Genomic DNA, 57671 nt, shown 5'->3' with positions numbered 1-57671 from the left:
CTGAGGACGCGGCTCGCGGAATCGCGCTTCGCAATGACAATTATATACTTGAAACCACAAACCGCAGGATGTAGAACATGAGTGCGGAAGGCGATGCGCCGGAAGCTGGCGCGCCCGAACTAGCTCTTGTTGAGACTCAGAATTATCTCGCGAATCGTGGTGGCCGCCCTGTAGGTGTCGTCGTCATTAAGCGCATAGACGGGTCTAGTTACGCCCGCGCGCTGGACTGGCCAAATTTGGACAAGTCCAAGCTGCGGGCCGAGTCCGAGCGGCTGAAAGTAGAGGGACGAGTTATTGCTGAAGCTGTGAAACAGGGTCCTGCCAAGATTGAAGGTAGTAATCTGCATATTACAGCCTGTGAAACTACCTATATCGGCGGCGTCACCCAGACCGATGCCGGTGTGCCAAAAGGCTCCTGAGTTAGAAACGCCTCCATACGGAGCTATCCAGATGTACCAATCTGGTGGGGGTTCTTTGATGACAAAGAACGCCTCCCTTGAGGCTCTGGGAACGCCAACGGTGGCCAAATCGGCGAATTCAAGCACCATCACGGTCATGGCCATCCAAGACGCCACGATCTTTTGTTCTGTCTGGTTCAGGGATGTCCAATCGCCACGGATGAGGGAGCTGACCAGTGGTTTAGCTTGCGTTTGCAGTCTGCTCATCCAGACATTATTGCACGCACGGCAAACGACCTTTAATTTCTTCGTCAGCGGGTCGCCCTGCCGGTGCAGCTTGCCCCTGAATGTAAGTGGCCCCAAGGTTGTGCGATGGTGTGTATGAGTGGAACGCGGTGGGGCCAACTGCTGTATCCATTCGGCGAAGATATGCTCTTTGGTAAGCCCGCCCTCGCCGCAGAAGATGCATCGCCCTGGTGGCTTTAAGTTTGCTCGTTTTGGTGGTTTGCCCATGCCCAAGAAGCCAGACGATCAATATGGTGAGAAAGAAGCCCAATTGCGTTTCGAAGCTGCGCTACGTCGCGCACTCAAAACGCCGCATGAGCCGTTGAAGGAAAAGCCGAAGGTAAAGAAGGTGAAAAAGAAGCCCGGCAAACGCCGGACTTCTCGTTGATGGAGGTTCGGGTATTCAACCCGATTGCTGATGGTGGTTTAAGCGGGCTCAAACCAGACGCGATTGATCGCATCGATATGATCCGGCAGCGCCGGGGTCATAACGGCTCCGGTTGCGTCGACGACAATCAAGCTATCGCCAATGTCCATCTCCGCCCAAACGGCTTTGTGGGCCTGTTGGGGACTCAAAGCCGTGAGTGACTGTTGAGCGTGATACCAGCGACCTAACGATTTGATCCGAGCGTGGACCCTTTCGTAATTTTGGCCGGGCTTGTCGAGGTCGTAAGCAATAAACAAGTTGAAAGCCATTAGAGGCTCCTTTGTGATGCGGAGCCGGTATTGACTAAAGGAAAAATCGGACTCAATGTCCGACTCTCACTGCCCTTCTCCTGCGACCGGCTCCAAGGTTGATTGCAGGATCGGATGCCGCTCCCGCGAAGGGCAGCATCCGAATCAACTCCTAAGAGTGAGGCTGGCCAGTTCCAGAGTCTAGGCGCCACCCCTGTTTTGAACAGGTTCAACTGGTGCGCCAGTATTTGACTCGGATCGGCTTCTTGGGCGGATACTTCTTCGCCCGCCAGCGCAAGAACCGGCGAGCGAGCCGCTTAAAATCTGGCTTAGTCAGGTTGGCGATACGTCAGACGCTTGCCAGCCGCGCCCTTGACGGCAAGGTCTGCACGTTCTCCATCGGTCACGCCAAGCGCGGAGCGATTTGAGTAACGGAAGTCAAATTCCGAGAGGTAACGGTGTAGGTGCTTCTCAGCGGAGTGCTGATAGACGCCCTTCATGCCTCGTTTGAAGACTGAATAGTAGCCTTCAACCGTGTTGGTCGAGATAACCTTTTCGCCTTCGTAACGGGCGTATTCGTCCTTGCTGTGATCCACGGCATCATGGCTGGCGAACTCGCGACCAACGATTTTGTAGCCAGCGGCCTTGTCGGTCATCAACTGAGCCTCGCGGGCCAGATTGGCGCGCAGGATCGGGGCGATGTCGGCATGCATCACGCCATCGATATGGAAGCTACGGGCAGAACCGCCACGTTCGACGAGTGTAAGGACCACGTTTTTATGCGCCCAAGCGGCCTTGCCCTTCTTCTGGCCTTCGAGGCGGCCGATGAAGGTCTCATCCGCTTCAACGGCCTTGCCGCCGCTGCCTAAAGGGGGAGCAGGCCGCCAGCGCGCATAGCTTCGCGGATGCGATGGGTGAGGAACCACGCGCTCTTGTAGGTGATGCCAAGCGCCCGGTGGAGCTGATGGGAGCTAATGCCCTTCTTGCTGGAGGCCATCAGGTAGAATGCCTGCAGCCAGATGTGCAGTTTGATGTGGCTCGACTCCATCGCACTCTTGGTGGTGACGGAGAAGTCCTTGCGGCACTCCTTAGTGCGGCAGCGGTACACGCCGGGCTTCTTGGTCAGAAAGGACTCGTTGACGGTGCCGCAGTGCGGGCAAACGCGCTCAGCGCCCCAGCGGAGACCTTCAAGGTACTCGCGGGCTGCTTCGTGGCTCTGGAAGTGGGGCGCGTTGAACTGAGACATGGTGCCAATTCCCTAGTGAATGCGGCGATTCTAGGAATTGGGTCTTGTGGTGTAAAGTATATAATCACCCTTCGCAATACCACAAAATCGATGACGACCTCGGCCTCACGGCGCAACTCGTCAGAAATCATTGGCGATCGGGTTTCTTTATTGATATTCTTCGTTCGTATTCGTCACCTCGCTTGCGGCCGGGCTCCATCACCTCCGTAACCTCTACGGTCATGAACGCTTTGGGGGCTCCGATGAAGCCATCCGGCCAGTCCTCCGTTGCACCAGCTAACCGGACTTGCTCGACTGACCTCAGGTTTATGAACTTGGCTAAAACCAGCGCGTCGAAGAGGAAGTTGATGTCTGGCTTGGCGAAAAGCACAGGCGATTCGATCAGCTGCCCACCTGCTCTATCCTCTTGATCAGAGCCACCGGAGACTGCCATTGCGAGAGTGCTGTTCGGGCCTCTGCAAGAGCTGCAAGGTTCTATTCCATTGTCATCCGTAGGGACCCGTCAAGTCGGCAGTGCACAGTTTCGGATTTTGGCACACGCTACGTAGCATGATGCTGCAACGTCGACGAGTTCTTTGGGATAGGAATGCCCGCCCCCATTCAGGGGTGATATTGATTTCCGTGTGAAAGTGAAATCGATAGGCGCTGCCTATTCGAATCCATTGCACGCCAAACGCGCCCGTTCGCGAAGCATCTTTGCGGCGAATTCCTTGCACTGTCCTGCATCCCCCTCGCCTGAAACAAAATAACCGATAGTGTTTCAGCACGAGGTGCATAGAAGATAAATCCGAAAAGAACGTTGTGCATGAAACGCCTCAAGCCCGGCATGAGAAAAAGTCTAGTATTTTCCACGATTGTGCTGGAATGATCTCGATGGGTTACGCGTGCTCGAAAAGTGCCCCACCGCCGGCATCGAGTACCATATCGATAGCTTGCTGAGGCTGTCGAACCCGTGATCTTGCGGAGCTATCACGGCTGCCGCACGGCCGACGCCGACATTTATCACCGTGAGGGACTTCGCACGCATGACCGGGAGGCGATGACCGAAAGATTGCCGGCCATCACCGAAGCATATCCCGAACTTCACCGCAAACGGGAACGCCAGCCGAGATCATCGCTGCTGTTAGCAATAGCCTAGATATGGACTGCCTCTATGGTTGCCGACGATCAGCCGCGCATTGAAGTGGTCGACGCATTTCGCAGGACGCGCCTGCACTACGGCAATGGGAGCTCGCTACTCTTTATCGTAAAACCGCTCCAGCAGGACCACGCCTACACGTGTTTGAAATTCCCTTATCTGCCGTAACGCTGCATCGCGTTCTGGGGCGCGCGGAAGCCGCCTTACTGACGCTAGAATGCTGACCAGCAGTCCGAGCAGCTCCTCGACAGTGGCCGCGTCATCCGCCTCTTGAAGCCCGTCACTCATGCGAGCAATCTCCTCTATTGCCTTCCTTCCGGAAAGCGGGGACCGCAATGCCCCAGTCCCGGCAGGCGTAGATTATCGAATAGATGTCTAGTGTTCTGTCACGGAAATTCGCTGACAAAGCCGCGCGAGTTTCTGGAGGCTGGAGTCGGCGGTAGCGATCTACACGAAGGGGTGTGAGTTTGCATTGTGGGTGCGGATGAAGCGGTCGATTTTTTTGACAACGGTGCTTTTGGCAATTTCCGTCTCTTTGGCGATGCGCGCACGCTCCAATGGGTTGCGGCTTTGGGCTTGCGAGCGAGTGTCTTGGTGATCAGCTCGGCCCACAGCCTCATCCTCTACCGTGCGGGGTCTGCCGGTACGCATCTCGTCGTAGAGATCATCGATGCGATTTGCGATGAAGCGATTGCGCCGTTTGCCGATCGTATGGGGCCGACACCAAGCCGCGTGGCCACGACCACGTTGCTCGGGTCATGGTCGCAGGCCAGCACGATCTTTGCTCGTAACGTCAGCGCCGCGGGAGCGAGCGCGACCGTGTTATGGGCGAGAGCTGCGTGTGTTCGACGCTGGAAATCGTCAGCATCGCCTTCGGACGTCCGGTGCGCATCGGGTATCTCCTTCGATCAGGATACCCGAAACCCATGCAATAACTATGCTACGAACTTGCGGGACAGAACACTAGCAGCGTGGCGGGTCACGGTTCTCTTCATCCGTTGGCCCCGCGAATGACCTGCGCAAACGTCGACCGCGATGTTCTCGTGACGGGATTTTCGATCACTCGCCGATGGCTGCAAACCATGCGCCGGCGGTATTGTCGACCAGCAACCCCGTAACTCGATCTGGACCTACGCGCGCATCGGCGGAATGGCAGTGCAAATCTGGCGCAGCCGAATGCCCCATGCTCTCGGTATTTGTTGTCGCTCTTGGCGCGATCGGCTTCGTGATCGGCCATGGCGCGAGCCCAATGCTCCAGCCGCGTCCAAACTGAGGTTGAATAAAGGCCGCATACTCGCTCATGCGGGGCAACAAGCGAATGCGATCAGACGCATCGATGCCGAGCGGTGCGTCGATGAACTCGAATGCCACGGCGGGTATCGCCGGAGCAGCTCGAGAATGACAGGTGCCCCCACTTCGAGATCAGGGGTGCGCGATGGTCCCGAAATTTGGTGTGTGCCTTGCTTTACGAGAGGAAACACGCGCGGTCGTCAGCATGCCTTTGGATCGACGCTGCCGATTGTCAGATTTCCGACATGTCCGTCTTGAACCCGACGTGTCTGATGTTGAAGGATGGAAGGTCATATGATTCGTCTCTCGTGCTGAGCCGAACGGATGCCTGACAATCGAGCGCCCTGTAGCCGTTGGTCCCGACCCAGGCGCTCGACCTAATGTTTTGTTAGACTCTGCTTCTTCGCACGCGAGGATGCGGCTGGCCATCGAGCTCCCAGGCTATCTGGTCGAATTATCAGCGCAATCCGGTGACCGTCGCGCCGGGTTTCCCCGATCCCGTTAGCGCTCTTGGCGGTAGGTAACCGTTCAAGGCTCGGTTTTCGCGATTGGCACGGTGCTTGCTGGAGATCACCCGCGCGAGGTCTGCCTATGAAGTCCAGTGACGTGACCTGCCGTTCGAAGTTGAACCTGCCAGATCATCAGTAAGGGGCACCGGTGAGTTTCAGGCATACCCCATCGAAAATGGCACGGATCAGCCGCGATCCGTGCGTGGCCGATTTTGCCTCACACGAAGCCGGCACCAACGGGCCGATTGCCGCGGATTTTGATATTCCCAATCTAACGTTCACCCATTCGTGCCGCAGCTGAATACGTTTGTTTGGTGAAGAAACCGCAGAGGAAACAACATGAGTGAACCGACTTCGATCGATTATGCCATTCCGCGTACCGATGTCGTCAAACGCGCAGCGCGCATCGGCGCCGAAATCAGAAATATCAAGCTCTCAGGCGATTTGCCGGACCAGGCGATCGCCGAAATCAACAGCTTGCTGCTCGAGCACAAGGTGATCTTCTTCCGCGACCAAGGTCATCTCGATGACGCCGAGCAGGAGCTATTTGCTGCCCGTTTCGGAAGGCTGGTGCCACATCCGATTCTCGGTGTTACCAAGGGAATGGCATCGATCCTCGAGCTTGACTCCGCTCGCGGCGGTGGCCGGGCCGATGTGTGGCACGCCGATGGGACCTACGCCGATGCCTATCCCAAGATTCTGGTGCTGCGAGCCGTTGTGATGCCACCATTCGGTGGCGATACGATCTGGTCAAACACCGCGGCCGCCTATCTCGACCTGCCTCCAGCGCTGCAACGGCTTGCCGACGAGCTCTGGGCCGTTCACAGCAACGTCTTCGACTACGCCGGAATGGCCCGTGCCCGCGAGGTCGACAAGAAGCATTTTGGCGAGGTCTTCACCAAAACGATCTTCGAGACCGAACATCCCGTGGTGCGTGTCCACCCCGAGACCGGCGAGCGGACGCTAGTGCTCGGCGTTTTGGTGCAGCGTTTTGTTGGCATTCCCAAATATGACGGCCAAAAGCTGTTTGATCTATTCCAGTCTCATGTCAGCGCGCCCGAAAACACCGTGCGCTGGAACTGGAAGGAGGGCGATGTCGCGATCTGGGACAACCGCGCCACGCACCATTATGCGGTCAATGATTACGGCGACCAGCATCGCGTCGTTCGTCGCGCCACCATCGATGGTGACGTGCCCGTCAGCGTTGATGGTCGGTGCAGTGTAACCCGCGTCAAGGCCACCAAACAGCCGCCTATGAAGGTCGCCTAGCGCGTTCGCAAATTCACGGAGATCTGGCCAACGTAGACCGCTCTTATCCGCGCGTTCGTTGCTTGTGACAGCCGAGGTCAAACGGCCCGCGCGGATCTGACGAAGATCTGGTTTCCGCGAGCCGCATCTGAAGATTCAGGCGCTCAATTGCGATCGCGCTTGCCCATGGAGCGGGAGACTCGCTATCCAGCACGGCTAGGTCACTTGCATTGTGGAGAGGACCAGAGGACCTCTCGTCCGAGCGAACCTAAGCAGCGTGAATCCCGAACCCAAAAAAAGCCGACTAGCTCCGTTCTGGGCTGGAGCGGAGAGCAAGTGCGCGATTAAGAAGGAATGCAAGTAGGTGCAGTACTTCGTGAGGGTCGACGGCGACAACGGCGTGCGTCCATTGGTCGGAATCCGTGCCCTCGAAGCAGCAATGGAAGCCGCTACCACGACCGGGGTTGCCCTGGTGCTCGCTCGTGGCAGCAACCATTTCGGCCCGGTCTCACCCTACAGTTACATCGCCGGCCAAGCAGGTTTTGCGAGCCTGATCGGCAGCAACGCGACCACCACCATAGCGCCCTGGGGTGGGCGCGAGGCCCGTCTTGGCAACAGCCCATGCGGCTTCGGCTTTCCCAACCCGGGCGGCGATCCGATCATTCTGGATATGGCGATCAGCGTCGCAGCGCGAGCCAAGATCCGCAACGCGGGCCGATTCCCGATACCTGGGCGACGGATCGATCTGGCAGGCCCACCACCGACCCGAATGGGGCTTTGAACGGCTTTCTCCTGCCGATCGGCGGCCACAAGGGATATGGTCTCGCCCTGGTCGTCGACCTGCTTGCCGGGCTGCTTTCGGGCGCTGCTTATCTCACTCACGTCAAATCCTGGGTCGGCTCTCCCGAAGAGCCTCAAAATCTTGGCCACTACTTCCTTTTGATCGACACGAAGTGGCTCGGTGCTGCGGATTGGTTGTCCGGACGAATGAACGACTTCAAGGAAATCCTGCACTCCACGCCGCCGGCCGATCCGAACTCGCCCGTATTGGTGCCAGGCGAAATCGAAAACCGAAACCTTTCCCGCGCCCGGCGGGAAGGCGTCGGCCTTGATCCGTCGCTTCTGGCGAAGCTCCAGGCCTTCGCGGAGCGCGCTTCCTCGGCCTGAACGCGGCGCGCCACTGGCGAGCCTCGATCGGCACCATCGTCAAAATACCTCGGCAACAAGAGGCAAGAAGAGAGGAAAAACACGTGGGCGAAACAGCAGTCCTATATTCAAATCCTGCTTGTCCGGCCAGCGGTGCCGACACTTTGAAACGAGCCGCCTTCCGCAGGGTGATCTGGCGGTTGCTGGCGGTTGCTGCCGATCCTGACGCTGGGCTACCTCTTCAACTTCCTCGACCGCACCAATATCGGTTTCGCTGCGCTGCAGATGAACCGCGACATCGGCTTATCCGCGACGCAGTTTGGCTGGGGTGCCGGCATCCTGTTCATCGGCTACTGCGGCTTCGAGGTGCCCAGCAACATGCTGCTTTACCGGTTCGGGGCCCGACTCTGGATATCCCGGATCATGATTTCCTGGGGCCTTCTATCCTGCGCCATGTGCCTCGTGTCTGGCCCGACGAGCTTCTACCTGCTGCGCCTTGCGTTGGGCGTCGCGGAGGCGGGGTTCTTTCCCGGCATTGCCTTCTTCCTCTCCTCCTGGTTCCCGGCCGAGTACCGCACCCGTATTTTATCCTGGTTCCTGGTGGCGATTCCCGTTTCTTCCGTCATCGGCGGGCCGCTCGGGGGAATGCTGCTGGAGATGGACGGCCATCTCGGTCTCACCGGATGGCATTGGCTCTTCATCATCGAGGGCCTACCGGCAGTCATTATCGGCTTGATCCTGTTGAAGCTGCTGGCCGATCGGCCGCAGGATGCCGCGTGGCTGACGCCGGACGAAAAGCGCATTATTGTCGCCAGCCTCGACAGCGAGAAGCATGATCGTGCCGTCAGCCGGCGGGCGTCGCCCTGCGCGACATCCGGGTATGGCTTTGCACCGTAGTCTATCTCGGCTTCACCTTAGTTAGGCTCGTATGGCATTCAGATCTGGCTGCCGCAGATCCTGAAGCAACAGCAGCTCTCTAATCTTCAGGTCGGCTGGATCTCAGCGCTGCCCTATCTCGCTGCCAGTGTAGGCATGATCGTATGGGCACGCTTCGCTGAACGCTCGGGCAAAAAGGTCATCAATCTCGCGACATGTTGCTTCCTTGCTGCCGCAGGCTTTCTGCTCGCTATCGCTACACGCCGCTTCGACCTGTCGCTGCTGGGCCACGGGCGCTCTTGTCGGCGTCACCGCGGCCCGGGCGATCTTCTGGTCGATCCCCACGCGTTTCTTGACGGGCATCGCTGCCGCGGGCGGCATAGCCTTCATCAACACGGTCGGTACCACTGGCGGGTTCTTTGGCCCCACCATTGTTGTCGGCTGGCTGGACACGACCGGGTCCTTCGAGGCCGGGCTGCTCGCCATGGCCGGATTTCTCGCAGTCTCGACGGTGTTCGCCCTCCTGCTCAAGCTCGTCATCCGCGACGAGTGAGACCGAAGGCCGTCTCACCAAGATGTCAGTTGAATCGCGGAACACCAATATGATCGACCGGAGAACCGTCCTGAGCGCCATCGCCGCGAGCTTCGCCCTTCCCGTCCCATCGCCTGCCAAGGCGGCCACCGGCTCAGCACCGGGGCGGTTGGCGCTCTATGCGAACGTGGGGCCGAACCTCACCCACTACGGGGTCGACGTCGAGGCGATGACCCTCACAAAACGCGACACGATCACCCTGCCGGACAGCGTGCAATACGCCTGGCCGCACTGTTCACGGCGGTTCCTGTACGTCGCGACCAGCAACACCGCCCCGGGCAACGGCGCCGTGCCAGGGAATTCACACCATCTTGTGGCACTGAAGATTGAGGAAAAGAACGGCGCCCTGACAGCGCACGGTGTGCCACTGGCAATTCCCACGCGGCCTATTCACGTGAGCACCGACATTCCCTCGGAAAATATCTTGGTCGCCTTCAACAAGCCGAGCGGCGTTCGTGTCTATAGGATCAATGAAGACTTCACGCCGGCCGAGGAAGTGAGTCAGACTGGTCCTATCGACCCGGGTATTTACGCCCACCAAGTGCGGGTGACGCCGGACAATAAGTTGGCGATCCTGGTAACTCGCGGGAACGAAGGCACTCCCACCCACATCGAAGAGCCTGGGGCGATCAAAGTCTTTGATTACGAACGCGGGCTTCTGAGTAACGAAATCTCTATTGCTCCAGATGGCGGCCGAAACTTCGGGCCGCGCCATTTAGACTTCCATCCAACTCTTCCATTGATCTTCCTTTCGATCGAAACGCAGAACCAGGTTGCCCTGCTTCGGATGGACGACGCTAGGATTGAGCCGGACTTGCTGTTTCGAACCGGCACTCTGGCTAAGCGTGGCAGCCGACGTGCGCGCCAAGCCGCTGGGGCATGTGCACCCAAATGGCAGATTTCTCTACGTTGCGAACCGGGCGGAACAAACAGAGGAGTTCAGGGGTTTTCAAGGGGGACGAGAATGGCATCGTGGTCTACAAGATCGACCAGAGGACCGGCGAGCCCAGCCCCATTCAACATATTGGGTCACGCGGAATCCATCCGCGTACTTTCCACATCGACCCGAGTGGTCGAATGTTGGTGGCCGAGCACAACCTTCCCGTCACAGTGCGCGACGGTGACCGGTTAAGGGTCGTTGCCGCTGGACTCTCGGTCTTCCGCATCGGAGGTGATGGTAAGCTGGAGTTCATTCGCAAGTACGATATCGATGTGGGCGACGAAAGTATGTTCTGGATGGGCTTGGTGGAACTATGAATTGCGATAGCCACATTGCGAGAAGTGCGGCCACAAATTCTTGATCAATGCATCAACAGGCAAGAACGGCAGGAGGAATCGGAACCGCTCAGACCTGAGAATACCCTTATATGTAGGCCCGGTATGTCCCCTCAAAGATCGCGTATCGCCTACGACTCATGCGAATAACCAGCCACCGAGGTTTGATAGAATTTAAGTCAATCTGAGGCTTCCTCCTTGAGGTCTAAGCCGAGTACAAGCGGGACGATCAGCGCATAAGTGACAACCACCGTCAGCCAAATCGCTCCCGGTACCTGGGCGGCTTCCTCCGCAGCGCAGCCCGGTGCGAAGGTCGTTCTGGCGGACAAAGGCTTCTGCGGCACAGTGGCGTCACGGCCGCGGCGGGGCCCGGCCTCCTGCGGCGCGGGACGCTGCTGTCGCCAATCGCCTCGCCGCCGGCCTCGGCCTTGGAGAAGCAGAATGGATGTATCGAATCCTCGATCAGACCTAGCGTACGCTGCCGACGCTCGCCCGCCATTACAAATTTGGCGTAGATGACGAGGGACGGGTGAATTACCGCGCGGTGCGCGGGCCGGAATACATGCGCGCTCTTCGTCAACACGTGTTGAGCCACGGCGTCACCGTTCTCGATCATTCACCCGTAATCGAGCTGCGGATCGATCCGCTGCGCGCGCGGCCAGCGCCGGCAGGAAGGCGGACAAGCGTATCGGATCGAGGCAGGCGCGGTGGTGCTCGCGGCTGGCGGGACCAGCTTCCTGTCTCATCTGCTGGGATCGCAAACGAACACCGGCGACGGCTACCTCACGGCTGCCGAGGCGGGCGCGGAAATGTCCGGCATGGAATTCACCGCCGCCTAAACCATCGCGTTCGCGCATTCCACAATGACGCGAAGTATGGCCTATTCGTTCGCGACTTTACTACGATGCCGACGGACGCGAGCTGGACCTGCCGTCTGGCCCCGATCAGACCATCCGTCTTGCCCGTGCGCTGCAACGCGGCCCGGTCTACGAGTACTTCCGCGCGTCGTGCCCGTTTTGTCACGGCGACATCAATAGGGTCGAAAACAGCGGCGAAGGCGTAATATACACTTGCACCGTCAGGCGGCAGTCGCTGACCGGGCCGTTTCCGACTGTGTAAGGCGCGCTGAGAGTGTCCGCAACTATCTGCACGCATTTCGTCAATTCCAGCCCACTGTCTCGAAATTCGCCGCGACGGTCAGCATTCAAACCGCCCGAGTGTGGGTACGCGACTTACGCTATGGGGCGACGCAACGAAGGAAGGCACCCAAAATGCCAGCATCGACATACGGAGGCTGTCCGAACTTCCGATCGCTCCATCATTATAATCTTATCCACCTAGTTTTGGCGCGTTGTGCTCGTGTTTTGGCAGCAATGACGATTGGCATATGCTCCGTGACGCCCAACAACTGCCGGTGAGCGATTAGCCGGCGCTCTACAAGGTCCGCGCGTTCCAGCGCGAAATAGACCACGCCAGTGCGGCACTTGTTCTTTTTGCCGAACCAATCTCGGCCTAAGGCGACGCTGATGGCGGCCGATGCCATCAGTGCCGACTTCATGCCGCCAGGCGGGGCAATCCAGGCAGAGGTTTCGTTCCAGGCGAACACGCCCTTGATGAAATGGGCCTTGCCCACCTCTTCATGGTCGATGTCCTCAAGAGCCTTCACCCTGAGTTGCTTCCCGCCAGTTCGGTCCCGAAGGACCATGAGGCGGTCAAGCCGATTGTTTTCGACAACAGTAAGCCGCGGCTCTGTCGGAGTCTTCCGCGGTGCGAGCTCGGCGACATAGTCACCGCCGTAGTCTTCTCGAAACATCAGGCCGGCGCTCTATCCGCGGTGATCGCCTCGGGGATGAAGCCGACGCAGCCAGGCGCAACCTCCTCAGCCCATTCCAGCGCGGTATCAGGCGAGATGGCGCCGCCCTTAAGAGCTACGCCGATGACGGCGAGCTCGTTCTCAATGAGCTTGGCCCGAAAGTGGGTGCGGCGAAGCGTGGCGAGCACAAACTCGTGACGGCTTTCTGTGTCGGGGATTACCATCGTCATTGTGTCACCTCGCCATGCAGGAGAGGGGCAAGGATCGACGCCATCGCCAATGAGATGGCGCATCGGCGCGTGAGGCTCAGGGCCTGACGTTTTGCGAGGGCGCATCTGTCAGGGAAAGTTCGCGAATAGTCTCGCCCCTATTGCAGGGGCCGTGGTTGGCGTGTATATCGTGCATCTGCAATCTCTTTTTGCCCGGTTGCGCTGTGGCGGCGCGCCGGGCATTTTCTTGCCCAGCACCGGGTCATGTTTCGGGGAAGGGTTTAGGCTGCGCGCGAGACTTCTCGTTCCGGCAGAGCGGCGAGGAAGGCCTTAAGATCGTCAGCGAGGATGATGGTGCGGCGGCCGAACTTGCGAGCGCTTAGCTTGCCGTCCTTGATCGCCTGAAAGATTTTGGTACGGCCTGCACCGGAGGCGGTTGCAGCCTCTTCCGGGGAAAAGCCAAGCTTGCTGTCCTGCGTATCCATTTTGCTCTCCATTAATGAACGCGGTTACGTTCACGGAGAGAAGATGCGCGATTTCTGGGGACGTGCTTTGGCTAAGCAGAATTCAGCGAATAGCCAAGGTGCATCAGTCCTCTTCGCTCAATCGCCTCAAAAGCCGGTCAGCATCCAATCGGGCCGGGTTCTCGTCTCTAAATCTCCGATAAATATCCCTGCGCTGACGGTCGCTCTTTGGCCAATGCGATTTTCCGTCAACTTCAAGGTCTATCTGCGCCCAAGACTTACCTTCGTCGCGCATTTTGGCGATCTCGCGCGCCAGCCGTTCATGCGATGCGGCTGCCGGCTTTGAGCCATCGTCATTCACGCCAAATGCGTCGTCCAAGCTGTCGGCTTTTGTGGCAAGGAATGCCTCAATAGCATCTGCTGTGTATTGACGAGTTCAGCCGATAGGGGCGGCTCCGTGAGGGGCAGTTCGCGCAACTCGTCCATGAATTGCTTAAGCCTCTTGCGCGCGTCCATCATGCCCGCCCCGTGATCGACAACACATTCCCGCCTTCGGCACCAGCGGCACGACTGCCGCCCGGGCGAGGTCTTCCAAGGCTGTCGCGATGTATTTCGCATAGTGTGCCTCGATCATTTTGACAGAGGTATTATGCAATTTGGCGACGTGCTGGATGGGCAGGCCCTTTCGGAGGCCGCGGACAATGCTGGAGTGTCGGAAAGCATAGGGAATGACTTCGGGCATTCCAGCGCGATCGCGGATAAGCTGCCATGGACGATGAATTTCGGCCTTCTTCCACGGCCCGCGCTCCGACTTCTTCCACGCGATGATATTGTCCGGTTCCTGCTCATAGGCCCACCGCTCGAACAATGTAGCTTCGTTGGGCCGGCCGGTTATCGCGGGTAACAGCACCTCGAGCACGTCAGCACCCACCGGGACCGGGACAGAGCCGCCATTGCCGCCACGCCCCTTGTATGAACCCGGCACCATCAGCCGCCGCTCTGTGCGCTGCGCGTCACCGACACGCATCCGCCTGACTTGCGCATACCGCGCACCCGTTGCGGCCAGGCACACGACAATGCGATACAGATCGCCCTCGAACTCCTGCTCAATGTCGATTTCGCGCGCTGCTAGAAGCAGGGCGCCAATCTGCCCGTTAGTGAGTATCTGGTTATCCCGGGCCACCGACGCCTCGTCATCGTCATCCATGCGCTCAGCCTTGAAGCCGCCCCTTACGATCGCGAGGAACGTCGGGTTTAGCCTCTTTTGATCTTCCGAAAGGCGCGGCCATGCACCATTGAGAGCGGCCTTCAGGTCGTTTATGAGCCGTTGCTTTGTCGTGGCCTTGAGTTCTTCAGGCAGGCCCTCGCGCCACGTCATCAGATCGTCTTCTTTCAGCGCGTGCAGTGCTACTGCGGCGAGAGGGGCAGCTTCGATGGCATCTTGATGGCCACGCTCGTCTTGGCCCAGAACGTAACGCCGCAAGCGGTGACCGGCATCGGACCGTATCTCACGGCCTACCCTGCGGCTGTCGCGGGCGTCGCGCTTCTTGATGTAAGCCTCGACGGCAGTCCGCACGGTCGGCGCCGGCCCCGCTGCTTGGGCGGCGGCCTCTGTTCTGGCCCGGGTGACCGATTCCCGCGCCAGCTTGGCGGCCTGCTCAAAGGTTAGAGTGCCTTCGGCGGGCTTGTCGTTAACGTCGTTGGCAATGCCGAGTGACGCCTGCTTGTAGTTCGCCCCGTCGTAGTGATTGCGCCAGCGCACGAACCACACGCCGCTTTGGTTCCCCTTGCGGTAACCAAGGTGCGCCTCGGCGTCGAGGCGGCGCCAATGCACGCCAAGGTCCAGCCTGGAGCGTGCCTTCGCAGTCGTGATCTGAGCTTCCGTGAGTGTCTTCGCCATGGCCCGCCCCCGAGACGTTGAATATTCGTCGAATATACATCAGCGTACGCTAGCGAACAGCAATGAACGCCAACCCCATAAACAGCTGATATTGTTGGATTACAGCGAACATCCCTGAACTGATCATGGGAATTTGTTTCCGCTGTGGCACGGCTGAAACACCGCGTAGCGATCGCCGATGTCGGCCGACGGCGCCATGCCCATGCCGCCGATCAGGCCGGCCGTAAGATCGGAGAGGATGTCGCCGAACATGTTCTCCGTCACCAGGACGTCGAAATCCCACGGACGCTTCACCATGAGCGCAGAACAGGCATCGATATAGAGATGGTCGGCCCTGACATCCGGATGTCGCTTTGCCGTCTCGTCGAAAATCCCGCGGAAGAACGCAAAGGCCTTGAACACATTCGCCTTGTCGACGCAGGTCAGCCCGCCGCCGGGGCGGCCGCGCGCCTTGCGGCGCTCGGCGAGGCGGAACGAGAACTCGAACAGGCGCTCGGAAGTCCTGCGCGTGATCACCATGGTCTCACGCGCCTCATCCTCGGTGACAACGCCCTTGCCCATCGAGGCGAACAGGCCTTCGGTTGATTCCCTGATCACGACGAGATCGATGCCGCGTTGCTCCGCGCCGACGATCGGACTTGGCACGCCCGGAATCAGCCGCGCCGGCCGCACGCCGGCATAGAGATCGAAATGGAAGCGCAATTCGATCTGCGGCGCGATCTCGGTGTTGTCGGGGTAGCGCACTGACGGCAGGCCGCAGGCCCCGAGCAGGATCGCATCCGCCTCCTCGCATAGCCTGATCGTCGATTCCGGCATCGAGGTGCCGGTCTCCCTGTAGTGGTTGGCGCCCGCGGGCGCCTCGGTGAAGCGGAAGCGAAGCTCCGTCGTCGCCTCGATCCTGCGCAACACCTCAAGCGCCGGCGCCATCACCTCCGGACCGATGCCGTCGCCGCCGAGCACAGCGATGTGGAGCGCGTTGTTTGCGGACATGGGATATCCTTGCTGGCGTCATTGCGAGCGAAGCAATCCATCTCACCGCTTGCGGAGAGTTGGATCGCTTCGCCCCTCGCAATGACGGAGGAAACTTAAGGCGTCAGCACGGCGCGGCCGACCAGCTTGCCCTTCTGCAATTCGAGCAGGGAGTCGTAGGCCTTGCCGAGCGGCACGGGTGTTACCGGGATCGGCGCGATCTTCTTGGTCCGGACCAGGTCGAGCAATTCCTGTGTCTCGCGGAGGTTGCCGACATAGCTGCCCTGGATCGTGATCGCCTTGATCGGGATCAGCGGCAGCGGGAAGGTCGCGCCGCCGCCGAACAGGCCGACGATCACGAGCTTGCCGCCCTTGGCCAGGCAGTCGAAGCCGAGCTGCGTGGTCTGGGCGTTGCCGACGAGATCGATCACCGCGCGGATCGGCCCGCCTGCCTTCTTCGCCAATTGCTCCAGCGCGTCGGGCGCCTTGCCGTCGACGGTGCCGAGCGCGCCGGCGGCTTCCGCCGCCTCGCGCTTGCGCGCGTCAATGTCGACGACGATCGCACCCTTGCCGCCCATCGCCTTCAGCAGCGTCAGCGCCATCAGGCCAAGGCCGCCGGCCCCGATGATCACGATCGGCGAATCGAACGCGTATTCGACCTTCTTCAGCGCGCTGTAGGTCGTCACGCCCGAGCAGGCGTACGGCGCGGCGGTGACGGGATCGAGGCCCTTGAGGGTCAGGAGGTACTTTGGATGCGGCACGAGCATGTGGTCGGCATAGCCGCCATCGCAGTAGACACCGAGCGAGTTCGGCTTGATCGCACACATGTTCTCGTCGCCGGCAAGACAGGTCGGGCATTTGCCGCAGCCGAGCCAGGGATAGACCAGCGCGACGTCGCCGATCTTGAGATCGCCGGTGTCGCCCGGCTTCACGTCCGGCCCGAACGCCACCACCTCGCCGACGGTTTCATGCCCCATCGTGCGCGGCAGCGAGACGCCGCGATCCTTCAGCGACAGCGGCTTGCGGCCGTGGCCGAGATCGTAGCCGCCTTCCCAGATATGCAGATCGCTGTGGCAGATCCCGGCCGCCTTCACCTTGATCAGCACCTGCGTGCCGGTCGGCTCCGGCGTCGGCTGGTCGACTTCCTTCAAGGGGGCGTTGAATTCGGCTACCTGGAAACTCTTCATCGTTGTTCTCCCAACATTCTTGTTGTTGTGGTGGACATTGCCACGTCTGCCGACGCGAGACAAACCGCGGCGCGCGGCGATCAGCCGCGCCGATTGCTAGCCGGCAAATGCGGCGATCTCGGCTCCGGACAGGCCGGCCTGCTTGAGATAGGCGCGGGTGTGCTCGCCGAGCGTCGAGACGCGCCTGGCGGCTGCAACCTTGGCGCCTGACATCCGGAACGGCTGGTTGAGCACCTTGAAGGTGCCGCCGCCGTCCTCGACTTCGGCCAAGGCGCCGCGATGCGCGAGCTGCGGATCGGCCAGGGCTTGCGCAACCGTGCGATAGGCGGATGAGGGCACGCCCTCATTGAGCGCGGCGAGGCATTGTTCTGTCGTCACCCGGCGTGACCAGTCCTCGACGCCATCCATCAGGGACGCCCAGTTTTCCCGGCGGTCGGAATATTTGGCGAATCGTGGATCGCTCACCCATTCGGGGCGACCGATCACCTGCATCAGGCTCTGAAACGTCTTCTCGCTGGCGATCGCGACCATGACGTAGCCGTCGGAGGTCTCGACCGGGCCGAACATCGGCCGCTGCGTCTGTTGCACCTTGAACTGCGCCCACTGCACCTCGTTCAAGGTCAGGCTCAGCATCGCTTCGAGCATGGAGACGTCAATGTGCTGGCCCTCCCCGCTGCGGTGCCGCTGATGCAGCGCCGCTCCGATCGCGCCGAACGCATAGACGCCGCTCAGCACGTCGGCAACGTAGATGCCGCAATAGTCGGGCCTGCTCCGCCCGGCCTGGTAGGCGAGATGCGCCATGTCGTAGCCGGAGGCGGCGTGGATGACCGGGGCATAGGCCGGCAGGCCTGCCGACGGCCCGGTCTGGCCGTAGCCGGAAATCGAGCAATAGATCAGCCGCGGGTTGAGCCCGCGCAGGCTGGCATAATCGAGCTTGAGCCGCCGCATCACGCCCGGACGGAAATTCTCGACCAGGATGTCGGCGGTGGCGACGAGCCGGCGAACCACCTCCACCCCTTTGGCCGACTTCAGGTCGAGCGTCAGGCTCCTCTTGCCGACATTGAGCTGGCCGAACGCGGTCGAGCAATGGTTGCGCACCGGTGGGCGGGTCCGCATCATCTCGCCTTCGGCGGGCTCGATCTTGATGACTTCCGCTCCGAGGTCGGCAAGCATGCGCGTGCAATGAGGCCCGGCGATCGTAGTCGAAAAATCAAGCACACGAAGGCCGTCGAGACTCTTTGTCAAATAGCCCTCATCGTTCTCGACTATCGTCATTCGCAAAGCTCCCTCACCCGCGCCTCTTGGCGGCGTGGCGTGAACCTAAAGTGAGCGGCTTCTACAGGGAAGTGTCTTGATCCAGACCGGACTGGACACCCCTTTGATTTTAGTCAAAGGGAATTGGACCCATTTTTGCATAGTTGCTTACAGGGGTTGGAGCGAGGCTTTTCTTGAAGGTCTTATTCGTCACCACTGAAATGGACGATTTCGTCCGCGTCGGCGGCCTTGCCGCTGTTTCCGCCGCCCTTCCCCGAGCCCTACGTCCCTGGAGCGATGTACGGATCATGCTCCCCGGTTACCGGGACGTGGTCGAGCAACTCGCTCATATTGAAATTGTTGGCAAATGCGCGCCGCTTGCGGAGATGCCGGCATGCACGATCGGCCGTGCCTCGACTCGCGACGGCATGCCGGTCTACGTCGTGCTGTGCCCAGAGCTCTACGACCGTCCGGGTAACCCCTACGGGGATGAGAGCGGACGCGACTGGCAGGACAACGACATCCGCTTCGGGCGATTCGCGTCCGCCGCGGCAGAACTCGCCGCAGGCAGTCTGGACAGGAATTGGGCAGCCGACCTCGTCCACGCCAATGACTGGCAGGCCGCGCTGGCGCCAGCCTATCTGGCCTGGCGCGGCGCACGCATTCCCTCGATCCTGACCATCCACAATCTCGCCTACCAGGGACTCTTCCCGAAGGATTCGTTGCGGCGGATTGGCGCGCCGGAAAATTCCTTCCACATCGACGGGCTCGAATTCTACGACAAGCTGTCCTTCCTCAAGGGCGGCATCGTCTATGCCTCGCACCTGACGACCGTCAGCGCGACCTATGCCAAGGAGATCACGACGGCAGAGCTCGGCTGCGGGCTCGAGGGCTTGCTACGCATCCGCTCCAATGCCGCGCAGCTCACCGGAATCCTCAATGGAATCGACGAGAGCTGGGACCCGCGCTTCGACGCCAAGCTCGCACAGCAGTTCGGCGTCGGCGACTGGGCCGGCAAACAGGCCAACGCGGATTACGTGCGCAAACAGTTCGGCCTCGCCGTCTCCCGCGGACCGATGTTCGGCCTGGTCGCCCGCCTCGTGCACCAAAAGGGCGTCGACCTCGTGCTGTCGGCGGCCGACGAGATCGTCGCGGCCGGCGGGCAGATCGTCGTCACCGGCTCCGGCGAGCCCGCGATCGAGCAGGCGCTGGTGGATGCGCACCGACGGCGGCCGGACGCGATCGGGGTGGCGATCGGCTTCAACGACGCGCAGGCGCGGCGGATCTTCGCCGGCAGCGACTTCACGCTGATGCCGTCGCGCTTCGAGCCGTGCGGGCTGAGCCAGATGTATGCGCAGCGTTTCGGCTCGCTGCCGATCGGCCACCAGACCGGCGGGCTGGCCGAGACCATCAGGGACGGCGAGACCGGGTTTCTGTTCCCGCAACCGTCGGCGGAATCCTTCCGCGGCGGCGTGCGCCGGGCGTTCGAGGCATTCGTCGCCAAGGACCGTCTGGACACCATGCGCCGCAGCGCCATGGCCCGCAGCTTCAGCTGGAGCATCTCGGCCGCCCTCTACGGCGCGCTCTATCGCAAGCTGGCGCTGCCGCAAGTCGGCTGATCGTCATGTTGGCGCGGTCGTCGCGTCTCGGGCATGATCGAGAAGATCATCAGGAGGCCGAGCGCGGCGATCCCGGCAAGCCCCAAGAAAGCGATACTGCTGCCGAACTTGTCGCTAACATAGCCGGCGAGCACGGTGCTCAGCGATGCCCCGATCCCGACCGCGGTGCCAACGATGCCCTGCGCCAGGTTGAAATGCCCGGAGCCGAAAGCGACGTCGGCCACGATCAACGGCACCATGACGCTGAACACCGCCGCGGTAATGCCGTCGAAGATCTGCACGGCCACCAATAGGTAGGGATCGTGCACGGTTGCAAACAGCACACCGCGGATCACGAGCGCGCCAAAGGCGAGCAGCAGCAGCGGCCGCCGGCCCCAGGCCTGCGCCTTGCGCCCGACCGAGGGCGATGCAAGCGCTACGATCGCCTGCGGCACAATGATGCAGGCCGCGATCAGGACCGGCGCCCATTGGCTGGAGCGCATCGTCACCACGCCCGCCATCAGCGGCAACATCGCCGCATTGGCGAGCTGGAACAGGAGCACACTGAAGGCGAAGATCAACAATGGCCGCTTGCTGCACAGCGCCAGCACGCTGGTCGCCTTCTTGTCAGGGACATCACGGACGATGGCGCCATGCGCCTGCGCGATGTCGATCTCCTTGTTGCGGATCCGCGAGAGCGCGACCAAAGTGGGCATCGCCAGGATGAAGGTAACTACGAAAACGGAACGGCTCGAGATCAGATACCCGGCGGCGCCCATCAGCGCCGCCGCTGAGCCGTTGCCAAGCGAGGCAAAACGGGCATTGCGTCCGAGCCGCTCGCCGATTGCGTACGGCCCGACCAGACCAAGGCTGATCGCCGCGATGGCCGGCCCGAGCACGCAGCTCGCGAGCGCGTGCAGGGTCGCCGCCGTCACCACGACCGGGAAGATCGGCCACACCGCATAGGCCAGCGCGGCGCAGCCAATGGTCGCGACCGCGAGGCCGGCGACCAATTTTTCCGAGCGCGCCGCATCGACGATGGCGCCCCCCGGCATCTGCCCCAGCAATGCGACGATGCCTCCGATCGACAGCACGAAGCCGATCTCGACCTGGGTCCATTTCTGCGTGGTCAGATAGACCGCCACGAACGGGCCGAAACCGGTCTGCACGTCGGCCAGGAAGAAGATGAACCAGTCCAGACCGCGCTGGCTCTGGGATGAAGGTTGGCGCGACGGCTCTGGTGCTGGCAACTCCGGCACCAGTGGCACACCGTGTTCGTCCGCCGTCGACCGCCTGCGATCGCCGCCGATCCTGTCCGTCAAAGACGAGGGACGAGCGACCAATGTTTCTCCGACTTTAATGGTCATATTGCCATGGATGCAAACTGCCGGCGGCGCCGAGCACGATGAGCGGCGTATCCTCCTTGTATTCCGGCGCCGCGCTCACCTGCTCCTTGGTCAGTTCGAGCGTGATACTGTCGCTCTTGTTGGCGACCTTGCCGAAGTGCAGTGCGTTCCAGTCAACGACGATCTTGCGGCTGCCGACACCGAGGAAGCCACCGAAGTCGATCACGGCGGCGCGCACCGTGCCTTCGCGATCGACAATCACGTCGACGATTCGTCCCATGTTCTCGTTGGCGGCGCTGCGCACCTCACGGCCCAGGATGCCATGCGCATCCCGGGCACCGATTACGGTGACCGAAGGCGGCGGCGCCGGTTCCTTCTGCGCACCCTGCGCCGGGGGAGTGGTCGGCGGCGGTGCCGCCGGATCATCGGCCGCCTGCGCGGCCGCAACCGCGACAAAGGCCGCAGCAACAATTGTCATCACCATGCTGGCCCACATCGGGGGTCTCCAAACCAGGAATTAAAGCTAAACATTCTGGCCGACGTTCGACGTTCAATGCGTCAGTACGATCGACACTTGGATTTGACCGCGTGTGCGCAATACTTCGAGCGACACTTCGTCGTCGTGGCGGCGAAGCCTCAGATCGACGCTGGAGGCGCCGAGCTGGAGATCGCGCAGGATTACCTCATTCAGGAATTCCGGCAAGCGCGGATCGCGCAGCCTGATCTCGCCGCGGGCGGCGTCGAACTCGAGCCCCAGCGCCGCCTCCAACAGCGTGAAGGGAGTGGCGCTCGCCCAAGCTTGCGGCGCGCAGGCTACCGGATAAAGCACCGGTCCGCGCCGCCGTTCGCGCTGGAACCCACAGAATAATTCGGGCAACCGTCGCAGGTCCATGTAGCTTGCAGCGTCGAACAGGCCCTTGAACAGATGCGCCACCGAATGCGTCAGCCCGTAGCGCGCGAAACCGAGCGCGATCAGCGCATTGTCGTGCGGCCAGATCGAGCCGTCATGATAGGACATTGGGTTGTAACGGACCTCGTTCTTGCCAACCGTGCGAATGCCCCAGCCCGAGAAGAAACGCTGGCTCATCAGGTCGGCAGCGACCAGCCGTGCACGGTCTTCCTGGACGATGCCGGTGAACAGGAGCTGGCCGGCATTCGAGGTCCGCACCCGGCACGGTTCCTTCTTGCCGTCGAGCGCCAGCGCATAGGTGCCGAGTTCCTCGCACCAGAAGGCCTCCTCGAAGCGCTGGCGCAGCGTCTCGGCTTGGGCATCGAGCTTGTCCGCCCGATCGGCATAGCCGAGCCGGCGCGCCACCCTGGCCAGCAGCCGCTTGGCCGCAAACACATAGCCCTGGACTTCGCAGAGCGCGATGTAGCCTTCCGCCAGCCTGCCGTCGGCATGGAAGATGGCGTCGTAGGAGTCTTTCCAGCCCTGGTTGGCGAGGCCCTGCTCGGTCGCGCGCTGATATTCGATGAAACCATCGCCATCGGGATCGCCGGGACCGTCGATCCATTGCAGCGCGGCCTCGATCGAAGGCCATAGTTCCGCAAGCATCGCCTCGTCGCCGGTGCGCTCGAAATAATGGCCGGCCAGCAACACGAACAGCGGCGTCGAATCGACACTGCCGTAATATTGCGCGAACGGCACCTCGCGCAGCGCCGCCATCTCGCCGCCGCGCATCTCGTGCAGGATCTTTCCGGGCTCGGCATCGGCAAGCGGATCGACGCTCTTGGCCTGGAAGAATGCGAGCCGCTTCAGGACGCCTCGCGCGATGCGCGGATCGACCCACAGCATCTGCAGCGCGGTAATCAATCCATCACGACCGAAAGTCGTGGAGTACCAGGGAATGCCGGCATAGGGGTAGCGGCCCTGCGGTGTTTCCGTCATCAGCATGTTGAGGTCGGCCATCGCCTGGCACAGTACCTCGTTGAAGATGTTGTTTGAAGTCTCGATACTGGCAGCACCCGCCGTCGAGTTCCGCATCTCGCGTCGATGCGCGAGCAGCCCGCGAAAGAATGGCACCGGCTTGTGCATGATCGGCTTGTTGCAGGACACCGCGATGAACAGCGAAGTGACCGCCTTGGGCGCCAACTCGAAATGGTAGGTCGCGGCATTCACCGACAGCCGCGTTGGCTTGGGATCGAAATGCAGCGCCGTGATTCGTGACTGGCCGTCGAGTCCGCCGTATTCGAGCACGACATCGGTCGGGCCGAGCAACCTGCTTGAGCCGGTGCCGCGCCGCGGCCGGCGTTCGCCGCGCACCTCGAACAGATCGGCGAAATCATTGTCGAACAGCAAAGTGAGATCGAAGCTCGCCGAATGGTCGCCGTGATTTTGCAGGCCGATGCGCTGATAGGCGGTGCCGCGCCACAGGAAGATCGAGCGCACGATGTGCAGCGTATCCTTCTGCAGCATCAGCCGGCCGTTGCGATAGACGTCGGAATTGGTGAGATCGACGGTCAGCGCCGAATTGTCGTCGCGCATGTTCGAGCCGAGCAACAGCGGCTGCACGTCGTCGAGAACCATTTCCAGCCGCGCGAGATAGCGGGTATCGGCGTTGAACAGGCCATCGGGCCCGCCGGCAGAAGCCCCGATGTCACCATGGCTGTCCAGCACGATGAATGTATCGTCGTGCTTGAGTGACCGCCGCGGCCTTGCGGCGGGACCCGTCATCGGAATGTAGAAGGACGATTCCGCGATTTGCTCGACGATGCGCGTGGTCGAAAATTGCGTCACGATCTCCGCTGCCATTTAGACCTCGAGCGCTTCTCTCGGGTTGCGATGGACGCTGATTATACGCAACTACCGTGGATCAGGCAGCCTGGGTTGTGAGGCGGCCCATTTCGCGCGCGACCAGTTCGCGGTATGGCCCCCTGCCCTGCACCAGGATATCGGGCGGCCCGTCCTCGACGATGCGGCCGCCCTGTAGCACGACCACGCGATCGAAGCTGCGCAGCGTGGCGAGGCGATGGGCGATCGCGACCACAGTGCGCCCGCGCATCAAGCGCGACAACGCCTCACGTATGGCTTCCTCGGACTCGCTGTCAAGCGACGCAGTCGCCTCATCGAGCAGAAGGATCGGCGCGTCCTTCAAGAAGGCGCGAGCGATCGCGATGCGCTGGCGCTGGCCGCCAGACACCTTGATACCGCGATCGCCGACGATGGTATCCATTCCCTCCGGCAAACTCTCGATGAAGTCGCAGCGCGCCGCGATCGCCGCGCGCAGCACCTCGTCGTCGGTCGCATTCGGCCGTCCGTACCGGATATTTTCCATGATCGAGCGGTGGAACAGCGAGATGTCCTGCGGCACCACCGAGATCGCCTCGCGCAGGCTCTGCTGCGTGACCCGCGAAATATCCTGGCCGTCGATGGTGATGCTGCCGCGCTGCACGTCATAGAAGCGCTGCACCAGCGTGAACAGCGTCGATTTGCCGCCGCCGGATTGTCCGACCAGACCGACCCGCTGGCCGGGCTGGATACGCAGGCTGAACTTGTCGAACACCTGCATGCCGCCGGGATACCGGAACGAGATGTTGTTGAAGGCGATTGCCGCACCGCTCCTGATCAGCGGCTCGGCCTCCGGGTGATCCTTCAATTCGTGCGGGATCAGCAGCGTCGCGAGTGCCTCCGTGAGGCGAGCGACATGCTGGGTTGCATCGACCAGCGCCACGGCAAGATCGCGCGTCGCGCTCAGGATGCAGATCCCGAGCGTGCAGACCAACACCACGTCGCCAGTGGTGGCGGCGCCCTGTTGCCAAAGATTGACCGCCCAGGCCAGCATGAAGATGGTCAGGACCACCGTGACAGCCGCATGGGTGAGCCGTAGCTTTTCGAGATAGCGCAGGCTGCGCCCTCGTGCGACCAGTTCCCGGTTCACGGTGGCATCGAACCGAGCATGCTCGAAGCTCAATCCGCAGAACGCCCGCACCAGCGGCATGTTGTTGATGACGTCAACCATTTCGCCATCCACAGCCGCGGCCTTGTTGGCAAAGTCGTCATGCAGCGGCCTGCCGGCGGCCGCCATCTTGAACATCCCCACCACCATGGTTCCCGCAATGACGATCAGCACCGCCGACATGGTCACGCTCACGGTTCCAACCAGGGCGATCGCTGCGAAGGTTGCCACGCAGGGAGGCAGCACGTTCCAGACGAACATGTTCTCGACCGTGAACACCGCGTTCGATGTCGCGGTGACCCGGCTGGTCAACATGCCCGGCAGGCGGTCGGAAAAATAGCTTGGCGAGTGGCCGGTGAGATGGCGGAACATGTCGCGGCGCAAATCCCCGGTGACGCCGACGAAGGCATAGCTCGCGATCCAGCTTGCGATCCGCCAGAGAAAGTTATCAGCCGCGATCAGGCACATGAGCAGAACGAATGCCAGCCATACGCCGCTCGGCTGAGCCGGGCCGGCTGACAGGCTATCGACGAGGTTCTTCACGCCGTACTGCGTGCCTACCGAGCAGGCGACTGCGCCGAGAACGCAACCCAATATCACCGCGTGTGATGCGGGCCGCCGCCGCAAGTAACGCAACACGAAAGGAAAGGGGCGGTGCGCATACCCTGAAAGATTGTCCATGACGCCTGCAAACCTGTTGAGCAGAAAGGTGAATTTCCTAGTGCACCGTTCCGCACACGATTCCGTGAGGAACGATGATCGATGTTTCGTATCGCGAAGCCATCACTGCGCAACAATTCTGCAGCACCGATATGTGCGAAAATTTGTTCGCGGCAAATGGCATCAGCAAGACCACACTGTGAAGGAAGAAAGAACGACCCGCACATGAAAGGAACTTCGCACGTGCGGGAACGTTCCCGTTACCGCATGCCGGTGCTGGACAAATGGGGTTGGGCTTGAACATCCCACATCACACATAGGAGACGAAAACATGCGCATCGCGCAGGTTGCGCCGCTGACGGAGGCTGTTCCCCCGAAGCTCTATGGCGGCACGGAACGGGTCGTGCACTGGCTGACCGAAGAACTGGTCACGCTGGGCCACGACGTCACCCTGTTCGCCAGCGGGGATTCACGGACCTCGGGCAAGCTGGAGGCGACTTGGCCGAAAGCGTTGCGCCTCGATGGGTCGGTTCGCGATCCCAACGCGCTGCACATGGTGCTGCTCGAGCGCGTCCGACAGAAATGCGATCAGGAGGAGTTCGACTTCCTCCACTTCCATCTCGACTATTATCCGTGGTCGCTGTTCCAGCGGCAGCCGACACCGTTCGTGACCACCCTGCACGGCCGGCTGGATCTTCCCGAGCATCAGCCGGTGTTCGACACGTTCCCGGAAGTGCCGGTGATCTCGATCTCCAACGCCCAGCGCCGCCCGGTGCCGCAGGCGAATTGGGTGAAGACGATCCATCACGGCCTGCCGGAAAACCTGCTGACGCCGCAGGCGGTCACCCCATCCTATCTCGCGGTGCTCGGCCGCATCGCGCCCGAAAAGGCGGTTGACCGCGCCATCAAGATTGCAATGCGCTGCGGCATCCCCTTGAAGATGGCGGCAAAGGTCGACCGTGCCGACCAGGAATATTATGACGCGTGTATCCGCCCTCTGATCGAGGGCAATTCGCTGGTCGAGTTCATCGGCGAAATTAGCGACCGCGAGAAACCAGAGTTCCTGAGCGGTGCGATTGCGTTGTTGCTGCCGATCGACTGGCCCGAGCCATTCGGCCTCGTGATGATCGAGGCCATGGCCTGCGGCACGCCGGTCATTGCCTACAACCGTGGCTCGGTGCCGGAGATCATCGAAGACGGCCTGACGGGCTTCATCGTCGAGGACGAGACCAGCGCAGTCGGCGCGGTCGGCCGGCTTGCCGCGCTAAGCCGACAGACGATCCGCCAGCGGTTCGAGGCCCGCTTCACCGCGCGTCGCATGGCGCTCGACTATCTCAACGCCTATCGCGACCTGATGGAAGCGGCCTCGCCGCGTGTCAGGCTGGTGGCAAGCGCGGAGTAAGTCACGGCGTACGGTGCCGTAGGGTGGGCAAAGCGCAAGCGTGCCCACCTTTTTCTTGCACCGGCCGTGGATGGCGGGCACGCGCAGCCTGTCATCGGGCGCGCGTTCGCGCGACCCGTTGGCTTTGCCCACCCTACGCGCCAATCAACTCACCGCCGTTCGCTTCGGCTCGACGATCTCGAACATTCGTGGAAACTCGTCCATCAGCGTCATCAGTTCAGCGAGCCGCATCGCGTTGCCGCTGACGCTGATTTTGCCGCCAGCGACCGCCTCCGGAAACGTCGTCAATTTGGCAATGACTTCATCGAGTGTGCTTCGCGCCAGCGTGAAGCTTGCGTCGGCATCCTCAGCTTGCGCATCGGCGACATAGGTCAGCGCGCAATTCTCCAGGTTCAGGATGAAGGCCTCGTTGGTATCGGTGAATTTCCAGTTCAAGACCATGCGCTTGCCCTCGGCCTTGGGGCCGTTGAGGCGGATGCCGAGCACGTCCCAGAGCTGTTCAGTGCGGAGCGCGGCAAGCGTTGCGCGCGGCATCGCCGGTCGCGCCGGCGCCTTCGGCATGCCCTGCCGCAACTCCTGCGCGCCGAACAGATAGCTGTTGCGCCAGGTCGCGCTTTCCGCGGCGTAACCGAGTTGCTCGAACGTGTCGGCCAGCAGCGCGCGGGCCGCCGCATTGTCCGGCTCGGCGAACACCAGATGGCTCACCGCTTGCGCGACGAAACGGAATTCGCCGTTGGCGAGGTCCTTCCGCGCGAGTTCCAGGATGGCATCCGCGCCGCCCATATACTCGACATATTTCCTTCCCGACTCGACCGGCGGTAGCGGATCGAGATTGACGGGGTTCGCGTCGTACCAGCCGAGATATTTCTGGTAGATCGCCTTCACATTGTGCCTGATGTGGCCGTAATAACCCCGCCCGTGCCAGGCGCCTTCCAGGCTTTTCGGCAGACGGATGGTTTCCGCGATTTCGCTCGCGGCGAGCCCATGGTTCATCAGGCGGACGGTCTGGTCATGCGCGAACTTGTAGAGATCGCGCTGCTGGCGGATCATGGTGTCGATCCGCTCTCGCCCCCACACGGGCCAATGATGCTGGCCGCACATCGCCTCCGCCTTGCCGCCCCACATCTTGAGCGCCTCGCCGAGATATTTCGACCACGCCAGCGCATCGCGCACATCCGCGCCGCGGAACGGCAGCAGATTGTGGAAATTGTGTGTGCAGTTTTCGGCGAGATTCAGCAGCTTGTAGCGTGGCAGATAGAAATGCATCTCCGCCGGCGCCTCGCTGTTCGGCGCCATCTGGAATTCGAATTCGACGCCGTCGATCACGCGCTTGTCGCCAGTGGCGAGGATCAGATCGGTCGGCCGCAACAACGCCACCGATCCGGCTGCCATCGACTTGCCGAGTCCGCAATCGACCTGACCGCGCACTCCCTTCGCCAGGAAAGGCCCGAACTGATATTGCGCGCGCCGCAGCATCGCCGGGCCCGCAATGATGTTCTCGGAGACCGCGTGCTCCATGAACATGTCAGGCGCGATGATCGGCACCTGGCCGCTCGACAGGGTTTCGTCATCGAGCGCCCCGCGGGCGCCGCCCCAATGATCGGTGTGGGTGTGCGTGAAGATCATGGCCGCGACCGGACGCCTGCCGCGGTGCCTGAAATAGAGATCCATCGCAGCACGCGCGCCCTCGATCGAGGTCAGGGTATCAACCACGATCACGCCGCTGTCACCCTCGATCAGCGTCATGTTGGCGATATCGAGGCCGCGCACCTGATAGACGCCGGGCACCACCTCGAACAGGCCGTGATGCATGTTCAGCCGCGATTGCCGCCACAGGCTGGGATTGACCGTGGGTGGGGCGTCTTCCGAGGCAAGGAAACGGTAGGGTTCGAGGCTCCAGACCACCCTGCCTTGTGCAGTGGCGGTATGCGCGTTTTCGATGGTGCCGAGGAAGCCACGCGCGGCGTCGTCGAAATCGGCCGTGTCGTAAAATGGCAACGCATCCAGCATCGCGGCGTGCTGCGCGACCACGGAGGGCGAAGCGTCCTTGGGAGCTTCGCCGGCGAGTATCTCTGTCATGTCTGGTCCCTCCCTGCCCGACCGTTCGGTCCGGCTATGGAAAGGGATTTATGAGCCTGTGGTTTCGTGCGTCAAATGCGTTCTGCAGCCCGAGCTACTTCTTCACCTTGCTCGCATCCATCTTGATGCTGGTATCCAACATCTTGGTCGAAAACGCCGTGTTCACGTCGAACGGCTTTTCCATGCCGAGATAGGTGTGCACCAGGTCGTAATCCTTCTTCATCCGCTCGGCGTCGATCCAGCCGAGCGCCTTGGTCGTGGTGAACTCGTCCGTCATCAGGAACTTGATGCGCTCCCATTGCCGCTCCTGGTTCTCCCGGTCGAGTCCGGAAACCTGCTCGAGCAGCGCCTTCAGGCAGGGCGCAACATCGGCGACGCACGCGGCATAGGCCTTCTGCGTGACCCGCACGAATTCCTCGACCAGCTTCGGATTCTTCTGAAGGAACGCGCCGTTGACGATCAGCGAATTGCCGTAAGGATTGAGCCCGATATCCTTCCAGTTGACATAGCCGAGATCGGCACCGAACTCGATCGCCTTGAGATCGTGCTCGTTGTAGAAATCGCTGATGATGTCGACGGTATGGCTTTTCAGCGCCGCGATCTTTGCGGTCGGGCCGACATTGACGAAATTGACGGCATCAGGCGCGATCCCGGCTGCCTTGGCGAAGGCCGGCCACATCACGCGCGAGGCGTCGCCTGGCGGGTTGCCGATCTTGTGGCCGGGGAAATCCCTGACCCCGTTCACGCCATAGCTCTTCAGCCAATAGAAAGTCTGCCCGGTATTGGCGTAGATGCTCATCAGCGCCACCACGTCGGCGCCCTTGCTCCTCGCCACCAGCATGGTGGCGAGGTCTGCGATGCCGAACGGCGAGCCGCCGGAGCCGACCTTCAGCGAGGAGACGCCGGAGCCCTTGCCGGTCTCGATCGTGAGATCGATGCCGGCCTTCTCGTACCAGCCCTGCGCCTTGGCGTAGTAAAACGGCGAATGGTCCGCTGTCGGCGTCCAATTCAGGATCAGATTCACGGACTCGGCGGCGCGCGCCAGCGTCGACGCGACCAGCGCAAACGCCAGGGCCGGCGCCAACCCCAGTGTCAAGGCTGCAAGCCTCAAACCCTTCATCGCAATTCTCCTCGTCTGCAACCCGGCCTTGTCGCACCCCGTTTGTGACGTTACCAATGCAACAAGGCACAGACGTAGTTGTCAACTGTTTGGTTGAAAATGCTGAAGCGACGATCCGACGACACAAGGCCGCAGCGGCGCGATCCCGTTGCCACGCAACGGAAACTCCTGATCGCGGCGCGGCGCGAATTCGCCCAAAATGGACTTGCCGGCGCCAGGGTCGACGAGATAGCGGCCAGGGCGGGCGTCAACAAACAGCTTGTCTACCACTATTTCGGCGACAAGGACGCGCTCTACCTCGCCGTGCTCGAATGGGTCTATGAGGAAATCCGCGAGCAGGAGCGCAAACTGAACCTGGAGGGACTGCCGCCCGAACAGGCGATCAAGAGGCTGATCGAAGCCTCGTTCGATCACCTGGCGGCCCATCCCGATTTCATCGTGCTCCTGAACGACGAGAACCGCGGCGGCGCCCGCCACGTCCGCGGCTCCCGCCGGCTGGAGGCTATGCACTCGCCGCTGGTCAGCATGGTCTCGAAGATCCTGAACGAAGGCGTGCGCGCCGGCGTATTCCGGCGCGGCATCGATCCGGTGCATCTCTATATCTCGATCGCGGCGCTCGGCTATTTCTTCTTCTCCAACACGCCGACGCTGTCGGCGATCTTCGGCAAGGACCTGTCGAGCCCGGCCGTGCGGCGGGCCCGGCGGCGGCACGTGACTGACCTCGTGATGCAGTCGCTCCGGCCGTAATCAACCAGATGGTTGAAAGATTGATGCGACCGGTCTAGGCTGGAGGCAGGCGGCCGGCGGGCCAGTGTTTCGAAGGAGCAATCGGTGTTCGGTGACGGCGGACGGTCCACGCGGTCCATCGCGATCATCCTGATCGTGCATCTTGCCGTGATCGTGCTCTGGCAGGTGCTGGTCGACGCCTTCCAGGTGCCGAAATTCATCCTGCCCTCGCCGCTTGCGACCCTCGCCACGCTGAGCTCCGCCAAATATGCCTGGCTGTCGAACCTACTCGTCACCGCAGCCGAGATCCTTGGCGGCTTCTGCCTCGGCGCGCTGGTTGGCGTCGCGCTCGCTGTCATCTTCAGCTGGTCGCCGCTGGTGAGCCTGTTGCTGCTGCCGCTGTTCGTGACGCTGAACATGATCCCGAAGGTGGCGATGGGACCGCTGATCATCGTGTGGTTTTCCTACGGGATCATTCCGAACATCCTGATCGCCTTCAGCATCTGCTTTTTTCCGATCCTGCTGACGACCGCACGTGGCCTGCGTGAGGTCGAGCCCGACCTGCTCGACCTCGTCAAATCGCTGCGCGGCTCGCGCTGGACGCTGTTCCGCAAGATCCAGTTGCCGGGATCGCTGCCTTACGTGTTCTCGGGCATGAAAGTCGGCGCTATCCTAGCGGTTGCCGGTGCAATCGTTGGTGAATTCATCGCCTCCGAGCGCGGGCTCGGCTATCTCATGATCCAGGTGCAGTCCTCGCTCGATACGCCGGCCATGGTGATGGCGGTGGTGCTGCTGACGCTGCTCGGCGTCGCGCTTTACGGCCTGGTGCTCGGCCTTGAACGGCTGTTCGTGGTCTCCGATATCCGGCTGCAATAAGAAACCAAGGAAAGAACCATGCTGCTCACGCGTGACACTTTGCCGAAGACGATCCCGGATATTGCAGCGCTCGACGACCTGCTGTGCCGGCCGAGCCGGGCCTTGATCGACGATCTCAGCAAGGTTGACGGCGAAATCATGATCCTCGGCGTTGCCGGCAAAATGGGACCGACGCTGGCCGGCCTTGCCAGGGCCGCCGCACCGGACCGCCGCGTGATCGGTGTTGCCCGCTTCAGCGATCCCGCGGTGAAGGGCTGGCTCAAGAAGCGCGGCATCGAGACCATCAATTGCGACCTGTTGGACGAGACCGCGATCAGAGCGCTGCCGAAGGCGCCGAATATCATCTTCATGGCCGGCCGCAAATTCGGCGCCGAGGGCGACCTGTCGCTGACCTGGGCGATGAACTCGCATGTCCCCGCGCTGGTCGCGCAGGCGTTCCCCGCTTCGCGGATTGTCGCGTTCTCGACCGGGTGCGTCTATCCGTTCGTGCCGGTCGATGGCAAAGGCTCCGACGAGAGTATGGCGCCGAACCCGCCCGGCGAATACGCGCAATCCTGCGTCGGACGCGAGCGCATGTTCGAATACTTCTCCGGGAAGTTTTCGATGCCCGGCCGCCTGTTCCGCCTGAACTATGCGATCGACATGCGCTATGGCGTACTGCACGACATCGCGACCAAGGTGCTTTCGGGTGCCCCGATCGACGTCAGCCTCGGCCATGTCAATTTCATCTGGCAGGGCGATGCCGCCGCACAGGCGCTGCGGTGCCTTGCGCATTGCACCACGCCGACCTCGCCGATCAATGTCAGCGGTCACGAAATCCTCGCGGTGCGCGATCTCGCCGCCAAATTCGGCACGCGCTTCGGCCGCGATCCCGTGATCGTCGGCAAGGAAGAGCCGACGGCGTGGCTCACCGACACCTCACAGGCGGTCAAGCTGTTCGGACAGCCGATCATCGACACCGAGCAGCTGATCGCCTGGACCGCGGACTGGGTGGCGCGCTCGATGCCGAGCCTCGGCAAGCCGACCAAATATGAGGTGCGCGATGGCCGATACTGAGCCTGTCGCCATCGTCGAACTCGGCGTCGATGACGCAGCCGCTGGCCTTGCGCTGTCGACCGAGGCGCGCTGGAACCAGAACGAGGCCGACTGGCGCTTCTTTCTCACCAACGGCATCGTGTTCGGCGTCCGCGACGGAACCCATCTGGTCGCAACCGCGGCACTGCTGCCGTATTCCGCCGGCAACGCCTGGATCAGCATGGTGCTGGTGACCGAGCGCTGGCGCCGCAGGGGGATCGCGACCCGGCTGGTCGATGCCTGTCTCGATGCGGCAAGACAGCGCGGGCTCACCACCTGGCTCGACGCGACGCCGGCGGGCGCCACGGTGTACGGCCCGCTTGGGTTCACGCCGACATTGCAACTCCGGCGCTTGCGGTTTGAACATCCGGCGCACGAAGCACCCGCGATGCTCGCAAACTCCGATGTCGGCGCACTCAGCGCGCGCGACCGGCGCGCCATGGGATTTGAGCGCAACGCCCTGCTCGCCGAATTCGGCGCGCGCACAGGCTCGCGCATTCTCTCCCACGGCAGCGCAATGGCGCTCACGCGCGACGGCCGCACCGCGCGCCAGATCGGACCACTGGTCGCGGATAATGCCACGGACGCGTTGGCGCTGGTCGACGCGATCAGCCGGACCGAAACCGGCCCGCTCCTGATCGACGCGATCGCCTCGCAGGAAACATTCATCGCCGGATTGACCGGCGCCGGCTGGAGCATCGAGCGGCCGTTCCAGCGCATGCGGTTCGGTCGCGCCACCACGCAAAGCGAAGAGCTTCCTTTCGCCGTCGCCGGCCCGGAATTTGGATAGGATTGGCCATGCACCACAGCGAGATCAAATCCGAGATACGCAAGCTGATCGCCGATGGCACCGTGCTGCCCGCGCACCCGCTCGCGCTCGACGCCAAGCGCGCGCTCGACAGGACGCATCAGCGCGCGCTGACGCGCTATTATATCGACGCCGGCGCCGGCGGTCTTGCGGTCGGCGTCCACACCACGCAATTCGCGATCCGCGAGGTCGGGCTTTATGGGCCTGTGCTCGAGCTTGCCGCCGAGACGGCGGCGAACTGGACGAAGCGGCCACTGGCGATGGTCGCAGGCCTCGCCGGCCCGACGCAGCAGGCTGTCTCGGAAGCGCGCACCGCGCACGATATCGGCTACCACGCCGGCCTGCTCAGCCTCGCTGCGATGAAGATCGCCTCGGAAGACGACATCATCGCGCATTGCCAGGCGGTCGCGCGCGAGATCCCGCTCATCGGCTTCTACCTGCAGCCCGCGGTCGGCGGAGTCGTCTTGAGCGCGGATTTCTGGCGGCGCTTTGCGGCGATCGACAATGTGATCGCGATCAAGATCGCGCCGTTCAACCGCTATCGCACCCTCGACGTGCTGCGCGGCGTTGCAGCGGGCGGTGCCCTCGACCGCGTCGCGCTCTATACCGGCAATGACGATCATATCCTGCTCGACCTGACCTTGCCGTTCGACCTGCGCGAGAACGGCGTCACCACCCGCACTTATTTCAAGGGCGGCCTGCTCGGTCACTGGTCGGTGTGGACGAAAACGGCAATCCGGCAATTCGAGATGTGCAAGGCGGCGCGCCACAAGGATACGGTGCCGGCCGATCTGCTCGCGCTCGATGCGCGCGTCACCGATTGCAACAGCGCGTTCTTCGACGTCGCCAACAATTTTCATGGCTGCATCGCCGGCTGTCACGAAATCCTCCGCCGCCAGGGCTTGATGGAAGGCATCTGGTGCCTCGATCCGAACGAGGGCCTCAGCCCGGGCCAGATGCAGGAGATCGACCGCGCCTGCCGCGAGCATGCCGATCTCAGTGACGACGCCTTCGTCGTCGCCAACCTACAGAAATGGCTGGCATGACGGCCGAGCCCTTCATCAGCCTGCGGAATGTCCGCAAGATCTACCGATCCAAGGGAGCCGAGTTCCTTGCCGTCTCCGATGTCACGATGGACATCGCCGAGGGCGAGCTGGTGGCGCTGGTCGGGCCATCCGGCTGCGGCAAGACCACCGTGCTGAAGATCCTCGCGGGCCTGCACGGCGCCGATGGCGGCACGATCAAGATCGGCAACGCGAAGACGCCGTTCGATCCCGCGCGCGATATCGGCATGGTGTTCCAGCAGGCGCTGCTGCTCAAATGGCGCACCATCCTGGACAATGTGCTGCTGCCCGCCGAGATCGTCGGCCTGCCGATGAGGGCGGCGCGGGAGCGTGCCCGCGACCTGCTGAAGCTCGTCGGCCTTGCCGGCTATGAGGACAAATATCCGCAGCAGCTCTCTGGTGGCATGCAGCAGCGCACCGCAATCGCTCGCGCTTTCATCCACGATCCGAAGCTGATCCTGATGGACGAGCCGTTCGGTGCGCTAGATGCGCTGACGCGCGAACAGATGAATCTTGAGATGCTCAGGATCTGGCGGGAGAGCGGCAAGACCATCATCTTCGTCACCCACAGCATCCAGGAAGCGGTGTTCCTGGGCTCCCACTGCGCCGTGCTCACCGCGGGTCCCGCACGGATGGCGGAATATTTCCCGATCGAACTGCCCCTGCCCCGCGCGCTGCCGATCAAGACCACGGACGAATTCGGCGCCTACGCCCGGCGCATCTATGCCAGGCTCGGGCTTAGCGCGAACGCCTGATCCATAGCGCCTGCACGGCTGACGCCGAGCCGGAAGGCAGGATTGCGCATACGCATCATGCAACCGCACGCCTGTGGCAACCCGCGCACGCGTAGTACATCGCCGATAGGGCGGGATCCCGTCCTTCCGGAGAACCTGACCACAATGGAAATGCTCGCGGCGAAGGCGCCGGTCGCGCCCGTCATGGACGGCTTGCCGCCAGAGCGGCGGCGCTGGGCCGTTGCCGCGATCTTCACCGCGCTCGCGATGGCTTCGCTCGATACCGCGATCGCCAATATCGCCTTGCCCGCGATCGCGACGGACCTGCAGGTCAGCCCGGCTGATGTCGTCTGGGTCGTCAACGTCTACCAGATCGCGCTGGTCGCAACCCTGTTGCCGCTTGGCGCGCTCGGGGAAATCGTCGGCCATGAGCGCATCTATCTCGGCGGCCTGCTCCTGTTCACGCTCGCCTCGCTCGGCTGCGCACTCGCATGGTCGCTCGAGAGTCTTCTTATCGCGCGAGCGCTGCAGGGGCTCGGCGCCAGCGGGCTGATGAGCGTCAACACTGCACTGGTTCGCTACGTCTACCCGAGCAGGATGCATGGCCGCGGCTTCGGCCACAACGCGCTGGTGGTCGCGACCGCGTTCACCCTCGGACCGACGATCGCCTCCGGCATCCTGGCCTTCGGAACCTGGCCGTGGCTGTTTGCCATCAACATTCCGTTTGGCTTGATCGCGATATTCATCGGGATGAAGACCCTGCCGCCCACGCCGCGCGCCGTGCATGCTTTCGACTTCGCCGGCGCAGTGCTGGCGGCGGGCTGTCTCGGCCTGTTCATCATCGGCATCGGCAGCGCCGCACATAAGACGTCGCCGGAGTGGGTGGTGGTCGAGCTGGTCGGCGCGGTCGTGCTTGGCTGGCTCCTGATGCATCGGCATCGGGATCATCCGGCGCCGATGCTGCCGATCGATCTGTTCCGCCGGCCGATGTTTGCGTTGTCGGCTGCGACCGCGGTCTGCTCGTTCGCGATCCAGGGCCTCGCCTTCGTGTCGCTGCCGTTCTATTTCGAATCCGTGCTGATGCGCTCGCAGGTTGAAACTGGCTTCTTCATGACGCCGTGGCCGCTGGTGGTTGGCATCATGGCACCGATCGGCGGCCGAATGTCCGATCGGTATCCGGTCGGCATTCTCGGCGGTATCGGATTGATCCTGCTCGGCATCGGCATGGCGCTGCTGGCGACGCTGCCGGCCTCGCCCAGCATCCCCGATATCGTCTGGCGCATGGTGATCTGCGGAATCGGATTCGGCTTCTTCCAGACGCCTAACATGAAGGCATTGATGAGCAGCGCGCCGCCCCATCGCAGCGGTAGCGCCAGCGGCATCGTTGCAACCGCGCGCCTGACCGGGCAAACCATCGGCGCCGCACTCGCCGCCTTCTGCTTTGCCATCGCCGGCCATGAGGGTGCAATCTACGCCCTCGCACTCGGCGCTGGATTTGCCGTGCTCGGAAGCGCGATGAGCTTCCTGCGGCTCGCTGTCGCGCCCAAGAGAGCGTGACCCTGCGATAAGCACAAGAGATAGAAAACACCGCATCATCGGGTTTGTTCCTGCCTCACCGGGTACGCATTTTCTTGATTTGAACCGTTCTAGCGGCCGGGTCACACTCGCAGCGAGGTCCAGTTGGTGGAACTGGATCAAAAGGGGACTGCGATGGCTAACCTCACAATCAACGGCAAGAAAATCCAGGTCGATGTCGAGCCGGATACGCCGCTGCTCTGGGCGATTCGCGAAAACATTGGACTGACCGGCACCAAATATGGCTGCGGCATCGCGCAATGCGGCGCCTGCACCGTTCATGTCGACGGCGTGGCGATGCGCTCCTGCGGCGTGCTCGTCAGCGAAGCCGATGGCAAGGAGATCACGACCATCGAGGGCCTTGCCGCGGGTGGCAAGCTGCACAAGGTGCAGCAGGCCTGGATCGAGCACGATGTGCCGCAATGCGGTTATTGCCAGACCGGCATGATCATGGCGGTGGCGGCGCTCCTGAAAGACAATCCGAAGCCGACCGACGAGGACATCGACGGGGCCATCACCAATATCTGCCGCTGCGGCACCTTCGCGCAGGCGCGCGAAGCCATCCACGCTGCCGCGAACGCGTGAGGTGCCGTCATGAATCAGCACGTCATGCTCAATCGCCGCGCGTTCGTGATTGGCACCGCCGCGGCGGGCGCCGGCCTTGCACTCGGCTTCAATCTTCCGTTTGGCGGGGCGGTGGCGCGCGCCGCCGATGGTTCGCCTGAAGTCAACGCCTGGGTGGTAATCCGCCCGGACGATACGGTGGTGATCCGTATCGCGCGTTCGGAGATGGGCCAGGGCTCGCTCACCGGGCTCGCGCAGCTCGTCGCCGAAGAGCTCGAATGCGACTGGTCGAAGGTCACGACCGAATACCCCACACCGGGCCAGAGCGCCGCGCGCGGCCGGCCGTGGGGCGATTTCTCGACCGGCGGCAGCCGCGGTATCCGCGGCTCGCAAGACTATGTCCGCAAGGGTGGCGCCACCGCGCGGCTGATGCTGATCCAGGCCGCCGCGAACGAGTGGAAGGTGCCGGCTTCCGAATGCTCGGCCGCAAGCAGCGTCATCACCCATCTGCCGACAGGCCGGACCACCACTTACGGCAAGGTGGCGGAAGCTGCGGCAAAGCTCAGCCCGCCGACCGACGTGAAGCTGAAGGCTTCCAAGGACTGGAAGATCGCTGGCAAAAGCCTGAAGCGTCTCGACACCGCCGACAAGACCACCGGCGCGATGATGTACGGCATCGACTTCAAATTGCCAGGCATGCTGAACGCCGCGATCAAGGATTGCCCAGTGTTCGGCGGCAAGCTGAAGAGCTTTGACGAGGCCAAGATCGCCAGCATGAAAGGCGTCAAGAAGGTGGTGCGCGTCGGCGACAGCGCGGTTGCCGTTGTCGCCGACACCTGGTGGCACGCCAAGACCGCGCTCGATGCGCTGCCGGTCGAGTGGGACGAAGGCCCGAACGCAAAGACCTCGAGCGAGACGATCAGCAAATGGCTGGCCGAAGGACTCGAGCCGTCGCAGGCAGCGTTCGTCGGCAACCAGAACGGCAATGCGATGGCGGAGATCGCGCGTGCCGCAAAGGTGGTCGAGGCGGTCTACAACTATCCCTACCAGAACCAGGCCACGATGGAGCCGATGAACGCGACCGCGCTCCATACCGGCGACAAACTCGACGTCTGGTGCGGCACGCAGAACGGCGAGGCTGCCTTCGCCACAGCCGTGCAGGCCTCCGGCCTTCCACCTGACAAATGCGACGTGCACAAGCTGCTCCTCGGCGGCGGCTTCGGCCGGCGCGGCCAGAGCGACTATGTGCGGCAGGCAGTCTTGATCGCCAAGGAGATGCAGGGCACGCCGATCAAGCTGCTGTGGTCGCGCGAAGAGGACATGCAGCACGGCTTCTATCACCCGGTCACCCAGTGCCGGATGGTCGGCGCCTTCGATGCCGACAACAACCTGACCGCTCTGCGCATGCGGATCTCCGGCCAGTCGATCCTGGCACGGCTGCGGCCCGAGGCGATGATCAACGGCATGGACCCCGCGACCTTCCAGGGGCTCGCGCCGAGCGGAGAAGCGGCGATCGGCTATTCGATCCCGAACCTTTTGATCGAACATTCGATGCGCAATCCGCATGTGCCGCCGGGCTTCTGGCGCGGCGTCAACATCAACCCCAACACGATCTATCTCGAGAGCTTCATGGACGAACTCGCGCATGCGGTCGGCCAGGATCCGCTCGCGTTCCGCCGCAAGCTGATGGCCGGCCATCCGAAGCACTTCGCGGTGCTGAACGCGGTCGCCGAACGGATCGGCTGGGACAAGCCGGCGCCGCAGGGCGTCTACCGTGGGCTTGCGCAGGTGATGGGCTATGGAAGCTACGTCGCCGGGGCCGCCGAGATCTCGGTGACCGACGGCAGCAAGATCAAGGTGCATCGCATCGTCGCCGCCACCGATCCCGGCCATGTCGTCAATCCGGCGCAGGTGGAACGGCAGGTCGCGGGCTCCTTCGTCTATGGCCTCTCCGCCCTGTTCTATGGCGGCTGCACCGTGAAGGACGGCCGCATCGAGCAGACCAACTTCGACACCTACAACTCGATGCGCATCAGCGAGATGCCGAAGGTGGAGACGGTCCTGATGCCGAGCGGCGGCTTCTGGGGCGGCGTCGGCGAGCCGACCATCGGTGTCGCCGCGCCCGCGGTGTTGAACGCCTACTTCGCGGCGACGGGAAAACGTATCCGCTCGGTGCCGCTGCGGCAGCAGAACATCAGCTTCGCGTGAGCGTGCTGCTGTCGTCCCGGCGAACGCCGGTACCCATACCCCCAGCGTCCGTTGTGGCGCGTGCAAGTGGTTGCGGCGGAGCACATCACGAAATCCTGTGGCTGTGGGTCCCGGGTCCCGACTACGCCAAGGGGCTTCGCCGCGGCGCGCAAGCCCGGGACGACGCGGGGTTGGTTCTGATTCAAATTTCAAAAGCTCTCCACTGTCATCGTCCGGCTTGACCGGACGATGCAGACTGTAGGGTGGGCAAAGCGAAGCGTGCCCACCACCACGAGCACGATGCTTGACGGTGGGCACGTTTCGCTTTGCCCACCCTACGGCGTCGCCGCGAGTCATGATTCAATTTTCAAACAGTGGAGGGGATGTGAGTCCGCATTCTCGCGACGTGATACGCCCGAGCTTTGCGTCTCGTTTCGCCCTCTTCGATATCAGAGGGCGCAGGGAAAGCCGGGTGCCGGTTGCACCCGTGGGCCCCGTGCAACAAAAAGCACGGGGGGTAGGACCACAGGTCAACCGGAGCAACACCGGCTTTCCCTGCGCAGTGGTTTACGGCTTACTTCGTGCTCTTCCCGGTGACCGGGCTTTCTTGCCACCGTCATCCGCGGCAGCTCTTGCTGCTCGCGCACTTAGCGCCAGCGTCGGGGCGCCAGAACCACACGACTTCGCCGTCCGCGAGTGCCGCGCTCGTCAGTCGCAACACCCGCGTCCACCGCATCTCACCGCAACGTTCGTGACGATCGCGAGCCGCCCCTCATTTGGATGAGACGCGCGGAGTTAAATCACTGATTTGCCCGACGACGGAAGCGGAATGTTTTTCGCGCGAGGACTGGACGGGGCAAATCAGTATGAAATCGCTAGCGAATTTTTCTCCTCCGTCATTCCGGGGCGATGCGAAGCATCGAGCCCGGAATCCATTTCGCCGCTTGCGCGAGTGGACGAATGGATTCCGGGCTCGCGCTCCGCGCGCCCTGGAATGACGTTAGTGGGTGTGGCGGACGGGAAGCTAACGCCCTACGAATTTGCAGGAGGCTTTTTGCAGGCGAAGAACGCGGTGACAGCAAGCGGGACCGTTAGCGCGATCCATGAGGTCGTGTCCCAGACGCCGTCGCCGAGTAGCGCGGACACCAGGCCGAAAGCGACGATGACCGCGATGATCGCCGGAAACAGAAAGATCTGCGTGAGCGAGCGTCGGGCATTTATCATCAGATACTACTCCGCCGGCGGCGCATGCGGTGTTTCGGCCGGCTTGCCGAAACGGCGTTTCACGCCTTCGCGCCAGCGTTGGAAGACGACGTAGAGCATCGGCACCAGGAAGATGCCGATCGAGCTTGCGGCGAGCATGCCGCCGAATACCGCAGTACCGACAGCCCTGCGGCTGATCTCAGCGGCACCGGTCGCAACCACCAGCGGCACCAGGCCGAGGATGAAGGCGATCGAGGTCATCATCACGGCGCGGAAGCGCATCTGCGCGCCGAGCTCCGCGGCTTGCCCGATCGGCAATCCGCCCTCGCGCTGCTCCTTGGCAAACTCGACGATCAGGATGCCGTTCTTGGCGGCGAGCGCGATCAGCACCACAAGGCCGATCTGGCCGTAGAGATCGAGGTTCAATCCCGCGACCTTGATCGCGATGTACGAGCCAAGCACGCCGACCGTGACCGACAGCAGGACCGGGATCGGAATGGTCCAGCTCTCGTAGAGCGCAACCAGGAAAAGATAGGCGAACAGCACCGCGAGCCCGAGGATGATGCCGGTCTGGCCGGAGGCCGCCTGCTCCTGATAGGCGGTACCGGTCCATTCGAAGGAATAGCCGGCCGGCAGCGTCGCCCGCGAGAGGTCCGCCATCGCGGCAATCGCCGTTCCCGACGACACGCCCGGTGCCGGGCTGCCGTTGATGGTGACCGAACGGTAGTTGTTGTAGCGGGTGATGACCTGCGGTCCGGTGACGATCCTCAAGCTCGCGATCGAGCGCATCGGCACCATCTCGCCGCCGCTGTTGCGGACATAGATCTGCCAGATGTCGGGAATATCGCCGCGGTTGGCAGCCTCACCCTCCACATTGACCTGCCACGTGCGCCCGAACAGGTTGAAGTTGTTCACGTAGATTCCGCCCAGCGTCGCCTGCAGCGCGGCGAACACGTCGGCCATGTTCAGCCCGAGCGCCTGCGCCTTGGCGCGGTCGATGTCGAGATAGATCGACGGATTGGTCGCGGTGAAGGTCGAGAACACACGCGTCAGCCGTGGGTCCTGATTGGCGGCGTTGATAAGGCCGCTCATCACACTGCCGAGCGCAGCCGGATCCTGCCCTTCCAGCCCCTCGAGCAGATATTCGAAGCCGCCGGAGGTCGAAAGTCCGATGATCGGCGGCAGGTTGAACGGCAGGACATTGGCTTGCCGGATCTGCGCGCCCTCACCAAACATTCGCCGGATCGTGGCCTGCACCGAATCCGCAGCCGCCTGTCGATCCGCGAACGGCTTCATGCGCGCCACTATGAAGGCGGAATTCGGCTGGTTGCCACCGTCGAGCAGCGAGAAACCGATGATCGAGAGCACATGCTCGACTTGCGGCATCTTCTGCAGAAGCGCCTCGACCTGCTTGGTCACGTTGCTGGTGCGCGCCACCGAGGCGCCGTCGGGCAATTGCACCGCGATGAAGAAGGCGCCCTGGTCCTCCTCGGGCAGGAAGCCGGTCGGCGTTATTCGCGACACGCCGAAGACGCCGCCGGCAAACACCAGCACCGCGACCAGCGCCAATATCGCCACCCGCAGCAGCCGGCGCACCATGCCGGCATAGCGGTCGCGGACCCAGTCGATGCCGCCGAGCACGCGCCCCATGATGCCGTGGCGGGGCCCGGTATGCCGCAGGAACACGGCGCAGAGCGCCGGCGACAGCGTCAGCGCATTCAGCGCCGAGATCACCATCGCCGCGCTGATCGTCACCGCGAACTGGCGGAACAGGGTTCCGGAGATTCCGGGGATAAACGCGATTGGCACGAACACCGACAGCAGCACCAGCGAGATGGCGATGATCGGCGCGGTGATCTGCGCCATCGCCTTCTTGGTGGCCTCCACCGGCGACAGCTCGGGCTCGCTCTCCATCACGCGTTCGACGTTCTCGACCACGACGATGGCGTCGTCCACCACAATGCCGATGGCAAGCACCATCGCGAGCAGCGACACGGTGTTGGCGGAATAGCCGAGCATCAAGAGAACCGCGAAGGTGCCGATCAGGCTGACCGGCACCGCGACCGCCGGGATCACCGTGGCGCGCAGGTTGCCGAGGAACAGGAACACGACGATCACGACCAGCACGAAAGCTTCGGCCAGCGTCTTCAGCACTTCCTTGATGGTGTCAGAGACGAAGGTCGTGGAGTCGTATTGCACCAGATAGGTCAGGCCCGCGGGAAATCGTTCCGACAATCTGGTGAGAGTGGCCTGCACCGCACTTGCGGTGGTCACCGCATTGGCGCCGGGCGCAAGATAGATGCCGATCGGCACGCCGGGCTGCCCGTCGATCCGGGACTCGCTGTCCATGTTCTGGGCGCCGATCTCGACCCGGGCGACGTCCTTGACTCGGAGCACCGAGCCGTCCGGATTGGCGCGCAGCACGATATCGCCGAACTGGGTCGACGTGGTGAGCCGCCCTTGCGTCTGCACGTTGAACTGGAACTGCTGTTCGTCGGAGATCGGACGGGCGCCGATGCGGCCGACGGGCGCCTGCACGCTCTGCGCCCGGATCGCCGCGATCACATCCGACGGCGCCAGATTGAGGCTGGTCAGCCGTTGCGTATCGAACCAGATCCGCATCGAGTAGTTCAGCTTCGCGAACAGCGTCGCCTGGCCGACGCCTGGCGTGCGCGAGATCGCGTCGAGCACGTTGATGATGGCGTAGTTGGTGATGAAAAGCGGGTCTTGCTGGCCGCTCTTGCTGTACAGCACGATGAACTGCAGCACTGCCGAGGATCGCTTCTGCACCGTCAGGCCTTGTGCCTGCACCTCGGTCGGTAGTTGCGCGAGCGCGCTCTGGACACGGTTGTTGACATTGACGGTGTTGATATCAGGATTGGTGCCGAGCGCGAACGAGACGGTCAGCGTGTAGCTGCCGTCATTGCCGCTGGTCGACTTCATGTAGAGCATCTTGTCGACGCCGACGACCTGGGCCTCGAGCGGCTGCGCGACGCTCGATTCCACCACCTCGGCGGAGGCGCCCGGGAAGTTCGCGGTGACGGTGACCTGCGGCGGCACGATGTCCGGGAATTGCGCCACCGGGATTTGCAGCAGCGCAAGCGCGCCCGCGATGGTGATGACCAGCGCGATGACGATGGCAAGCCGCGGACGATCGACGAAGACGGCGGAAATCATGGGCTGGTGCCCGCAGGCTTCGGACCGATCGCGCCGCTGCTCTGGGCCGAGCCGGTGTTTTCAGCGGTTTCCTTCAGGCTCGACTGGATCAGAGCGCTCGCCGGTCCCGGCGCCACGGGCTGGCCAGGTCGCACGCGCTGCATGCCTTCAGCGATCACCTTCTCTCCGACTGAAAGCCCACTTGTCACCGCCGCGATGGTCGCGGTCGATTGCCCGAGGACGATCCGCCGCTGCTCCGCCTTGTTGTCGGGCCCCAGCACGAAGACATAGTCGCCCTGCTGGTCCGACAGCACGGCCGAGCGCGGGATCGCCACCACCTCGACCGGCTGCGCGCCCTCGAGCAGGACGGTGACGAACTCGTTGTCGGTGAGCTGGCGGACGGTGACGTTGTCTGCTGCCGACAGATGAGGCACCACAGGATTGGGGATAACGCCGCGCAGCGTGATCGTGTCGGTGTTCTGCGCGATCGTGTTATTGACGAAGTTGAGCTCACCAGTCTGGTCATAGATCTTGCCGTCGGGCAGCCGGATCCTGATCACCACCGCCTTGAACCCGCCCTTAACCGCGTAGCGGTCGCGCAACGTGAGAGCTTCGCGCACCGAGACCGGAAAGGTGACGTACATCGGGTCCTGGCTCACGATCGTCGTGAGCACCCCCGAGCTCGGGCTAACGACGTTACCCTCGGTTACCGCCGTGCGGCCGATCTTGCCGTCGATCGGCGAGCGGATTTGGGTGTAGTCCAGGTTGATCTTCGATAGGTCAACTTGCGCCTGCGCAGCCTGCACCTGCGCTTCCAGGCTCTGCTGGTTCGCAAGCGCAGCATCATAGGTGGACTGCTGGCCGGCCGGGCCGCCGAGCAAGGCCTTGGCGCGGGCGGTCGTCAGCTTGGCGTTGACGAGGGTGGCCTGCAATTGCGCGACCTGCGCCTTCTTGGATTCAAGGTCGGCCTCGAACGGGCCGCGCTCGAGCTCGTAGAGCATGTCGCCGGTCTTGACCTCAGCACCGTCGACGAAGTTCCGCTTCTCCAGGAAGGCAGTGACGCGGGCGACCACATTGACGCGGTTAGTGGCCTCGATCCGTCCCAGGAACTCGTTGGACTGGGTGACGGGCCGCTTGACCGCCTCGATGATACCAACGGCCGGAGGTCCTGCAGCCTGCTGCGCCTCGGCGGCGGCCAGTACGCTGAACATGGCGGCCCCCAACGCGACGGCCCCGGCGAGCCGGGCCATTGTTATCCCTGCAAGATTCACTTTTCGCGCCTTTGTCCCGTTTGATCCGGATCAATAGCATCCGCACCGCGAAAGCCAACGGTATGAACGTATGGCGGCGGTAGATCGATGCTGTCTCGATAGCCGGATGACCGCATCGCACCGAAATGTGATGGCGGAGGAACGGATCCGGCCAGTACCTAGTAGTCTGGCCCAGCCGCTACGGAACAAATTTTCGGCGCCGGACGCTGCACAAGCCGTGCAATACTGCTTGCAGCGCGCGGCCGGGTTGCGCTTCCGCTTTTGAAATCAGTTACATAGGCCGCTGCGACCAGGCTACCGGTGCGTCGATATCGAAATTGGCAAGCTCATAGCCGCGCCGGAAATCGACGATGTGTTTGTCCATCCAGGACCGCGCCTGGGCGGCATTGCGGTCGGTGAGCGCCTGCAGGATCTTCTCATGGGCGAACACCAGGCGTTCGCCGGCGTTCAGGCGGGAAAACACTCGCAAGAAAGCCGGATAGAACAGCTGGCTCATCGGCTCGCGACTGAGCTGCAGGGCGCGGTTGCGCGAGGCACGCGCGATGGTCTGGTGAAACTCGATGTCGAGCGCAACGAGACTCTGCTTGTCCTCCAGCGCCGCCTTGGTGTTCTCGACATTGGCCCGCAGCGCAGCCAGCATGTCGTCGTCGATCCGCATCGCGGCGCATTCGGCCAGCACCGGCTCGAAACATCGCATGCTCTCCCAGAGTTCGAAGAAGCTGATCTCCTGCAGCACGATCGCCGCTGTCACCTTCTTCGAAATGTCGGCTTCGCGCGGCGCGGTGACATAGAGCAATTTGCCGCCGTCGTGACGGCGGACGAGGCCGCTCTGCTCCAGCACTCGGATCGCTTCTCGGACCGTCGAGCGGTGGACACCAAAGCTGGCGGCCAGCGCGGTCTCCGCCGGCACCCGGTCGCCGACGGCCCACTCACCCGACATGATCTTGACTTCGATGCTGCGCACCACCAGCCGGTAGACGGGCTCGTTTCGCTCCTGCGCGTTGCTGGAGTCCGCTAAAGACATTTTGGTCAGACGGCCCTTTGCTTTGTGGCTGATGGCGGTGCAGCGCGCGCGAACTCGCGGTCACGCAGTTCGCGGCGGCGGATCTTGCCGGTGATCGTCATCGGAAGCTCGGCGATGTACTCGATCGCGCGCGGATATTTGTAAGGCGCGGTGACCGACTTGACGTGGTCCTGCAATTCGCGCGTCAGCTCAGGTGATGGCGCATGGCCTTGCCGCAGCACGACGAATGCCTTCACGATCTCGCCGCGCTCGGCATCGGGGCTGCCGACCACCGCGCACATCTGCACCGCCGGATGCTCGGCGAGCGCGTTCTCGACCTCGATCGGCCCGATGCGATATCCGGCCGAATTGATGACATCGTCGGAACGTCCGCGATACCAGAGATAGCCGTCGGCATCCTTCTCCGCGCGATCGCTGGTCAGAAACCAGCGCCCGTCGGCGCCATCGACAAAGCAGGCCGCGGTGCGCTCCGCATCCTTCCAGTAGCCGAGCATCAATTGCGGGCTGGGCATCTTCAACGCGAGATCGCCTTCCTGACCCGGCGGCAAGCGGTTGCCGCTCGCGTCGATCACATCAAGATCGGAGCCCGGCGACGGACGTCCCATCGAACCGTAACGGACCCGCTCGCCCGGGTAGTTCAGCGCAACCATCAGGGCTTCGGTCTGCCCGTAGGCTTCATCGATGCGGATGCCGGTCGCCGCTTCCCAGCGCTCGGCGACGACGGGGTTCATGGCCTCGCCCGCGGTGACGACGCGGCGCAGCCGGCCGAGATCGCTGCGTGCGCGGACTTCGCCAACGACGCGCGATAGCTCCGTGCCGGGCGCGCAGTAGACGGTGACCTGATGCTTGCGCACGAGTTCGAGCCGATCCTTCGGCACGAACGGACCGTCGAAGAAGAACGCGCAGGCGCCGCAGCTCAAGGGACCGAAGATGATGCTCGTGCCCGCCTTGCTCCAGCCGGTGTCTGCCGTGCACCAGATCACCTCGCCGGGACGCAGATCGAGCCAGTAGATCGCCGAGACCCGCCACGCATAGATCGCGCGCGCCGCATGGACGACGGCCTTCGGATGGCCGGTCGAACCTGACGTATAGTACATGATCGCAGGATCTTCGGCCCGGACGATCGCCGGCTCGATCGTCTCGGAGGCGCGCGCCAGTTCGCTATTCCAATCGAGCCAGCCCGCCGCCTCGCCGAGCGCGATCTTCACAGCAATCAGCTTCTCCACGGAGGCGAACTTGCCGATCTGCTCGGGACGGCAGATCGCCGCCTTGGCCTCGGCATTGGCGACGCGATACTCGATGTCGCGCGCCGTCAGCATCTCGATGCACGGGATCGGCACCGCGCCGATCTTCATCGCCGCAATCAGCGCGATGAACCATTCCGCCAGCCGCGGCAACATGATGATGACACGGTCGCCCTTCTCCACGCCGTTCGCCCGCAGCACATTGGCGAGCCGGTTCGCTAGCAGCGACAGATCGGAATAGCTGTAGCGTCGCGTCTCGCCCGCGGCGTTCTCCCAGATCAGCGCCGCGCCATCCTGCTCGCGCGCGCGGCGGTCGATGATGTCGGTGCCGAAATTGAAGGTCTCTGGCACCTGCCAGCGGAAATCGGCGCACAGGCTTTCATAGCCTTCAACCGCAGGCTTGTTGGGCGGTGTCCAGATATCGCGCATCATTTCCTCCCTGTTCGCGCGTTTTGCGCTTGTTGTTCTGTCCTTCGGCGGCCCTTACTGCCCCCTATCTTCCGCCATGGGTCACGATCCGCCGTCCGATCGCCCAGCGGTGCACTTCCGATGGGCCGTCATAGATGCGGAAGGCGCGGATGTCGCGGTAGAACCGCTCGACCACCGTGTCGCGCGTGGTGCCGAGTCCGCCGAGGATCTGCAGCGAGCGGTCGGCGACGCGCGCGATCGCTTCCGAGCAGATCACCTTCGCCATCGAGCTCTCGGTCGACGCACGCTCGCCTTTGTCGAGCAGCCACGCTGTGTGCCAGATCGTCAGTTGCGCTTGGTGGATATCCATCGCGTTGTCGGCCAGCATGAAGGAGACGCCCTCGTGCTCGCCGAGCGGCTTGCCAAACGCGGTGCGACGGCGCGCGAACTCGGTTGCGATCTCCTGGGCCCGGATCGCCGCGCCGAGCCAGCGCATGCAATGCGTGAGCCGCGCCGGCGCGAGGCGAACCTGGGCGTGCCGAAATCCCTGTCCGATCTCGCCGAGCACGGCGTCGGCGGGCACGCGAAGTCCATTGAAGCGGACCACCGCGTGCCCACCGACAAAGGAGGAATCGATGGTGTCGAGCGTGCGTTCGATCCTAATGGCGGGATCAGACATATCAGCGAGGAACATGGTGGCTGCCCCCTCCATTCCTGCACCGCTCGTCTTGGCCATGATGATCGCAAACGCCGCACCCTCTGCGCCCGTGATCAGCCATTTCTCGCCGTCGATCACCCAGTCATTGCCGTCGCGCCGCGCCGTGGTCTGCAACTGGCCGGGATCGGAGCCAGCGCCGGGGGCAGGCTCCGTCATGCAGAAGCAGGAGCGGACTTCGCCGGTCGCGAGCGGCTTGAGGTAGCGCCCACGTTGATCGGGCCGGGCGACGACATCAAGCAGATGGATGTTGCCCTCATCAGGCGCGGCGCAATGCAGCGCCACGGGACCCAGCATGGAATAGCCAGCGGCGGTGAACACAGCGGCGCGACCGATATGCGACAGGTGCTGGCCACCATATTCCGTCGGCGCGTGCGGCGCGAATACACCGGCCTGGCGCGCCAGCGCATTAAGCTCGCGCCGCAGATCATCCGTTGGCCCATGGGAGGTCCAGCGCTTGTCCTTCTCGAACGGAACGACGGTGTCCTTGACGAACGCTTTCACGCGATCGGCCAGTTCGGACACGCGTGGCGGCAGCGAAAAGTTCATGTCGAGTTGGTGCATCATCAGATTCCTTGTTCAGCTCCGGTCGTAGCGTCGCGCGCCACCAGAAGAATGTCTTCGCCAAGGCGGGCGAACTCGGCATAGCGATGGTCCTTCACCGCGCCATTGACCCATTGCCGGTGCAGTTGCAGGAACACGATGCCGAGCTTGAACAGCGCAAGCACGCGCATTGCCGGCAGGTCGTCGATGTCAAGTCCGGTGAGGTCGGCATAGCGCCGGGCGACGTCGGCACGTCGCCAGAATCCGGTATGAGTCGTCGGCATCTGCTGCAGGCGCTGCAGCGCCGGCGAATCGTCTGGCTGCGCCCAGTAGCTCAAGAGCGTCGCCAGGTCGAACAGCGGATCGCCCCGCGTGCCCATGTCCCAGTCGACCAGCGCGACCGGCGAGAGCGTCTCGGGATTCAGGATCAGATTGTCGAGCTTGAAATCACAGTGCAGAAGCGTCGGCGTCCGCTCGCGGAATGTCTGCCGGAACAGCCACTTTGAGATGTCCTGCAGCAGACCTTGCAACGCGCCGTCCTCGGCAACCAGCGCCCCGCGTTTCGACCAGCCGGCAATCGCGCGGGCGATGAATCCCTCGGGGCGGCCAAGGTCCTCAAGACCGATGGCGCGCGCGTCGACCCCGTGCAGCGCGGCCAGCGTCGCAACCATCATCTCCGAGAGAATCTCGGGCGCATCATCGCGTCGTTGCAGCGGCGAGAGATCGGCGCCGCGGATCACGAGCCCCGCGCGGTACTCGATCAGTTGAAAGGGAACGCCGATGATGCTGCGGTCGCCGCAGTAGTGCAGGCCTCTTGCGATGAACGGGAGCGCATCCGCAAGCCGCGACAGGATGCGATGCTCGCGTGCCATGTCATGGGCGCCCGGCGGCAGATCGCCATCGGGCGGACGACGCAGCACCGCCGGAGCACCGTTGACGATCAGGAGATAGTTGCGATTGGCGAGGCCGCCGGCGAACTGCCGGATCGGCTGCGTCAGATCGAGGCGCATACCGTGCGCTTCCAGATAGCGCGCAAGGCGATCCCAGTCGGACGGCGCGGTGTCCGCGGCCGACAATAGTCCCGCATGTCCAGGCGGCGGATCAGCAATCACGCGGCCTCGGCCTCCCCATCCAATACAAGTTCAAGCCTTCGCCTACCGCCCGTCCCCGACGGAGCGAGAGCCATTATTGTCGGACCAAAACTAGCGCCAATGCTGCCAGGCGTGCAACCGGTCCCAGAGAATTCAATGTTCCGAGGACCTTTGATCTTCCGGTAAACTGCTGTAACTTATCGACTTTTTAAGAAATCGCCTGAAAACATTGCGCACCTCTCTCTGTCGGACAATAACACCGTCGACTATGTGATGGCAGATGAGGCCTTATCGCTGCGCGGCCTTGCTGGCGCGCAGGTCATATTGAGAGGCGACCGAGATCTGTTGCCGAAGAATCCAACGAACCTCTGATGTGGTATCGATCTCGCGAATGTCCTCCGCCAGCGACGCTGCGCGTTCGCGATACTTCGGATCATCCAGCACCGAGCGCACGGCGAGGCGCAATTGCTCTGCTGTAGGCGCGTTGGTTGCCAGATTGACCCCCACCCCCGACCAGGCGACGCGGACGCTGACATCGCCTCGATCGCCTGTCGTTCCCGCGACGACGATGGGGACACCGTAACTCAAGGCTTGATTGACGCTGCCGTAGCCGCCATTCGTCACGAATGCATCGGCTTTCGACAACGCCCACTCAAACGGGAGATACTGGGCAACGCGCACATTTTGAGGCAGCGGGCCACCGAGCACATCGATCGGACGTCCGCCGGTCGTGACGATGACGAGAACATCCGGCTCGTTCGCCAGCGCCTCCAGCGTCGGCAGGATCAGCTCGCTGAAGTCGTTGTTGGTCAAGGTGCCCTGAGTGACAAGGACGACTTTGCGTGAGCCATCCAGTTCGTAGGCCCACCAGGGTACTGGGGCCCGGTTCGGCATGATCGGCAGCGGGCCGACGAAGTGTACCGAACGCGGTAGTTCGCGGCGCGGCAGCTCGAACCGCGGCACCGTCAGCTGCAGATAGATATCGGGCAGTTCCACCATCGCTTCATAAAGATTCATTCGCAACGGGCTCACTCCGATCTGGACCAGATACTCGTTTACGCATCGTCCTACCGGACCAAACACCGCCTGTTCGTACGCTTGAAAGAGCGCGGCATACTGCCTTTGTTGCTGGTCGTTGCGCGCGGGCGGAACGCCTGCATCGTTCGGAGCGCCGTCGTCCCGACGTGACAGGAGATATGTAGTTCCAAGCAAGGCTATGGACGGCCGCTCCGCGCGGGGACCGAGCAGCATCGGCAACACACCCAGCATGAGATGATCGCCGATGATGATGTCGGGAGCAAACTCCCGCACAACGATTTTGATGCTCTCATATTGAGCCAGCATGAAATCGGCGACCCCACGCTCCAGGATCAGCCGTAGCTGCTGTGCGCCGGGTGCCGCCGCCACGATTTCTGGAAATGAATCGGCGAGATTTCGCGTATCGATGTCGGCCGCCGGCACGAAACTGCGGAATTTGGCGCCGATCTCTTCGACGCGGTTTCGCAGATAGCTCGATGTCAGGCCCATGACCTCCCAGCCGTCGGCGATCAGTATCCGCCCTACTCCCACTACTGGATGGAGATGCCCCGTCATCGGGGACGAGACGAGAAGCGCCTTCATGCATGATCTCCGTTGAGCTGAACGGTTGAGCCGAGGTCACTGGGCTCGTCGACTGCGACGGGCCGAGCACGCCGCGCATTATTGTTCGGCCGCTGTTACGGTTAGGTCACCGAAGCGGACGAACGCGCTACAGCCGCAACAATTCTTGTCGAAGCAGCTTGGCGTTACCGACGTAACGGAGTGCGTGCGGACTGAAATCAGTGCGCAATAATCCGCTGACAGTGTTGGGCGAGATGCCTCGAGCGGCCGCTCGGCGGACGACATAAAACTTCGACAAGCTCAATCCAAATGACGGCGCCTCCAGGCAAAACGGACTCGCTCGCGTTCACCTGTCTGCTCGGTTTGATGGCCACGCTGCCGGGCTTCGGCACCGACATGGCACTGCCGGCCCTCGCAGACACGGCCACGTCTCTCGCGGTTCCGGTACATAGCGCCGGCCTGACGATCAGCAGTTACATGATCAGCTTCGGCCTTGCTCCGCTGGCGTTCGGGCCACTGTCGGATCGCTACGGCCGCAAACCGGTGGTCACGCTCGGTACCATCATCTTCATCATTGCCTCGGTCGGATGCGCGCTGGCACCGTCACTGCCGGCGCTGATTGCGTGCCGCATCATCCAGGGCATCGGCGCGGCAGCCATGACGCTTGCCATCGCGATCGCCCGCGACACGTTCGACGATACCGTCGTCCGCCAAAAGCTGTCGAGCATCGTCATGGCGATCTACGTCTCGCCGATCGCCGCGCCGATGGCCGGAGCGGCCTTGCTCGAGCTCGCGGGCTGGCGCGCGATCTATGCAAGCCTTGCGGCGCTCGGGATTCTCCTGCTGACAGGCCTGCGCTTTGGCCCCGACAATGGCCTCAAGCCGCGGTCGGCGACCCGCTTGAGCTTGCGGACACTTGTCGGAGATTATCGCTGCGTCCTGTCGCATCCGACCTGTCGTGCATACCTCCTTGCCGCCGCGGCGTCCTTCGGAGTCGTCGCCGCCTATGCGACAGGATCCGCCCTCTTCCTGGTCCAGGTCGCCGGGTTGAGCTCAACTCGATACGGCATCATCTTCGGCCTGACGGCACTGGCCGGGATGGCCGGAGCGTTCCTCGACGGCCGGCTCAACGCGTGGGGCGTTCCATCGCATTACTCGTTGTCGATCGGATTCACCATTCAGGCGCTTGCATCAACCGTCCTGCTGGCCATGACGTTCTTAAACTGGACGCCGACCACCGTCGTCGTTCTGCTCTTCGTCGCCATCACATTCAGCGGAGGGATCGGCGCGCCGGGCCTCATGCAGGGCGCTCTGCAACAGCTGCCGAAAATGGCGGGCACCGTCAGCGCCGCAGTCAACTGTCTTATAATGGTATCCGGCTCATTGAGCAGCGCGCTCACGGCCGTTCTCTTCGACGGGCGGACGTCGCTATCGATGGCCGGCGTGATGGAATTCTGCTCGCTTCTTGCACTGCTATTCTTCGGGATGGCAATGGGGCGAGCCAGGCAACAGGCCGTGATGCCGTCTTGAGACGGCGCCCACATAGACCAACGGGCGGAACCCACCCGTTGGTCTTGGACATCAGGCGCGGCGCGAAGGCGGCGGCAGTTGCGCTACTTCACAGCCCCTTGTCGACCTGTGCGTAGCCGCCTTTGCCGTCCCACTTATAGACGACATAGTCGATGGCCTTGATGTCACCCTTTGCATCGAATGCCATCTTGCCGAGCACCGTGTCCCATTCACCGGCTTTGATCGTATCGATCACCTTCTTCGGGTCGGTCGTACCGGCCTTCGCCACCGCCTGCGACCAGACCTGGAACGCTGCGTAGGTGTAGAGCGTGTAACCCTCGGGGTCGATGTTCTTGGCCTTGAACTTCTCGACGATCGCCTTTGCGGTCGGCTTCTCGCGTGGATCGGGACCGAAGGTGAACAATGTGCCTTCCGCAATAGGACCGGTGATCGAGGCGAACTCCTTGTCGTTGATCGCATCGCCCGCCATCAGCACCGTCTTCAGCCCCTGATCGCGCATCTGACGCAGGATCAGGCCTGCTTCCTGATGATAGCCGCCGACAAAGACGAGATCGATGTTGTCGCGCTTCAACCGCGACACGATGGAGTTGAAATCCTTGTCCCCCTTGTTGAAGGACTCGAACATCTTCTCGGTGACGCCGGCCTTGTTGAGCGCCTTCTTGGTCTCGTCAGCAAGTCCCTTGCCATAGGTGGTCTTGTCGTTGAGGATCGCGATGTTCTTGCCGGCGAAATTCTTCGCGATATAGCCGGCGGCAACCAGGCCCTGCTGGTCGTCCCGGCCGCACACCCTCAGCACGTTCCACAGCTTGCGCTCCGTGAGCAGCGGATTGGTCGAGCCCGGCGAAATCTGCAGCACGTTGCCGTCCGCATAGGCTTCCGACGCCGGGATTGACGATGAAGAACAATAGTGGCCGGCGACGAACGGAATTCTCGCGCTGGCGATCTTCTCGGCCACCGAGCGCGCCTGCTTGGGATCGCAGGCATCGTCGTTGACATCAAGTACCAGCTTCCTGTTGAGGAGGCCGCCGGCGGCATTGATATCGGCCACCGCCTGCTCGGCGCCATTCTGGAACTGGCGGCCGAACGCGGCTTCGCCGCCGGTCATCGATGAGGCAACCGCCACCCTGATGTCTTGGGCCAGCGCTGCAGAAGACAGCACGAGTGACATACTTACTGTTAGACCGAAGAGCTTGACCACTTTCATACGAAAGTCCTTGGGGTTGTTTTGGAGAGACGGCAACTGCGCCGAACTCTTCATAGCATGGTCGGCTGAGATCGGTGCGATGTCATCGTATTTTTTTGCCAACGCACGCATTGCGGCGTGCAGGCGTCGATTGGCGCAAAAATCGCCCACTCCATCGAGAGCGGGGTGGCGCAACCTCTCGCGTTACGGCTGTAGCCATATTTTCCTGCGCCGGAATGTTCCGGAAACATGACCGCGTCAGAGTCTCCCTGACTGATATTTTGCCCGGAGATATCGATGTCGTACACCGATCAGCTGTTCTACACCCGCCCATACCCGAAACGGACGCAACGGGCGCCGAACGCTCCGCGATGGTACGTCTCGATCAGCGCGATGGTGATGTTCCTGCTCTCGAAGGTGCGTGACGAACTGGCGATACGCCGTGCCATGGCAGAGCTCCGGGAGCTCGACGACCGAATGCTGCGCGACATCGGACTGTCCCGCTGCGATATCGCGTCCGTCCGCAGGCGCGAAACCTAGCGGGTTACGCAGCCCGCAACGGCCGTGATCGGTGATGATCGGCGGCGAGCATCGTGTCCGTCGAACGTATGTGCCGACGCGGTTTGCATTTCCATAGGACAGCATCATGACGCATGAAAGTGTGCGTGCATGGCGCGCCATAGCCCACATCATTGGTCACAACCGATTCAGTCGATCGAATTGTAGTGAATTTGCTCCCGGTCCATTAAGGTCGGCTCGATAGCTCATCGTGCCGGGGAAAGGTCCGGAGTTTGTGGTCCTTGTTCGATATGTTCACCGTCGGGCTGTTGGCCGAGGCCGCATGCGCGATCGGTTGCTTGATCATTTTGATCACGTGGATGCGGGATCGGTCCACTAGATCATATTCCTGGTGGATCCTCGGGTTTCTGCTGTCCGGGCTTGGCGTCATTCTTGCGGCCCAGCGCCAGGCGCTGCCCCAGCTCTCGGCCTTGGGCGTTCCCGGATTTTTCGCTCTGTTTGGCGCGGGCGCGCTCTGGTGTGGCTTGCGCGTCTTCGACCAACGACCGCTGCCGAAATTGGCGTTGCTGCCGCCGTTGATCTGGGCAGTGGGACTGCCGTTCGCGTACCCGAGCTATGCGCTTCGCCAGATCGACTACAATCTCGCGATCGGGACGATGACGCTCTTGATAGGGCTGGATCTCTCGCGCACATCCTCCCGGGAACTTTCGCCGCGGCTTTGCATCGCGCTGATCTGCCTGTTTGAAACGGTGGTCAGTTACAGCCAGGCCATCGCCATCTTTGCGATGCGCGACGAGATCGGCCAGGGCCCGCTCCGGGGATGGTTGACGTTTGCGCCCTTCCAATCCGCCGTCGCGATGGTCGCGATCGTCGTTCTCGGCATACTGATGATCGGCGAGCGCTCCGAGCGTCGGCTCCGCGAGCTCGCGATGAACGATCAGCTAAGCGGCGTCCTCAATCGACGCGGCTTCTTTGAGGCCAGCGCAGCCCGCCTCGCCGAACTATCCGGAACGTCGTGCGAGATCGCGATTGCCCTCTTTGACATCGATTACTTCAAAGCCATTAACGACAAATATGGCCATCCGGCCGGAGACAAGGTGATCGCCGAATTCGCGAAACGCGCCGCACACGCGATCCGACAGGGCGATATCCTTGGCAGGATCGGCGGAGAAGAATTCGCGCTGCTGCTGCCAAATACCACGCTCAACGATGCAAGGCTCGTCGTCGATCGCATCCGAGCCGCCTTCGGCGATGCGCCGATCCTTCATGACAAGATCGAAATTGCGGCCACCGCAAGCGCAGGCCTATCAATCGATCGCGCGCACGGGATCGTCCTTGACCGGCTCATCTCGGCAGCCGATTCTGCCCTGTACGCGGCGAAGAAGGCGGGACGCAGTCGGACCAGCATCCTGCACGCTGTGACGCCAGCCGATCGCGACGCAGCGCCGATCGTGCGCAGCTCGCCCTGACTGTTGAGCCCGGCCGAGATGAAGGCCCTAGGCCGCCGAATAGTGCGATTGACTGTTCGGCGGCGCGGATCGGACAAATCGGTTCGTTACCAGGTGGCGATGTAGGTGCCCTTGAACCGCTTCTCGATGAACGCCCTTGCGGGATCCGAGTGATAGGCGTCGACCAGCTGCTTGACCCAAGGCTTGTCCTTGTCTTCCTCGCGCACCGCGATGATGTTGACCCACGGGCCGTCTTTCGTCTCATGCGCGATCGCGTCGGTCGCGGGATTGAGGCCGGCCTGCACCGCATAGTTGTTGTTGATCGAGACGAGGTCGACATCCTGCAGCGAGCGTGGGAGCTGTGCCGCATCGAGCTCGACGAATCGCAGCTTCTTCGGATTGTCGGTAATGTCGGCAATCGTCGAGGCGACGTTATTCTGGTCCTTCAGCTTGATGACGCCATGAAGGGCGAGGATCATCAGTCCGCGTGCGCCGTTCGACGGATCGTTGGCGATCGCCACCCGCGCGCCCTCCGGCAAATCCGACAACTTCTT

The 57671-nt window shown here is 62.4% G+C and carries 50 protein-coding genes and 3 pseudogenes (1 of these 53 cut by a window edge); 24 read left to right on the top strand and 29 right to left on the bottom strand.

The features are described 5' to 3' along the window. The first annotated feature begins 77 nt into the window (after positions 1-77). Both J6497_RS15280 and J6497_RS15275 read left to right on the top strand, forming a co-directional pair. Positions 78-419: a hypothetical protein gene (locus J6497_RS15280; RefSeq protein WP_225705088.1), complete on the top strand. Its 342-nt coding sequence runs from the start codon at positions 78-80 to the stop codon at positions 417-419. A gap of 490 nt (positions 420-909) precedes the next feature. Further along, entirely contained in the window at positions 910-1071 is a 162-nt protein-coding gene (locus J6497_RS15275) for a hypothetical protein (protein ID WP_225705087.1), read from the top strand. Between the two features lie 38 nt (positions 1072-1109). Here J6497_RS15275 and J6497_RS15270 read toward each other — a convergent pair whose 3' ends face one another. From J6497_RS15270 to J6497_RS15250, 5 genes and pseudogenes are all read right to left on the bottom strand, one after another. Beyond that, the gene (locus J6497_RS15270; protein WP_225705086.1) at positions 1110-1379 is read right to left on the bottom strand and encodes a hypothetical protein; all 270 of its coding nucleotides are present in this window, start codon (positions 1377-1379) and stop codon (positions 1110-1112) included. 308 nt (positions 1380-1687) lie between these two features. Then, positions 1688-2604, bottom strand: a pseudogene (locus J6497_RS15265) (IS1595 family transposase). Positions 2605-2731: 127 nt separating this feature from the next. After that, positions 2732-3037, bottom strand: a complete 306-nt coding sequence (locus tag J6497_RS15260) for a PDDEXK family nuclease (protein WP_225705085.1) — start codon at positions 3035-3037, stop codon at positions 2732-2734. Between the two features lie 801 nt (positions 3038-3838). Continuing rightward, a complete protein-coding gene (locus tag J6497_RS15255; protein ID WP_225705084.1) occupies positions 3839-4030 on the bottom strand; it encodes a hypothetical protein in 192 nt (63 codons plus the stop codon). Between the two features lie 771 nt (positions 4031-4801). Continuing rightward, positions 4802-5113, bottom strand: coding sequence for a hypothetical protein (locus J6497_RS15250; protein ID WP_225705083.1), 312 nt, complete (start codon positions 5111-5113; stop codon positions 4802-4804). A 767-nt stretch (positions 5114-5880) separates the two neighbouring features. Between J6497_RS15250 and J6497_RS15245 the strand changes: the two genes are divergently transcribed. The 7 genes and pseudogenes from J6497_RS15245 to J6497_RS41240 all read left to right on the top strand — a co-directional run bounded on the left by J6497_RS15245 (position 5881) and on the right by J6497_RS41240 (position 11517). After that, complete coding sequence (locus J6497_RS15245) at positions 5881-6810, top strand: TauD/TfdA dioxygenase family protein (RefSeq protein WP_225705082.1); 930 nt, start codon at positions 5881-5883, stop codon at positions 6808-6810. A gap of 343 nt (positions 6811-7153) precedes the next feature. Further along, positions 7154-7956 (top strand): annotated as a pseudogene (locus J6497_RS15240) (Ldh family oxidoreductase). Between the two features lie 189 nt (positions 7957-8145). Further along, positions 8146-8832 carry an MFS transporter gene (locus J6497_RS15235; RefSeq protein WP_225705081.1) on the top strand — a complete coding sequence of 229 codons (687 nt, stop codon included), beginning with the start codon at positions 8146-8148 and terminating at the stop codon, positions 8830-8832. 205 nt (positions 8833-9037) lie between these two features. Beyond that, positions 9038-9364, top strand: coding sequence for an MFS transporter (locus J6497_RS15230; protein ID WP_225705080.1), 327 nt, complete (start codon positions 9038-9040; stop codon positions 9362-9364). Between the two features lie 22 nt (positions 9365-9386). Beyond that, on the top strand, positions 9387-10535 hold the full coding sequence (locus J6497_RS15225; protein ID WP_249793566.1) for a lactonase family protein: 1149 nt from the start codon (positions 9387-9389) through the stop codon (positions 10533-10535). Then, on the top strand, positions 10418-10660 hold the full coding sequence (locus J6497_RS41945) for a hypothetical protein (protein WP_376708211.1): 243 nt from the start codon (positions 10418-10420) through the stop codon (positions 10658-10660). The genes J6497_RS15225 and J6497_RS41945 overlap by 118 nt, the downstream gene beginning before the upstream one ends. Positions 10661-11385: 725 nt before the next feature. Next, positions 11386-11517: a hypothetical protein gene (locus J6497_RS41240; protein WP_283844516.1), complete on the top strand. Its 132-nt coding sequence runs from the start codon at positions 11386-11388 to the stop codon at positions 11515-11517. 482 nt (positions 11518-11999) lie between these two features. Here J6497_RS41240 and J6497_RS15220 read toward each other — a convergent pair whose 3' ends face one another. The 3 genes from J6497_RS15220 to J6497_RS15210 all read right to left on the bottom strand — a co-directional run bounded on the left by J6497_RS15220 (position 12000) and on the right by J6497_RS15210 (position 13185). Then, positions 12000-12344: an AAA family ATPase gene (locus tag J6497_RS15220; RefSeq protein ID WP_225705079.1), complete on the bottom strand. Its 345-nt coding sequence runs from the start codon at positions 12342-12344 to the stop codon at positions 12000-12002. Positions 12345-12490: 146 nt separating this feature from the next. Continuing rightward, positions 12491-12721, bottom strand: coding sequence for a hypothetical protein (locus J6497_RS15215; protein WP_225705078.1), 231 nt, complete (start codon positions 12719-12721; stop codon positions 12491-12493). Between the two features lie 260 nt (positions 12722-12981). After that, the gene (locus J6497_RS15210; RefSeq protein WP_225705077.1) at positions 12982-13185 is read right to left on the bottom strand and encodes an excisionase family DNA-binding protein; all 204 of its coding nucleotides are present in this window, start codon (positions 13183-13185) and stop codon (positions 12982-12984) included. Between the two features lie 43 nt (positions 13186-13228). On the opposite strand from J6497_RS15210, the gene J6497_RS15205 reads away from it, so the two are divergent. Continuing rightward, complete coding sequence (locus J6497_RS15205; protein ID WP_225705076.1) at positions 13229-13510, top strand: hypothetical protein; 282 nt, start codon at positions 13229-13231, stop codon at positions 13508-13510. 147 nt (positions 13511-13657) lie between these two features. Here J6497_RS15205 and J6497_RS15200 read toward each other — a convergent pair whose 3' ends face one another. From J6497_RS15200 to J6497_RS15185, 4 genes and pseudogenes are all read right to left on the bottom strand, one after another. Further along, entirely contained in the window at positions 13658-15064 is a 1407-nt protein-coding gene (locus tag J6497_RS15200) for a site-specific integrase (protein ID WP_225705075.1), read from the bottom strand. Positions 15065-15208: 144 nt separating this feature from the next. Beyond that, positions 15209-16054, bottom strand: a pseudogene (locus J6497_RS15195) (isocitrate/isopropylmalate dehydrogenase family protein); the annotation flags it as partial. A 95-nt stretch (positions 16055-16149) separates the two neighbouring features. Then, a complete protein-coding gene (locus J6497_RS15190) occupies positions 16150-17220 on the bottom strand; it encodes an alcohol dehydrogenase (RefSeq protein ID WP_225705074.1) in 1071 nt (356 codons plus the stop codon). 96 nt (positions 17221-17316) lie between these two features. Then, on the bottom strand, positions 17317-18495 hold the full coding sequence (locus tag J6497_RS15185; RefSeq protein ID WP_225705073.1) for a CaiB/BaiF CoA transferase family protein: 1179 nt from the start codon (positions 18493-18495) through the stop codon (positions 17317-17319). 173 nt (positions 18496-18668) lie between these two features. Here J6497_RS15185 and glgA point away from each other — a divergent pair, with 173 nt between their 5' ends. Further along, positions 18669-20093, top strand: coding sequence for a glycogen synthase GlgA (gene glgA / locus J6497_RS15180; RefSeq protein WP_225705072.1), 1425 nt, complete (start codon positions 18669-18671; stop codon positions 20091-20093). On the opposite strand, the gene J6497_RS15175 is transcribed toward glgA, so the two are convergent. The 4 genes from J6497_RS15175 to J6497_RS15160 form a co-directional block, all read right to left on the bottom strand. After that, complete coding sequence (locus J6497_RS15175; RefSeq protein ID WP_376708210.1) at positions 20060-21340, bottom strand: MFS transporter; 1281 nt, start codon at positions 21338-21340, stop codon at positions 20060-20062. The two genes, glgA and J6497_RS15175, sit on opposite strands and share 34 nt — an antisense overlap. Positions 21341-21428: 88 nt before the next feature. After that, on the bottom strand, positions 21429-21914 hold the full coding sequence (locus J6497_RS15170) for a PRC-barrel domain-containing protein (protein ID WP_225705071.1): 486 nt from the start codon (positions 21912-21914) through the stop codon (positions 21429-21431). Between the two features lie 54 nt (positions 21915-21968). Further along, entirely contained in the window at positions 21969-24170 is a 2202-nt protein-coding gene (locus tag J6497_RS15165) for an amylo-alpha-1,6-glucosidase (protein ID WP_225705070.1), read from the bottom strand. A 61-nt stretch (positions 24171-24231) separates the two neighbouring features. Further along, positions 24232-25995 (bottom strand): ABC transporter ATP-binding protein, encoded by a 1764-nt coding sequence (locus J6497_RS15160; RefSeq protein ID WP_225705069.1) that lies wholly within the window; start codon positions 25993-25995, stop codon positions 24232-24234. A gap of 310 nt (positions 25996-26305) precedes the next feature. Between J6497_RS15160 and J6497_RS15155 the strand changes: the two genes are divergently transcribed. Beyond that, positions 26306-27376 (top strand): glycosyltransferase family 4 protein, encoded by a 1071-nt coding sequence (locus J6497_RS15155; protein ID WP_225705068.1) that lies wholly within the window; start codon positions 26306-26308, stop codon positions 27374-27376. Positions 27377-27520: 144 nt separating this feature from the next. Here J6497_RS15155 and J6497_RS15150 read toward each other — a convergent pair whose 3' ends face one another. Beyond that, complete coding sequence (locus J6497_RS15150) at positions 27521-29455, bottom strand: alkyl/aryl-sulfatase (RefSeq protein WP_225705067.1); 1935 nt, start codon at positions 29453-29455, stop codon at positions 27521-27523. A 94-nt stretch (positions 29456-29549) separates the two neighbouring features. Then, entirely contained in the window at positions 29550-30575 is a 1026-nt protein-coding gene (locus J6497_RS15145; protein ID WP_225705066.1) for an ABC transporter substrate-binding protein, read from the bottom strand. 99 nt (positions 30576-30674) lie between these two features. Here J6497_RS15145 and J6497_RS15140 point away from each other — a divergent pair, with 99 nt between their 5' ends. From J6497_RS15140 to J6497_RS15100, 9 genes are all read left to right on the top strand, one after another. Beyond that, positions 30675-31322, top strand: a complete 648-nt coding sequence (locus J6497_RS15140; RefSeq protein ID WP_225705065.1) for a TetR/AcrR family transcriptional regulator — start codon at positions 30675-30677, stop codon at positions 31320-31322. Positions 31323-31406: 84 nt separating this feature from the next. Further along, entirely contained in the window at positions 31407-32177 is a 771-nt protein-coding gene (locus J6497_RS15135; RefSeq protein ID WP_225705064.1) for an ABC transporter permease, read from the top strand. A gap of 18 nt (positions 32178-32195) precedes the next feature. Beyond that, the gene (locus J6497_RS15130) at positions 32196-33233 is read left to right on the top strand and encodes an NAD-dependent epimerase/dehydratase family protein (RefSeq protein ID WP_225705063.1); all 1038 of its coding nucleotides are present in this window, start codon (positions 32196-32198) and stop codon (positions 33231-33233) included. Beyond that, entirely contained in the window at positions 33220-34041 is an 822-nt protein-coding gene (locus J6497_RS15125; RefSeq protein ID WP_225705062.1) for a GNAT family N-acetyltransferase, read from the top strand. The genes J6497_RS15130 and J6497_RS15125 overlap by 14 nt, the downstream gene beginning before the upstream one ends. Positions 34042-34049: 8 nt before the next feature. Continuing rightward, entirely contained in the window at positions 34050-35105 is a 1056-nt protein-coding gene (locus tag J6497_RS15120) for a dihydrodipicolinate synthase family protein (RefSeq protein ID WP_225705061.1), read from the top strand. After that, the gene (locus tag J6497_RS15115) at positions 35093-35878 is read left to right on the top strand and encodes an ABC transporter ATP-binding protein (protein ID WP_225705060.1); all 786 of its coding nucleotides are present in this window, start codon (positions 35093-35095) and stop codon (positions 35876-35878) included. Before J6497_RS15120 ends, J6497_RS15115 begins: the two co-directional genes overlap by 13 nt. Positions 35879-36022: 144 nt before the next feature. Next, complete coding sequence (locus tag J6497_RS15110) at positions 36023-37414, top strand: MFS transporter (RefSeq protein ID WP_225705059.1); 1392 nt, start codon at positions 36023-36025, stop codon at positions 37412-37414. Between the two features lie 153 nt (positions 37415-37567). Further along, a complete protein-coding gene (locus J6497_RS15105; protein WP_225705058.1) occupies positions 37568-38017 on the top strand; it encodes a (2Fe-2S)-binding protein in 450 nt (149 codons plus the stop codon). Between the two features lie 9 nt (positions 38018-38026). After that, a complete protein-coding gene (locus J6497_RS15100) occupies positions 38027-40204 on the top strand; it encodes a xanthine dehydrogenase family protein molybdopterin-binding subunit (protein WP_225705057.1) in 2178 nt (725 codons plus the stop codon). Between the two features lie 1011 nt (positions 40205-41215). Here the strand turns inward: J6497_RS15100 and J6497_RS15095 are convergent. The 8 genes from J6497_RS15095 to J6497_RS15060 form a co-directional block, all read right to left on the bottom strand. After that, positions 41216-41407: a hypothetical protein gene (locus J6497_RS15095; RefSeq protein ID WP_225705056.1), complete on the bottom strand. Its 192-nt coding sequence runs from the start codon at positions 41405-41407 to the stop codon at positions 41216-41218. 6 nt (positions 41408-41413) lie between these two features. Continuing rightward, entirely contained in the window at positions 41414-44563 is a 3150-nt protein-coding gene (locus J6497_RS15090) for an efflux RND transporter permease subunit (protein ID WP_225705055.1), read from the bottom strand. Further along, positions 44560-45792: an efflux RND transporter periplasmic adaptor subunit gene (locus tag J6497_RS15085; RefSeq protein ID WP_225705054.1), complete on the bottom strand. Its 1233-nt coding sequence runs from the start codon at positions 45790-45792 to the stop codon at positions 44560-44562. The genes J6497_RS15090 and J6497_RS15085 overlap by 4 nt, the downstream gene beginning before the upstream one ends. Positions 45793-46084: 292 nt before the next feature. Then, entirely contained in the window at positions 46085-46837 is a 753-nt protein-coding gene (locus J6497_RS15080) for a FadR/GntR family transcriptional regulator (RefSeq protein WP_225705053.1), read from the bottom strand. A gap of 5 nt (positions 46838-46842) precedes the next feature. Then, entirely contained in the window at positions 46843-48510 is a 1668-nt protein-coding gene (locus J6497_RS15075; protein ID WP_225705052.1) for an acetate--CoA ligase, read from the bottom strand. 64 nt (positions 48511-48574) lie between these two features. Continuing rightward, the gene (locus J6497_RS15070; RefSeq protein ID WP_225705051.1) at positions 48575-49768 is read right to left on the bottom strand and encodes an acyl-CoA dehydrogenase family protein; all 1194 of its coding nucleotides are present in this window, start codon (positions 49766-49768) and stop codon (positions 48575-48577) included. 2 nt (positions 49769-49770) lie between these two features. After that, entirely contained in the window at positions 49771-50859 is a 1089-nt protein-coding gene (locus tag J6497_RS15065; RefSeq protein WP_225705050.1) for a phosphotransferase family protein, read from the bottom strand. Positions 50860-51126: 267 nt separating this feature from the next. Then, positions 51127-52458 carry a nucleotide disphospho-sugar-binding domain-containing protein gene (locus J6497_RS15060; protein ID WP_225705049.1) on the bottom strand — a complete coding sequence of 444 codons (1332 nt, stop codon included), beginning with the start codon at positions 52456-52458 and terminating at the stop codon, positions 51127-51129. 288 nt (positions 52459-52746) lie between these two features. Here J6497_RS15060 and J6497_RS15055 point away from each other — a divergent pair, with 288 nt between their 5' ends. After that, positions 52747-53967 (top strand): multidrug effflux MFS transporter, encoded by a 1221-nt coding sequence (locus tag J6497_RS15055; RefSeq protein WP_225705048.1) that lies wholly within the window; start codon positions 52747-52749, stop codon positions 53965-53967. 88 nt (positions 53968-54055) lie between these two features. Here J6497_RS15055 and J6497_RS15050 read toward each other — a convergent pair whose 3' ends face one another. Together J6497_RS15050 and J6497_RS15045 are read right to left on the bottom strand one after the other, a co-directional pair. After that, on the bottom strand, positions 54056-55171 hold the full coding sequence (locus tag J6497_RS15050) for a branched-chain amino acid ABC transporter substrate-binding protein (RefSeq protein WP_225705047.1): 1116 nt from the start codon (positions 55169-55171) through the stop codon (positions 54056-54058). A 50-nt stretch (positions 55172-55221) separates the two neighbouring features. Further along, a complete protein-coding gene (locus J6497_RS15045) occupies positions 55222-55458 on the bottom strand; it encodes a hypothetical protein (RefSeq protein WP_225705046.1) in 237 nt (78 codons plus the stop codon). Between J6497_RS15045 and J6497_RS15040 the strand changes: the two genes are divergently transcribed. Both J6497_RS15040 and J6497_RS15035 read left to right on the top strand, forming a co-directional pair. Then, complete coding sequence (locus tag J6497_RS15040; protein ID WP_225705045.1) at positions 55448-55690, top strand: DUF1127 domain-containing protein; 243 nt, start codon at positions 55448-55450, stop codon at positions 55688-55690. The genes J6497_RS15045 and J6497_RS15040 overlap by 11 nt on opposite strands. Before the next feature lie 338 nt (positions 55691-56028). Continuing rightward, positions 56029-57138 carry a GGDEF domain-containing protein gene (locus J6497_RS15035; protein WP_225705044.1) on the top strand — a complete coding sequence of 370 codons (1110 nt, stop codon included), beginning with the start codon at positions 56029-56031 and terminating at the stop codon, positions 57136-57138. An 86-nt stretch (positions 57139-57224) separates the two neighbouring features. On the opposite strand, the gene J6497_RS15030 is transcribed toward J6497_RS15035, so the two are convergent. Continuing rightward, positions 57225-57671 carry the 3' portion of a MetQ/NlpA family ABC transporter substrate-binding protein gene (locus J6497_RS15030; RefSeq protein ID WP_225705043.1) on the bottom strand. It continues 330 nt past the right edge of the window, so only the last 447 of its 777 coding nucleotides appear in the window; its start codon lies off the right edge, out of view; its stop codon occupies positions 57225-57227.

This window comes from Bradyrhizobium cenepequi (genome assembly GCF_020329485.1).
Classification (GTDB): domain Bacteria; phylum Pseudomonadota; class Alphaproteobacteria; order Rhizobiales; family Xanthobacteraceae; genus Bradyrhizobium; species Bradyrhizobium cenepequi.
This window is presented reverse-complemented; position numbering and strand designations above follow the sequence as displayed.

Coding starts and splice junctions, on each gene's coding strand:
- J6497_RS15120 (WP_225705061.1), top strand. CDS start 34,050: ATGCACCACAGCGAGATCAAATCCGAGATACGCAAGCTGATCGCCGAT.
- J6497_RS15105 (WP_225705058.1), top strand. CDS start 37,568: ATGGCTAACCTCACAATCAACGGCAAGAAAATCCAGGTCGATGTCGAG.
- J6497_RS15125 (WP_225705062.1), top strand. CDS start 33,220: ATGGCCGATACTGAGCCTGTCGCCATCGTCGAACTCGGCGTCGATGAC.
- J6497_RS15270 (WP_225705086.1), bottom strand. CDS start 1,379: ATGGCTTTCAACTTGTTTATTGCTTACGACCTCGACAAGCCCGGCCAA.
- J6497_RS15075 (WP_225705052.1), bottom strand. CDS start 48,510: ATGCGCGATATCTGGACACCGCCCAACAAGCCTGCGGTTGAAGGCTAT.
- J6497_RS15050 (WP_225705047.1), bottom strand. CDS start 55,171: ATGAAAGTGGTCAAGCTCTTCGGTCTAACAGTAAGTATGTCACTCGTG.
- J6497_RS15110 (WP_225705059.1), top strand. CDS start 36,023: ATGGAAATGCTCGCGGCGAAGGCGCCGGTCGCGCCCGTCATGGACGGC.
- J6497_RS15215 (WP_225705078.1), bottom strand. CDS start 12,721: ATGACGATGGTAATCCCCGACACAGAAAGCCGTCACGAGTTTGTGCTC.
- J6497_RS15275 (WP_225705087.1), top strand. CDS start 910: ATGCCCAAGAAGCCAGACGATCAATATGGTGAGAAAGAAGCCCAATTG.
- J6497_RS15160 (WP_225705069.1), bottom strand. CDS start 25,995: ATGGACAATCTTTCAGGGTATGCGCACCGCCCCTTTCCTTTCGTGTTG.
- J6497_RS15210 (WP_225705077.1), bottom strand. CDS start 13,185: ATGGATACGCAGGACAGCAAGCTTGGCTTTTCCCCGGAAGAGGCTGCA.
- J6497_RS15165 (WP_225705070.1), bottom strand. CDS start 24,170: ATGGCAGCGGAGATCGTGACGCAATTTTCGACCACGCGCATCGTCGAG.
- J6497_RS15095 (WP_225705056.1), bottom strand. CDS start 41,407: ATGATAAATGCCCGACGCTCGCTCACGCAGATCTTTCTGTTTCCGGCG.
- J6497_RS15055 (WP_225705048.1), top strand. CDS start 52,747: ATGACGGCGCCTCCAGGCAAAACGGACTCGCTCGCGTTCACCTGTCTG.
- J6497_RS15130 (WP_225705063.1), top strand. CDS start 32,196: ATGCTGCTCACGCGTGACACTTTGCCGAAGACGATCCCGGATATTGCA.
- J6497_RS15170 (WP_225705071.1), bottom strand. CDS start 21,914: ATGTGGGCCAGCATGGTGATGACAATTGTTGCTGCGGCCTTTGTCGCG.
- J6497_RS15035 (WP_225705044.1), top strand. CDS start 56,029: ATGCGGGATCGGTCCACTAGATCATATTCCTGGTGGATCCTCGGGTTT.
- J6497_RS15040 (WP_225705045.1), top strand. CDS start 55,448: ATGTCGTACACCGATCAGCTGTTCTACACCCGCCCATACCCGAAACGG.
- J6497_RS15185 (WP_225705073.1), bottom strand. CDS start 18,495: ATGACGATAGTCGAGAACGATGAGGGCTATTTGACAAAGAGTCTCGAC.
- J6497_RS15070 (WP_225705051.1), bottom strand. CDS start 49,768: ATGCACCAACTCGACATGAACTTTTCGCTGCCGCCACGCGTGTCCGAA.
- J6497_RS15115 (WP_225705060.1), top strand. CDS start 35,093: ATGGCTGGCATGACGGCCGAGCCCTTCATCAGCCTGCGGAATGTCCGC.
- J6497_RS15190 (WP_225705074.1), bottom strand. CDS start 17,220: ATGAAGAGTTTCCAGGTAGCCGAATTCAACGCCCCCTTGAAGGAAGTC.
- J6497_RS15245 (WP_225705082.1), top strand. CDS start 5,881: ATGAGTGAACCGACTTCGATCGATTATGCCATTCCGCGTACCGATGTC.
- J6497_RS15205 (WP_225705076.1), top strand. CDS start 13,229: ATGCGCGATTTCTGGGGACGTGCTTTGGCTAAGCAGAATTCAGCGAAT.
- J6497_RS15080 (WP_225705053.1), bottom strand. CDS start 46,837: ATGTCTTTAGCGGACTCCAGCAACGCGCAGGAGCGAAACGAGCCCGTC.
- J6497_RS15100 (WP_225705057.1), top strand. CDS start 38,027: ATGAATCAGCACGTCATGCTCAATCGCCGCGCGTTCGTGATTGGCACC.
- J6497_RS15085 (WP_225705054.1), bottom strand. CDS start 45,792: ATGGCCCGGCTCGCCGGGGCCGTCGCGTTGGGGGCCGCCATGTTCAGC.
- J6497_RS15225 (WP_249793566.1), top strand. CDS start 9,387: ATGTCAGTTGAATCGCGGAACACCAATATGATCGACCGGAGAACCGTC.
- J6497_RS15155 (WP_225705068.1), top strand. CDS start 26,306: ATGCGCATCGCGCAGGTTGCGCCGCTGACGGAGGCTGTTCCCCCGAAG.
- J6497_RS15255 (WP_225705084.1), bottom strand. CDS start 4,030: ATGAGTGACGGGCTTCAAGAGGCGGATGACGCGGCCACTGTCGAGGAG.
- J6497_RS15145 (WP_225705066.1), bottom strand. CDS start 30,575: ATGAAGGGTTTGAGGCTTGCAGCCTTGACACTGGGGTTGGCGCCGGCC.
- J6497_RS15260 (WP_225705085.1), bottom strand. CDS start 3,037: ATGGCAGTCTCCGGTGGCTCTGATCAAGAGGATAGAGCAGGTGGGCAG.
- J6497_RS15150 (WP_225705067.1), bottom strand. CDS start 29,455: ATGACAGAGATACTCGCCGGCGAAGCTCCCAAGGACGCTTCGCCCTCC.
- J6497_RS15140 (WP_225705065.1), top strand. CDS start 30,675: ATGCTGAAGCGACGATCCGACGACACAAGGCCGCAGCGGCGCGATCCC.
- J6497_RS15200 (WP_225705075.1), bottom strand. CDS start 15,064: ATGGCGAAGACACTCACGGAAGCTCAGATCACGACTGCGAAGGCACGC.
- J6497_RS15280 (WP_225705088.1), top strand. CDS start 78: ATGAGTGCGGAAGGCGATGCGCCGGAAGCTGGCGCGCCCGAACTAGCT.
- J6497_RS15060 (WP_225705049.1), bottom strand. CDS start 52,458: ATGAAGGCGCTTCTCGTCTCGTCCCCGATGACGGGGCATCTCCATCCA.
- J6497_RS15090 (WP_225705055.1), bottom strand. CDS start 44,563: ATGATTTCCGCCGTCTTCGTCGATCGTCCGCGGCTTGCCATCGTCATC.